General features: G+C 71.2%; 48 protein-coding genes, 1 tRNA gene and 1 pseudogene (1 of these 50 only partly in view). 18 read left to right on the top strand and 32 right to left on the bottom strand.

Translation table 11 applies throughout. The features are described 5' to 3' along the window. Positions 1-247, top strand: a 247-nt coding sequence (locus tag LO762_RS25005; protein ID WP_230618444.1) for a heterodisulfide reductase-related iron-sulfur binding cluster, incomplete at its 5' end; no start/stop codon positions are given. Between the two features lie 92 nt (positions 248-339). Here LO762_RS25005 and dcd read toward each other — a convergent pair. Continuing rightward, the gene (gene dcd, locus LO762_RS25000) at positions 340-921 is read right to left on the bottom strand and encodes a dCTP deaminase (protein ID WP_230618465.1); all 582 of its coding nucleotides are present in this window, start codon (positions 919-921) and stop codon (positions 340-342) included. A gap of 90 nt (positions 922-1011) precedes the next feature. Between dcd and LO762_RS24995 the strand changes: the two genes are divergently transcribed. Next, positions 1012-1082 (top strand) — tRNA-Gly (locus LO762_RS24995). 112 nt (positions 1083-1194) lie between these two features. On the opposite strand, the gene LO762_RS24990 is transcribed toward LO762_RS24995, so the two are convergent. From LO762_RS24990 to LO762_RS24970, 5 genes are all read right to left on the bottom strand, one after another. After that, positions 1195-1467, bottom strand: coding sequence for a hypothetical protein (locus tag LO762_RS24990; protein WP_230618443.1), 273 nt, complete (start codon positions 1465-1467; stop codon positions 1195-1197). 848 nt (positions 1468-2315) lie between these two features. Beyond that, positions 2316-3143, bottom strand: coding sequence for a protein phosphatase 2C domain-containing protein (locus LO762_RS24985; RefSeq protein ID WP_230618442.1), 828 nt, complete (start codon positions 3141-3143; stop codon positions 2316-2318). Between the two features lie 13 nt (positions 3144-3156). After that, positions 3157-3990: a sigma-70 family RNA polymerase sigma factor gene (locus tag LO762_RS24980; protein ID WP_230618441.1), complete on the bottom strand. Its 834-nt coding sequence runs from the start codon at positions 3988-3990 to the stop codon at positions 3157-3159. Between the two features lie 132 nt (positions 3991-4122). Further along, positions 4123-4512: an ATP-binding protein gene (locus LO762_RS24975; RefSeq protein ID WP_230618440.1), complete on the bottom strand. Its 390-nt coding sequence runs from the start codon at positions 4510-4512 to the stop codon at positions 4123-4125. A 93-nt stretch (positions 4513-4605) separates the two neighbouring features. Then, positions 4606-5385, bottom strand: coding sequence for a Scr1 family TA system antitoxin-like transcriptional regulator (locus LO762_RS24970; RefSeq protein ID WP_230618439.1), 780 nt, complete (start codon positions 5383-5385; stop codon positions 4606-4608). 341 nt (positions 5386-5726) lie between these two features. Here LO762_RS24970 and LO762_RS24965 point away from each other — a divergent pair, with 341 nt between their 5' ends. Beyond that, complete coding sequence (locus LO762_RS24965; RefSeq protein ID WP_230618438.1) at positions 5727-5987, top strand: hypothetical protein; 261 nt, start codon at positions 5727-5729, stop codon at positions 5985-5987. A gap of 1066 nt (positions 5988-7053) precedes the next feature. Here the strand turns inward: LO762_RS24965 and LO762_RS24960 are convergent. Further along, positions 7054-7389, bottom strand: a complete 336-nt coding sequence (locus LO762_RS24960; RefSeq protein ID WP_230618437.1) for a hypothetical protein — start codon at positions 7387-7389, stop codon at positions 7054-7056. Between the two features lie 371 nt (positions 7390-7760). On the opposite strand from LO762_RS24960, the gene LO762_RS24955 reads away from it, so the two are divergent. The 7 genes from LO762_RS24955 (at position 7761) to LO762_RS24925 (ending at position 15813) form a co-directional block, all read left to right on the top strand. Beyond that, positions 7761-8096 (top strand): PadR family transcriptional regulator, encoded by a 336-nt coding sequence (locus tag LO762_RS24955; protein ID WP_230618436.1) that lies wholly within the window; start codon positions 7761-7763, stop codon positions 8094-8096. A 23-nt stretch (positions 8097-8119) separates the two neighbouring features. Then, positions 8120-9085 carry a hypothetical protein gene (locus LO762_RS24950; RefSeq protein WP_230618435.1) on the top strand — a complete coding sequence of 322 codons (966 nt, stop codon included), beginning with the start codon at positions 8120-8122 and terminating at the stop codon, positions 9083-9085. A gap of 94 nt (positions 9086-9179) precedes the next feature. Further along, a complete protein-coding gene (locus tag LO762_RS24945; protein WP_230618434.1) occupies positions 9180-10913 on the top strand; it encodes an ABC transporter ATP-binding protein in 1734 nt (577 codons plus the stop codon). Continuing rightward, entirely contained in the window at positions 10910-12757 is a 1848-nt protein-coding gene (locus LO762_RS24940) for an ABC transporter ATP-binding protein (RefSeq protein ID WP_230618433.1), read from the top strand. Before LO762_RS24945 ends, LO762_RS24940 begins: the two co-directional genes overlap by 4 nt. Then, the gene (locus tag LO762_RS24935) at positions 12754-13707 is read left to right on the top strand and encodes an acyltransferase domain-containing protein (RefSeq protein ID WP_230618432.1); all 954 of its coding nucleotides are present in this window, start codon (positions 12754-12756) and stop codon (positions 13705-13707) included. The genes LO762_RS24940 and LO762_RS24935 overlap by 4 nt, the downstream gene beginning before the upstream one ends. Then, positions 13698-14306, top strand: coding sequence for a DsbA family protein (locus LO762_RS24930; protein WP_230618431.1), 609 nt, complete (start codon positions 13698-13700; stop codon positions 14304-14306). Before LO762_RS24935 ends, LO762_RS24930 begins: the two co-directional genes overlap by 10 nt. An 85-nt stretch (positions 14307-14391) precedes the next feature. Continuing rightward, complete coding sequence (locus LO762_RS24925) at positions 14392-15813, top strand: carotenoid oxygenase family protein (RefSeq protein WP_230618430.1); 1422 nt, start codon at positions 14392-14394, stop codon at positions 15811-15813. Positions 15814-15846: 33 nt separating this feature from the next. On the opposite strand, the gene chrA is transcribed toward LO762_RS24925, so the two are convergent. Then, on the bottom strand, positions 15847-16953 hold the full coding sequence (gene chrA / locus LO762_RS24920; protein WP_230618429.1) for a chromate efflux transporter: 1107 nt from the start codon (positions 16951-16953) through the stop codon (positions 15847-15849). 492 nt (positions 16954-17445) lie between these two features. Between chrA and nhaA the strand changes: the two are divergent. Next, positions 17446-18682, top strand: a pseudogene (gene nhaA, locus LO762_RS24915) (Na+/H+ antiporter NhaA). Positions 18683-19007: 325 nt separating this feature from the next. On the opposite strand, the gene LO762_RS32855 reads toward nhaA, so the two are convergent. Then, a complete protein-coding gene (locus tag LO762_RS32855; protein ID WP_255687775.1) occupies positions 19008-19745 on the bottom strand; it encodes a hypothetical protein in 738 nt (245 codons plus the stop codon). Positions 19746-19838: 93 nt separating this feature from the next. On the opposite strand from LO762_RS32855, the gene LO762_RS24905 reads away from it, so the two are divergent. Further along, entirely contained in the window at positions 19839-20462 is a 624-nt protein-coding gene (locus LO762_RS24905; RefSeq protein ID WP_230618428.1) for a TMEM175 family protein, read from the top strand. On the opposite strand, the gene LO762_RS24900 is transcribed toward LO762_RS24905, so the two are convergent. The 5 genes from LO762_RS24900 to LO762_RS24880 all read right to left on the bottom strand — a co-directional run bounded on the left by LO762_RS24900 (position 20378) and on the right by LO762_RS24880 (position 25105). Beyond that, positions 20378-21907 carry an SDR family oxidoreductase gene (locus tag LO762_RS24900; RefSeq protein WP_230618427.1) on the bottom strand — a complete coding sequence of 510 codons (1530 nt, stop codon included), beginning with the start codon at positions 21905-21907 and terminating at the stop codon, positions 20378-20380. The genes LO762_RS24905 and LO762_RS24900 overlap by 85 nt on opposite strands. 79 nt (positions 21908-21986) lie before the next feature. Then, entirely contained in the window at positions 21987-22844 is an 858-nt protein-coding gene (locus LO762_RS24895) for an EamA family transporter (RefSeq protein WP_230618426.1), read from the bottom strand. Between the two features lie 355 nt (positions 22845-23199). After that, on the bottom strand, positions 23200-24156 hold the full coding sequence (locus LO762_RS24890) for a cation diffusion facilitator family transporter (protein WP_230618425.1): 957 nt from the start codon (positions 24154-24156) through the stop codon (positions 23200-23202). Next, positions 24153-24599 carry a helix-turn-helix transcriptional regulator gene (locus tag LO762_RS24885; RefSeq protein ID WP_230618424.1) on the bottom strand — a complete coding sequence of 149 codons (447 nt, stop codon included), beginning with the start codon at positions 24597-24599 and terminating at the stop codon, positions 24153-24155. Before LO762_RS24885 ends, LO762_RS24890 begins: the two co-directional genes overlap by 4 nt. An 83-nt stretch (positions 24600-24682) precedes the next feature. Continuing rightward, positions 24683-25105, bottom strand: coding sequence for a protein phosphatase (locus LO762_RS24880; RefSeq protein ID WP_230618423.1), 423 nt, complete (start codon positions 25103-25105; stop codon positions 24683-24685). Positions 25106-25173: 68 nt separating this feature from the next. On the opposite strand from LO762_RS24880, the gene LO762_RS24875 reads away from it, so the two are divergent. Then, entirely contained in the window at positions 25174-25758 is a 585-nt protein-coding gene (locus LO762_RS24875) for an NADPH-dependent FMN reductase (RefSeq protein WP_230618422.1), read from the top strand. Between the two features lie 43 nt (positions 25759-25801). On the opposite strand, the gene LO762_RS24870 is transcribed toward LO762_RS24875, so the two are convergent. From LO762_RS24870 to LO762_RS24860, 3 genes are all read right to left on the bottom strand, one after another. Further along, the gene (locus LO762_RS24870) at positions 25802-27514 is read right to left on the bottom strand and encodes a cation acetate symporter (protein ID WP_230618421.1); all 1713 of its coding nucleotides are present in this window, start codon (positions 27512-27514) and stop codon (positions 25802-25804) included. After that, a complete protein-coding gene (locus tag LO762_RS24865; RefSeq protein WP_230618420.1) occupies positions 27511-27954 on the bottom strand; it encodes a DUF485 domain-containing protein in 444 nt (147 codons plus the stop codon). Before LO762_RS24865 ends, LO762_RS24870 begins: the two co-directional genes overlap by 4 nt. A gap of 76 nt (positions 27955-28030) precedes the next feature. Further along, the gene (locus tag LO762_RS24860) at positions 28031-29011 is read right to left on the bottom strand and encodes a hypothetical protein (protein ID WP_230618419.1); all 981 of its coding nucleotides are present in this window, start codon (positions 29009-29011) and stop codon (positions 28031-28033) included. Positions 29012-29330: 319 nt separating this feature from the next. Between LO762_RS24860 and LO762_RS24855 the strand changes: the two genes are divergently transcribed. After that, entirely contained in the window at positions 29331-30656 is a 1326-nt protein-coding gene (locus LO762_RS24855) for an FxsB family cyclophane-forming radical SAM/SPASM peptide maturase (RefSeq protein WP_308104503.1), read from the top strand. On the opposite strand, the gene fxsT (LO762_RS24850) is transcribed toward LO762_RS24855, so the two are convergent. From fxsT (LO762_RS24850) to LO762_RS24825, 6 genes are all read right to left on the bottom strand, one after another. After that, positions 30579-34643 (bottom strand): FxSxx-COOH system tetratricopeptide repeat protein, encoded by a 4065-nt coding sequence (gene fxsT, locus LO762_RS24850; RefSeq protein ID WP_230618417.1) that lies wholly within the window; start codon positions 34641-34643, stop codon positions 30579-30581. The two genes, LO762_RS24855 and fxsT (LO762_RS24850), sit on opposite strands and share 78 nt — an antisense overlap. Further along, positions 34640-35584 (bottom strand): MoxR family ATPase, encoded by a 945-nt coding sequence (locus LO762_RS24845; protein ID WP_230618416.1) that lies wholly within the window; start codon positions 35582-35584, stop codon positions 34640-34642. Before LO762_RS24845 ends, fxsT (LO762_RS24850) begins: the two co-directional genes overlap by 4 nt. Before the next feature lie 15 nt (positions 35585-35599). Further along, positions 35600-37057 carry a hypothetical protein gene (locus LO762_RS24840; RefSeq protein ID WP_230618415.1) on the bottom strand — a complete coding sequence of 486 codons (1458 nt, stop codon included), beginning with the start codon at positions 37055-37057 and terminating at the stop codon, positions 35600-35602. Between the two features lie 85 nt (positions 37058-37142). Then, positions 37143-38558, bottom strand: a complete 1416-nt coding sequence (locus tag LO762_RS24835; protein ID WP_230618414.1) for an MFS transporter — start codon at positions 38556-38558, stop codon at positions 37143-37145. 271 nt (positions 38559-38829) lie between these two features. Further along, positions 38830-40470: a hypothetical protein gene (locus tag LO762_RS24830; RefSeq protein WP_374201593.1), complete on the bottom strand. Its 1641-nt coding sequence runs from the start codon at positions 40468-40470 to the stop codon at positions 38830-38832. A gap of 155 nt (positions 40471-40625) precedes the next feature. After that, positions 40626-40766, bottom strand: a complete 141-nt coding sequence (locus LO762_RS24825) for a hypothetical protein (protein WP_230618412.1) — start codon at positions 40764-40766, stop codon at positions 40626-40628. Between the two features lie 285 nt (positions 40767-41051). Here LO762_RS24825 and fxsT (LO762_RS24820) point away from each other — a divergent pair, with 285 nt between their 5' ends. Continuing rightward, on the top strand, positions 41052-43559 hold the full coding sequence (gene fxsT, locus LO762_RS24820) for an FxSxx-COOH system tetratricopeptide repeat protein (RefSeq protein ID WP_230618411.1): 2508 nt from the start codon (positions 41052-41054) through the stop codon (positions 43557-43559). A gap of 15 nt (positions 43560-43574) precedes the next feature. Here fxsT (LO762_RS24820) and LO762_RS24815 read toward each other — a convergent pair whose 3' ends face one another. From LO762_RS24815 to LO762_RS24795, 4 genes are all read right to left on the bottom strand, one after another. Beyond that, the gene (locus LO762_RS24815) at positions 43575-44807 is read right to left on the bottom strand and encodes an FxsB family cyclophane-forming radical SAM/SPASM peptide maturase (RefSeq protein ID WP_230618410.1); all 1233 of its coding nucleotides are present in this window, start codon (positions 44805-44807) and stop codon (positions 43575-43577) included. Positions 44808-44890: 83 nt separating this feature from the next. Continuing rightward, positions 44891-45406 carry a GNAT family N-acetyltransferase gene (locus LO762_RS24810; RefSeq protein WP_255687773.1) on the bottom strand — a complete coding sequence of 172 codons (516 nt, stop codon included), beginning with the start codon at positions 45404-45406 and terminating at the stop codon, positions 44891-44893. A gap of 4 nt (positions 45407-45410) precedes the next feature. Next, complete coding sequence (locus LO762_RS24800; RefSeq protein ID WP_255687772.1) at positions 45411-46184, bottom strand: HAD-IIA family hydrolase; 774 nt, start codon at positions 46182-46184, stop codon at positions 45411-45413. Between the two features lie 57 nt (positions 46185-46241). Then, positions 46242-46817 (bottom strand): N-acetyltransferase, encoded by a 576-nt coding sequence (locus LO762_RS24795; RefSeq protein WP_230618409.1) that lies wholly within the window; start codon positions 46815-46817, stop codon positions 46242-46244. Positions 46818-46850: 33 nt separating this feature from the next. Here LO762_RS24795 and LO762_RS24790 point away from each other — a divergent pair, with 33 nt between their 5' ends. Further along, on the top strand, positions 46851-47234 hold the full coding sequence (locus LO762_RS24790; RefSeq protein WP_230618408.1) for a gamma-glutamylcyclotransferase family protein: 384 nt from the start codon (positions 46851-46853) through the stop codon (positions 47232-47234). On the opposite strand, the gene LO762_RS24785 is transcribed toward LO762_RS24790, so the two are convergent. Continuing rightward, positions 47231-48193, bottom strand: a complete 963-nt coding sequence (locus LO762_RS24785; RefSeq protein WP_230618407.1) for an NADPH:quinone oxidoreductase family protein — start codon at positions 48191-48193, stop codon at positions 47231-47233. The two genes, LO762_RS24790 and LO762_RS24785, sit on opposite strands and share 4 nt — an antisense overlap. Positions 48194-48232: 39 nt before the next feature. Further along, the gene (locus LO762_RS24780) at positions 48233-48709 is read right to left on the bottom strand and encodes a GNAT family N-acetyltransferase (RefSeq protein ID WP_230618406.1); all 477 of its coding nucleotides are present in this window, start codon (positions 48707-48709) and stop codon (positions 48233-48235) included. A gap of 167 nt (positions 48710-48876) precedes the next feature. Between LO762_RS24780 and LO762_RS24775 the strand changes: the two genes are divergently transcribed. Both LO762_RS24775 and LO762_RS24770 read left to right on the top strand, forming a co-directional pair. Further along, the gene (locus tag LO762_RS24775; RefSeq protein ID WP_230618463.1) at positions 48877-49122 is read left to right on the top strand and encodes a WhiB family transcriptional regulator; all 246 of its coding nucleotides are present in this window, start codon (positions 48877-48879) and stop codon (positions 49120-49122) included. A 65-nt stretch (positions 49123-49187) separates the two neighbouring features. Next, the gene (locus LO762_RS24770) at positions 49188-49805 is read left to right on the top strand and encodes a rhomboid family intramembrane serine protease (RefSeq protein ID WP_230618405.1); all 618 of its coding nucleotides are present in this window, start codon (positions 49188-49190) and stop codon (positions 49803-49805) included. Here LO762_RS24770 and LO762_RS24765 read toward each other — a convergent pair. The 3 genes from LO762_RS24765 to LO762_RS24755 form a co-directional block, all read right to left on the bottom strand. After that, a complete protein-coding gene (locus tag LO762_RS24765) occupies positions 49802-50551 on the bottom strand; it encodes an SDR family oxidoreductase (RefSeq protein ID WP_230618404.1) in 750 nt (249 codons plus the stop codon). The two genes, LO762_RS24770 and LO762_RS24765, sit on opposite strands and share 4 nt — an antisense overlap. Positions 50552-50563: 12 nt before the next feature. Continuing rightward, positions 50564-51682, bottom strand: coding sequence for a hypothetical protein (locus tag LO762_RS24760; RefSeq protein ID WP_230618403.1), 1119 nt, complete (start codon positions 51680-51682; stop codon positions 50564-50566). 322 nt (positions 51683-52004) lie between these two features. Next, positions 52005-52056: the 3' end of a sporulation protein gene (locus LO762_RS24755; protein ID WP_230618402.1), read on the bottom strand. It continues 731 nt past the right edge of the window; 52 of the gene's 783 nt are visible here — the last part of the coding sequence; its start codon lies beyond the right edge, outside the window — the gene reads right to left on this strand; the stop codon is at positions 52005-52007.

Genomic DNA, 52056 nt, shown 5'->3' with positions numbered 1-52056 from the left:
TGCCCGGATGTGGATGGAAGAGCGGATCGGCAAGCGCATCAACACCGAACGCGTCGATGAGGCCCTGGAGACCAACCCCGACACCGTGTCGACAGCCTGCCCGTTCTGCCTGGTGATGCTCGGCGACGCCATCAACGAAAAGAAGTCCGCGGGAGAAGCGAAAGAGACCTTGGAAGTCGTCGACGTCGCCCAACTCCTCATCAAGTCCATCAAGGGCGAAGTCCCGGCCACCGCCGCCGCGGAATAACTCCCTGACACAGAACGCCCGCCACCGGAAAGATCCGGCGGCGGGCGTTCCGCGTTCTCTCGGGGGCGCCTCTGTTGCCCCGTCTGTGGGGTTCAGTCCTTGATGACGGTCTTGTGGAAGTTCAGGAAGGACCGGGAGGGCGTCGGACCGCGCTGGCCCTGGTAGCGCGAGCCGTACTCCTTGGACCCGTACGGGTGCTCCACCGGCGAGGACGTCCGGAACAGACACATCTGCCCGATCTTCATCCCCGGCCACAGCTTGATCGGCAACGTCGCCACGTTCGACAGCTCAAGCGTCACATGCCCGGAGAAACCCGGATCGATCCACCCGGCTGTCGCGTGCGTCAGCAGCCCGAGCCGCCCCAGCGAACTCTTCCCCTCAAGCCGCGCCGCCACGTCGTCCGCCAACGAGAACACCTCATACGTGGACGCAAGCACGAACTCCCCAGGATGCAGGATGAACGCCTCATCCCCCTCCACCTCGACCAGCCGCGTCAGATCACTCTGCTCCTCGGCCGGATCAATATGCGGGTATCGATGGTTCTCGAACACCCTGAAGTACCGATCAAGCCGCACATCCACCGAACACGGCTGAACCATGCCCGGATCAAACGGCTCGATCCCCACCCGCCCGGCCTCGACCAGACCCCTGATATCCCGATCTGACAGCAACACCCGCCCCACGCTACCGCCCTCCCCACCCTCCTCCCCCCACCCCCCACAGATCCGCTACACTGTCCACGCGGCGGACCCCAACTCCGCCCCGCGGATGTAGTTCAATGGCAGAACTTCAGCTTCCCAAGCTGACCACGCGGGTTCGATTCCCGTCATCCGCTCTCACAACAAAGGCCCAGCTCAGGACGCGAGTCCGAGGTTGGGCCTTGATCGTTTTCTGGACTGTTTAGCGGCGTCGTGCCATTAACGTGCCATTAGGCCCGCGCCGCCCCCTCAGCTGACCGGGGCGAGGACGTCGGCCGCGCCGTCGTCACCGTCCTCTTCGGTATCGCCCTTGATCGCTTTGAGGCGCTGGTCGAGGCCATCGGCGATGGCCTGATCGGCGCGGCGGGTGGCGTGCTGGTAGCGGAGGGCGGCCCGCTCGTAGTCGTGGCCCATGCGGTGCATCAGGTCCTTGGTGGTCGCCTGCCCGGTCGCGGCGGCGAGCATGTTGCCGGTGTGCCGGAGGTCGTGGAAGTGCGCGCCGGGCAGGCCCAGGACGCTCACGACGTGGGTCCACCGGGTGGCCTTGTTGAAGCCGCTTCGCCGCAGGGGACCGCCCTTTGATGCCGGTGAAGACAAGGGCGTTCGGGCCGGGGCGGGTGTACTTGGTCAGGTGGGCTTCGAGCTCCGGGACCAGGGCGGCGGGGATCGCGACGGTCCGAACCCCGGCCCGTGACTTGGTGCATCTTCCCGTTGGCCTGTTCGGTGTAGGCGACGCGGACTCGGACGAGTCGGTTCTTGAGGTCGAGGTCTTGGCGGTGCAGCGCCGTGACCTCACCCCAGCGGAGCGAGGCGAACGCGGCGAGCAGGACCAGGGCGCGAAGACGGTCATCGGTCGTGTAGTCGGCCCGCCCCTGGTTCATCAGAGCGAACAGGAAGGCTGCAGCCGCCTTACGGGTGGCAAAGGGCTCGGGGTGGGTCCGTATTCCCTTGCCGGTGACGCGGTATCGGAGCCGGTAGCCGTCCGGGGTCTTGCGGATGTTGCCGACTGGACGGCGGCCGATGAGACCGGCGATGGCGAAGACCTGTTCGACGGTGAGGATCGGCCGACACCGCGACGTTCACCAGCTCCACCCGGCCCGTGCCGACGTCCGCCGCCGACAGGCCGACCGTGAACACCGTGTTCCCGTCCTTGTCCTGCTTCACCTCCCCCGTCTCCATGCTGACGAGCTTCGGACGCGGCGGAGCCACGCACACGAACACGAACCGCGCGACGTCGATCGGGATGCTGCGCACTTGCTGTACCTCCGATTGGGCGATGTCCACCCCCCTAGACACCAGGCTTCGGGCGTTCGGAGGCTCCGATTGTCTAGGGGGGTATGCAGGAGGTCGCGGGAACGTCGGGCAGGCCGTCAGTCGGACAGGTTCCAGCGGATCACGGTGGCGTCGTCGTGGGCTTTGCCGCGCGGACAGCGCGCCCCGTCCGGGTCGGCTGCTTCCACATCCCGTGTCCAGTCGATCAGCGTGTCCGGCCCGTCGCAGGCCACGGCGTGCAGCAGTTCGGCCCAGGAGGCGACGCCGAACAGGTCAACGAGCCGGGTAGCGCCGTCCGTCAGCAGGGTCACCGTCTTGACGTCGACCAGAGGCACCGCGCCCACGACGGCCTCTCTTGCCGCGTCGGGGTGGGTGCTGGCGACCCAGAACCCTCCCGTGACGTTCCGGTGCGCGGCCATGCGTTCCATGCGTGCCAGGAGCCCGTCAGCGAACCCGTCCGCTCCGATCCGCGCGCTGTCAGCCGCAGTACCGAGGACACGGCCGCGCACGTCCTCAAGCCTGTCATCGGTGACGATCAGTGGTTCGCCCCGGTGGAACTCGATGATGACTGTCGAGTCCGCGAGCGCCAGGTACTCAAGCGCGTCCCCGCGTGCCCGGACGGCCAGGACGGTAGCGGACGGCGAATGCGGGTTCGTCAGGTCGCACGTCTCCCCGTGCGCCTCCACCACGCGCTTGATGGCCCCTTCCAGTGCTTCGGCGAGCCCTACGCCGGGGTCGGCGAGTTCGGCCAGGAGCAGCCCGCCGAGGGTGCGCGCGTACCAGGCGACGGAGTGGACGCATCCGCTGTCGAGTCCGCTCGGTGCCCCGGCCCCGTCGATCAGAACGGCCGTACCGGGGCCGATCGCGGCGAAGTCCTCATTAGGACGGTCGGGACGGCCGGGCAGCGAGGAGACGGAGACGCGCACCCGCCTACGCTACCTACGTGTGCCGGTACAACGGCGTCAGCAGTTCCGTCCGGACGGGCTCATGGGTGCTCGGGTCATACTCGGTGCCGACAACGACCGAGAACGCCTCGTCGCCCACCTGCCCCCAGAGTGTCCCGATATCGGTCGTCAGTAGATGCACCACGCCCAGCGACCCTTCGGGGTGGACCCCGGCGACGAGCAGGACGTTCCCGTTTCCGTCCGGCCGAGGCAGCCGCCCCAGATATCCAACGTCGTACGGCCGTGGAGGCTTCTCTTCCTGCCCCGACCTGTACTCGTCGCCTGTCCTGGTGTCGCGCAGTAGCCAGCCGACGTCATCCCGGTCCCACTCGATCACCGGGTCCTTCGCGTACGTCTCACGGACGATCGGCGACATGCGCGGCCCGCAGACGACCAGCAGACCGGCCCGGTTCAAATCCACGTCCCCCTCAACCGAGACGTGGTCGTAGTCCACCTTGAGATCAAACGTCCGCGCCAGCTCCTCAAGCCGCTTCCCGGTGTTGACGTCGTCCAGCGCCACATACGTCCGATCCGACACCGGATCGGGCCGCAGCGGCGTCACCACCGTCACGCCGCCGACGCCCAGGAACGCCCCCTCCGGCGCGGGCCCGGTGTGCCGGATCTGGTGAATCCGCCCCCGGCTCAACCCGGCCTCTTTGGCGATGTCCGCGTACGACAGCCCTTGCGCGTGGAGATCCTGGATCAGCCGCCGCCGAAGACGGCTCAGCTCTGTCACTTCCTGCTGCGCCTCAGCCAACCGCGCGGTGGTGGCGCGCAGCAGCTCAAACGGGTCCTCGATCCGCGAGATCCGCTCCAACTCGCCCGGCATACCACCGCCTCCTTGACTCACCACCGAGTCTAGGACCCTAGACATAGCCTGGAGTAGCGGATCCCCCGTCACAGCGTCCACCGCCTGAATCTTCCGCCGCCGACGCGGCATCGCGGGCCCACCCACCGCAAATCAGACCTTCCCCGCCCACTCCCTCACGTCCTCAGCAGGCACCACCGCCCACACCCGACGCCCCACCCGAACCTCCTCAAACCCCCACTTCTCCGCGATCCGCCCCACCAGCTCCAGCCCCCGCCCGTCCAGCGCCTCCACTCCCCGATCCACCACCACAGGCTCCTGATCCGCCCCCATGTCCACCACTCCCACCTTCATCCCGTCCGCCCCCACCTCAACCTCCACCACGAACAACCCGCCCTCATCCCCACTGCGCGTATGCAAGATTGCGTTCGTCGCGAGTTCGTTCATCACCAGCACGGCCCGGTACAGCGCTCCATGCCCCGCCCCGACGGACCGGACGAACCGCCGAGCCTCCACCAGCTCGCGCATCTCCCCGTCGAACATCCGAGACCACCGGACCACGGCCCCTCACCACCCATCCGTCTAGGGGTCTAAACACCTATCGAATGCGCAGCGTAAGCCAGACCTAGGGATTATTCAACGTTTTCTCTGTATAGAGTCCAGGGCGCGCCGCAGATCCGCAGCGGCCCGCATCACACGCGCCACGGCCTCATCCCCGAACACCGCCCGCTCCCGCACCTCGTCGAACACCCGCAGATACACCGACACGTCACCCGCCGCCGTCAACGTCAACTCCCGCGTCACCGTCTCCACCACCACGGCCTCCTCCCCGAACACCGTGAACCCATGCGGCGGCAGCCCTCCACCCGCCACCCCCAACGGCACCACCCCGAACTCCACAAGCTCACCCCCCGCGACCTCCACAAGCCGCTCCAACTGCCCCGCCATGCACGCACCCGACCCCGGCCACGTCCGCAACACCCCCTCACCCACCACAACCTCCACCCGCTTCCCCAACAAATCCACCCCACCACCCTTAAGCCCAGCCTCCCGCGCATACTCAGCCGTCCGCACCACCAACGGCACCACCGCCACCCCCAACGCCCGCACCACCCCGACCCTCCCCACAACCCCGGCCGCAGCACCCCCACGCAACGACGTCCCCGCATCCACCCGCCGCCGAACCGCTTCGGCATACACCTCCCGCGCCATAGCCACCAACTCCACACCCCCACCCACCGCCTCAATCACCCGAACCACCACCCCAACATCAGCCACCCGCCGCCCCGTCTCCACCCGAGACACCGTCGCCTGCGTAACCCCAGCCCGCCGCCCCACCTCAACCCCCGACAACCCAGCAGCCACCCGCAACCGCCGAACCTCCACCCCAAGCTCCCGAAACCTCTCCCCACCCATCCCAGCGTTCTACCACCCCAACCAGACACCAGCACCCCAACCCACACCACCCACCACCCCCGATGAGAACTTTCTCTACGTCTTCAAGCCCGCCCGCTCCGCGGCCGGGGCCGGTCCGCCCGGGCCGGGCATGCGGCCTCTCCGGGCCGGTCCCGCCCCGGACAAACCGGCCCGTCGCAGGGATTCTAGATCCAGCCACTTAGCAACATCAGTCGCACCACACCTCAGCCAAGGCGACATCTATGTAACAAGTCGGACTGCCTCCTAGCCGAATACAAGAAATTAGGATAGTAGTTGGTCTTGTCTAGAGCTGGCGCCCATGGCCTAGGGGAGGCGGGGTTGTGCTTGATGCAATTATCTCGATTGAGAGAAAGAGCTATCGCCTCATAGGCCGACTGTCCACATTTGCCATCGAGATCAACGGGCGCCAAGTAGCCCGAATGGCGATTGGCGACAAGGTCGAAATTCCGGTCAAGTCGGGATCTAATTACGTCAAGGTGAAAGGAACCAAGGCGGACATCGAAGTGAACCTTCAGTCCGGGGAGCGAGTTCGCCTGTTGGTTGATCTTGGCACTAGGGATTCAATTACCATCATTGACTAGTAGATCACCCGTAAACTGATGGGGCTCGAATGATCGAGATCGGGAGATCTGTTGAACGGAAGGTCGACGCAAGGCTTTCGTGACTTCGTCACGAAGGCCTTGCTCAGGAGGTTAATCCTGGACGCCTCCCCCTGACTTACGGATTGAACATCGGTAGCGGAGCCTTACATTGCTTGGTCCGAGGTAAAGAGGCTGGAGCAAGGTCGGCTGATCGAGTCCGAAGCGGGGGTCTCGCGACCCCCAGCCCCCCACGGGCCGGAGCACTCGCCCGCGCGAATCCCTCTGTCACACCGTCTCGTCGTTCGCGCGGTCGAGCGCTCCGGAGCGAGCACGCGCCATCTGATCTTGCTAACTCGGGCGCTAACAACAGGGCTGAGCAGCCGTGGATTCCCGTGGACGGTCGATGGGCTCCGGCGCTAGTCAGAGGATGTTTCTGGACGTCGGTGGACGGGGTTCGGTTGGCTCGTAATGGGTCGCTCTATCGATGAGAGAAGGTCAATCGAGCTCGAAGCGGGGGCCGCGGCCCCCAGCCAGCCGGAGGACTCGACCGCGCGAATCTCTCTGTCACGACTTCTCGACGTTCGTGCGGTCGAGCCCTCCGGAACGGAACGAGCTCACCCCGGCTCGGCTCTGTGCTGGGACAGCCGTCATGGACGAGAAGCAGAGAAGCACGCAGAAGGTACTGCGGAATCTCTGCTTGAAGCCCTGATTGCGTGCCATTAGCGTGCCATTAGGCAGGGCGATCAAGGGTCAACAGGGGAGACTCGTGGCCAGGCCCGCCCGCAGTTCAGAGGCCCTGCGGCGTGAGATCCAGGCGATTCCCAAGCTGACCACGCGGGTTCGATTCCCGTCATCCGCTCTCACAACAAAGGCCCAGCTCAGGACGCAAGTCCGAGGCTGGGCCTTGATCGTTTTTGGGTTGCCGGGCGGCGTTGGGTTCTCGCTCGCGGATCGTATCCGGGGGGGATCAGGGCGGATGGGCGCTTCTCTGGGCTGCAAGCGTGCTTGTTTCTGCTGCCGTGGAAAGCGGGCGTGGCCAGGGAGGGCTGGATTGTGGTGAGTTCGGTTAGAGGGGCTTGGGGTGGTAGGTCAGTAGGGCCCAGATGATGATGACGTCCAGGGCGATGATGAGGATGGACCACCATGGGTAGTAGGGGAGGAAGAAGAACTGGCTGGTGGCCTGGAGTATGACTAGGACCAGGACGGGCCAGCGGGCCCAGCTTTGGCCGAAGATCAGGGCGAAGGCCACAGCTGTGAGGAGTGCGCCGAGGATGAGGTGGATCCAGCCCCATCCGGTGGTGCTGAACTCGTAGACGTAGTTCGGGGCCACGACGAAGAAATCTCTTCGGATGATGGCTGCGAGTCCGACGACGATTCCCCAGATCCCGTTGACGATCATCAAGATCGCAGCGAAGAGAACAAATCCGGTCGCAGTGGCCTGACGTCCGCTCACCTGACGCACCTTTCGCGTGGGCCGCGGACCTCGGACTCCTGGCGTTCAGACCGTGATCAAAACGGTGGCCGCGCGGTGCTGGTGAGATTCCCCGTCAGGGCTGGCCGGAATTCAGATGGGTTCAATCGTAGTGCGTTGTTTGGGGAGAATTTGCGGAAGGGGAGTCGCCATCAGGGTCATCACCGGCCCGGTGGGAGACGGATCGCTTGCGCGGAGAAGGCTGGTGGGTTCGGGTCTCCTGCGTTCCGTGTTGGCTGGGTGGGGCGGCCGGATGTGGTCTGGGGTGGGGGATGGATCGATGATCTGTATATGTTGGTGGGGTGAGTGAGGGGATGCGGGAACCGACGTTCTTGATACTGACGGCGCTGGTTGGGGGGGCTTTGCACGGGTACGGGATCATTCTTGACGCGGAGCGGGTGTCTGAGGGGCGGGTGCGGTTGCGGCCGGGGACGCTGTACGCGGCGTTGGACAGGTTGCGCGCGGAAGGGCTCGTCGAGGCGGAGCGGGACGAGGTGGTGGACGGGCGGTTGCGCCGGTACTACCGGCTCACCGAGGAGGGCGCGGCGGCGCTTTCCGTGGAGGCGGAACGGCAGTTGCGGCGGGCCAGGACGGCGGTGCGCCGTCTCGCCGCGTCCCCTTACGGCAGTCCGGCTTGAGCGGCGAAGGAAAGAGAAATCCGATGCTCGAACGACGTTACCGCGCCCTGCTGCGCTGCTACCCGGCCGGATACCGGCGTGAATACGGGGACGAGATCCTCGGGATTCTGCTCGCGCAGGCGCGTCCGGGGCAGCGTCGGCCCGGCTTCCGTGAGGCCGCTGACATCGCGCACGGGGCCGTCACCGTCAGGCTGGCCGCGACGGGACGCGCGCTGGACGCGCCGCGGTGGCGGGACGCGTTCGCGGTCGTGAGCCTCCTCGGCCCGGTGCTGATGCTGGCCCTGGCCGTCCGGTACGCGGTGGACGCGGCCGCGACGCTGCCGTTCGCGGTCGAGCACGCCGGGCGGCCGGGCGACGTGGTGACCTGGTTCAGCCTCTACCGCAGCGCTCCGATCTGGGGGGCGTGGGCTGTGCTGTCGGTGCTCGCCCTGTGCGGGTTGAGGCGGACGGCCGGCTTCGGCACGCTGGCTGTGAGCGGCGCCCTTGCGGTGGGACTCCTGTGGGCGCTCAGCGTCGGGCCGGACAACGTCTTTGTGTACTCGGTGAACGCGGCCGTCGAGGGTGTGCTCCCGCTCGTCCTGGCCGGGCTGGTGGTGGGTGGCGCTCTGCTCGGGTCGTCGGGAGCGCGTAGGGGCGGGGAGTTGCTCCGTGGGGTTCCTCTCTGGGCGGTCATCATCGGGGCTGTCCTTCTGGCTGTCGTCACGCCGCGGGTTTGGGCGGTCTACTCCTTCGCCGGGTGGAACCACCTCGTCTCCGGGCTCTTCCTTTACGGGGTGCTGCTTGTGGGGCTGCTTGCGCGACGGCCCTACGGACGTCGTGCCTGCGCGCTTCTCCTCATCCCTTTTGGCCCGCTTGTCATGATGTTCAGTCCGGCCTCGTCCGTCGCCCCCTTGCTCCGGGCGATCGCGGCCGTCGTCGCGGCGCTCGTCCTCTTTGGCGCGGTGGCCGCCGTCAACCGGGTCGCGGAGCGCGGGTTCCGGCGGACCTGAGGGGTATTGACTTAAACCGAACTTCAGCTTGCACGGTGGGGCCTGAGTCGCCGGACGGTCCCGCCCGGAGGGCCGCGGCTCTCTGGGAGGTTCTGTGCTGTTCCGTTTGCTCAGGGAGAGTCTTCGGCCCTATCCGCGAGATCTTGTGGTCATTCTTGTGCTCCAGTTTGTTTCGGTGCTGGGCATGCTTTTTATGCCCGCGTTGAATGCCGATATCGTGGATGAAGGGGTGGTGACGGGCGATACCGGGCGGATTCTTGAACTCGGCTGGGTGATGCTTGTTGTCACGTTGGTCGGGGCTGTGGGATCGGTCGGGGTTGTCTACTGCTCGGCGCGGGTGTCGATGGCCGTCGGGCGCGACCTGCGCGCTGCCCTGTTCGACAGGGTGCAGGGGTTCTCCGGGCGCGAGGTGGGGCGTTTTGGGACGCCGTCGCTCATCACCCGCGTCACCAACGACGTCCAGCAGGTGCAGATGGTGGTGCTGCTCGCCGCCACCATGATGGTGACCGCGCCGATCATGTGCGTGGGCGGCACCGTCATGGCGGTGCGCGAGGACGTGCGGCTGTCGTCGGTCCTGCTGTTCGCGCTGCCCGTGATGGCGCTCGTCTTTGCGGTGATCCTCTGGAGGATGGGCCCGCTCTACCGTCGTATGCAGGACCACATAGACACGATCAACCGGGTGCTGCGTGAGCAGATCACCGGGGTACGGGTCGTCCGCGCGTTCGTGAAGGACGACGCCGAGCGGGCCAGGTTCAGCGGCACCAACCGGGAGCTCAAGGACGTCTCCACGCGCGTCGGCTTCCTCATCGCGATGATGTTCCCGCTGATCCTGCTGCTGGCGAACGTGTCGAGCGTCGGGGTGCTCTGGTACGGGGCGCACCGCGTGGACGCCGGGGCGATCGGCGTCGGCTCGCTGCTGGCGTTCCTCAGCTACCTCATGATGATCCTGATGACGGTGATGCTCGCCACCTTCACCGTCCTGCTGATGCCGAGGGCCGAGGTGTCGGCGCGGCGCATCAGGGAGGTCCTCGACACCGAGTCGAGCGTGGTGGCGCCGCTCAGGCCCGTCACCGCGCTGACCGCGCCGGGACGGGTCGAGTTGCGCGGCGTCAGGTTCGGCTATCCGGGCGCGGAACAGCCCGTCCTGCGCGGGGTGGACCTCGTCGCGGCGCCCGGCGAGGTCGTCGCGATCGTCGGCAGCACGGGCAGCGGCAAGACGACGCTGCTCAACCTGGTCCCCCGGCTGTTCGACGCGACCGAGGGCACGGTGCTCGTCGGCGGCGTCGACGTGCGGGACCTCGCGCCCGCGCTGCTGTCCGCGACGGTCGGGTATGTGCCGCAGAAGGCGTTCCTGTTCTCCGGGACGGTCGCCTCCAACCTGCGCTACGGCAAGCCCGGCGCTACCGACGAGGAACTCTGGCAGGCACTCGACGTCGCGCAGGCACGGGACTTCGTAGCGGCGCTCCCGGAAGGGCTGGAGGCGCCCGTAAGCCAGGGCGGATCCAACTTCTCCGGAGGGCAGCGTCAGCGGCTTGCGATCGCCCGTGCGCTCGTCGTCAGGCCCCGCGTCTACCTCTTCGACGACTCCTTCTCCGCGCTCGACCACACCACGGACGCGGCGCTGCGCGCGGCGCTGCCCGCCTACACCGCCGACGCGACGGTCCTCGTCGTCGCGCAGCGGGTCGGCACGATCAGGCACGCCGACCGGATCGTCGTGCTGGACCGGGGCGCCGTCGTCGGCGTCGGCACCCACGCCGAGCTGCTCGCGGGCACCCCGACCTACCGGGAGATCGTCCTGTCGCAGCTGACCGAGAGCGAGGCGGCATGAGCGAGACCCCCACAAAACCGCCCGTCTTCCGGGGTCCGGCGGCGTTCCTGAACGGGCCCGTCGAGCGGTCCCGCGACTCGGCGCGCACCGGGCGCAGGCTGGCCGGGCTGCTGCGCCCCGAACGCGGGCTGATCGCCGTCGCGCTGGCGTGCACGCTCGTCAGCGTCGCCTGCCTCGTCACCGCCCCGAAGGTGCTGGGCGGGGCGACCGACCTCGTCTTCGCCGGGGTGACGGGTGACGCGCCCACGGACTTCGGTGCGATAGGCGAGGTGCTGCTTAGAGTGCTCGCCTTGTACCTCGTCTCCGCGCTGTTCCTCCTGATCCAGGGCCGGGTGCTGAGCACGCTCGTCCAGAGGTCGATGTACCGGCTGCGCGACCGGGCGCAGGCCAAGCTGGCCAGGCTGCCGCTGCGGTACTTCGACGACAAGCCGCGCGGCGACCTGCTCAGCCGGGTCACCAACGACGTCGACAACCTGTCGCAGACCCTCGCCCAGACGCTCGGCCAGGTGCTCAACGCGGTGCTCACGCTCGTCGGTGTGCTCGCGATGATGTGCTGGATCTCGCCGCTGCTCACCGTCACCGCGCTCGTCACGATCCCGCTCGCGCTGTACGCCACCCGGCGGATCGCGCTCGTCGCCAGGCCCCAGTTCCTCGCCCAGTGGGGCACCACCGGCAAGCTGAACGGGCACGTCGAGGAGGTGTTCACCGGGCACGCGCTCGTCCGGCTGTTCGGCCGCAACGAGGAGGCGGCACGGCGGTTCACCGAGTACAACGACGGCCTGTACCGGGCCGGGTTCCGCGCCCAGTTCGTCTCCGGGCTGGCCCGGCCCGCCACCATCGCGCTCGGCAACGTCGGCTACCTCCTCATCGCCGTCATCGGCGCGTACCGGGTCGCGTCGGGCGCGCTGTCGCTCGGCGACGTCCAGGCGTTCATCCAGTACTCGCAGCAGGCGACGCAGAGCGTGAACCAGGCGGCGGGGCTGCTCAACCTGTTCCAGTCCGGGCTCGCGTCGGCCGAGCGGGTCTTCGCGCTGCTCGACGCGCCCGAGCAGGAGCCCGACCCGGAGACGCCGGAGCGGCCCGCCGAGCTGCGCGGGCGCGTCACCTTCGAGCACGTCACCTTCGGGTACGCGCCGGGACGGCCGCTTATCGAGGACTTGTCTCTTGACGTCGCTCCCGGCCGCACCGTGGCGATCGTAGGGCCGACCGGTGCTGGCAAGACGACCCTCGTCAACCTGATCATGCGGTTCTACGAGCTGGACGGCGGCCGGATCACCCTCGACGGCGTCGACATCGCCCGGATGTCCCGCGCCGAGCTGCGCGCCGCCACCGGCATGGTGCTCCAGGACCCCTGGCTCTTCCAGGGGACGATCGCCGAGAACATCGCCTACGGGGCACGCGACGCCACCCGCGAGCGGGTCGAGCGGGCGGCGCGGGCCGCGCACGTCGACAGGCTCGCCGCCACCCTCGCCGACGGGTACGACACGGTGCTGGACGAGGAGTCCGCCGGGATCAGCGCCGGGGAGAAGCAGCTCATCACGATCGCCCGCGCGTTCCTCGCCGACCCCCAGATCCTCATCCTCGACGAGGCGACCAGCTCCGTCGACACCCGCACCGAACTGCTCGTCCAGCGGGCCATGAACGACCTGCGCCGGGGCCGCACCAGCTTTGTCATCGCGCACCGGCTCTCGACCATCCGCGACGCCGACCTCATCCTCGTCATGGCGGAAGGCAGGATCGTGGAGCAGGGCGGACACGACGAACTGCTCGCCCTCGACGGCGCGTACGCGGCGCTGTACTCGGCCCAGTTCGCGCACGCCGCCGTCACGGACGAGCCGTCATGAGCCCCGGTCCGGTCCTGGTCTTCTCCGGGCAGGGCTCCCAATGGCCCGGCATGGCCCGCGAGCTGCTCGACGACCCTCCTTTCGCCGAGGCGGTGGCCGTCGTGGAGCCCGTGTTCAGGGCCGAGCTCGGCCTATCCCCGGCAGCCGCGCTGGCCGAAGGCGACCTGGGCGGAGCCGACCGTATCCAGGCGCTCCTGTACGCCGTCCACCTCGGGCTCGCCGGGATGCTCCGGGCGCGCGGGGTGCGGCCCGGCGCCGTCATCGGGCACTCGGTCGGCGAGATCGCGGCGGCCGTCGTCGCCGGGGCGCTGTCCGCGCGGGACGGGGCGCGGCTGAGCTGCCGCCGCTCGCTGCTGCTGCGGCGCGCCGTCGGCGGCGGGGCGATGGCCCTGGTGACGCTGCCGTTCGCCGAGGCCGCGGCACGGCTGCGCGGCCGGCCGGACCTCGTCGCCGCGATCGACTCCGCGCCCGCGTCCTGCGTGGTGTCCGGGACACCCGCCGCCGTCGCCGCGCTGGCCGGGCAGTGGCCTGACGCGGGCGTCTACCCCGTCGCTTCGGACGTCGCCTTCCACAGCCCCCAGATGGATGCGCTACTGCCCGACCTCGTCGCGGCCGTGGCGGACCTCGTGCCTTCGCCGTGTCGGACACCCGTCTACTCCACGACCCTCCCCGACCCGCGCGCCGCGCTCGTCGCCGACGGCACGTACTGGGCGGCCAACCTGCGGCGTCCCGTCCGGCTGACGCGGGCGGTGACGGCGGCCGTCGAGGACGGCCACCGGGACTTCGTGGAGGTCGCGCCGCACCCGGTGGTGGCCGAGTCGATCCGGCGGACCCTCGCGGCGCTCGGCGTCGCGCCCGGCGTCGTCGCGGCGGTCCAGCGGCGGCACCGGCCCCAACTCCCGACCTTCCTTTCCGCCATCACCCCCTGGAGGACAGAACAGTGCGCGTAGAGATCGTCGTCGACCTGGTGTGCTCGTGGTCCTACATGGGCTTCACCCGCCTCACCCGGGTGGCCGAAGGGCTGCGCGCCGAGGGGAAGCCCGTGGAGGTGACCGTGCTGCCCTACCAGCTCGCGCCTGACGCGCCCGTCGAGGCGGACGGGATGCCGCTGCTTGAGGTCCTGGAGATGTTGTTCGGCGCGCAGGGCGTCAAGGACGCCCGCCGGATGGCGGAGATGGCGCGCGGTGAAGGGCTGACGCTCGACTACGACAGCGCGTTGTCGGCCAACACCTTTCAGGCGCATCGGTTCATCCACCTTGCGGACGTGCAGGGCAGGGGAGAGCAGATGGCCGAGCGCCTGTTCCGCGCGCACTTCACCGACGGCCTGAACCTGGGCGACCTCGCCACCCTCGCCGACCTCGCGGCGGAGACCGGCGTGACGCCTCCGGCCGACCCCGAGGAGGGCGCCGCCGAAACCCGTGCGCTGCTGGCCAAGGTCCGCTCCCACGGCATCAGGTCCGTCCCCCTGACCATGGTCAAGGACGGCCCGACCCTCCCCGGCTTCCAGTCCGAGGCCGCACTGCACGCGGCCCTCACCGCCTCCCCCTGACCGCCCCGCCCCGAGGGGCCCTTGTGGGTGAAGCGTTGGCAACCTAGCGTTTGCTCCAACAGAGAGCACACGTGAGGGACTCCGTATGGCAGCCACCGCACCCGTCCTCGGGCGTATCTTCGAGCCGCTCAACGACGAGCACGACTACCCGATTTCTCGGGTTGGCGGGGTGCTCCCGGCCGACCTCACCGGGACGCTCTACCGCATCGGGCCCGGACGGTGGGACATCGGGCGAACGCGGCTCAACCACCTTTTTGACGGCGATGGGATGGTCTCCCAGTTCGTCTTCGACGGGCGGTCCGCGCGGTTCCGGAACCGCTACGTCAGGACGCGCCAGTTCCGCCAGACACGGCGTTCCGACCGGCTGCGCAGGCCCGGGGTCGGCACCCCGCGCCCCGGCGGCCTCCTGGCGAATCTGGGGCGCGCGCCGGCCAACGTCGCCAACACGAACGTGGCGCTGCACGCCGAGCGCCTCCTCGCGTTCTGGGAGGGCGGCCCGCCGCACCTCCTCGACCCCGACACGCTGGAGACGCACGGCCCGTACCGCTTCGACGGGCGGCTCAGGGGTCTGCTGCGCGCCTTCTCCGCGCACCCCAAGTGGGACCCGGCGACGGGCGAGATGTTCAACTTCGGGGAGGACTTCTCGCCCCTGCCCGGTCTGCACTGCTGGAAGGTGGACCGGAGCGGTCGGCTGCACCGCCTGGCCAGCGTCAAGATGCTCGACCTGCCGTGGAACCACGACATGGGGCTGACAGCCGACCACCTGGTTTTCGTCCTCGACCCCTACATGTTCGACCTGCGCGCGCTGGCCACCGGACGCGGAGTGATGGGATCCCTCGACCACCGGCCCGAGAAGGGGACAAGGTTCGTCCTCGTGCCCCGGCGCGGAGGGCCCGCCCGGATCATCGAGCACGAGGCGCTGGTGCACGTGCACGTCGCCAACGCCTTCGAGGACGGCCCCGACACCGTCGTGGACCTCGTCCAGTTCGCCGACTTCGCGACCCTCAAACAGGACCTGACGGACTTCCGCTCGTCCTTCACCGACCTCCCGCCGAGCCGGCTCATGCGCTACCGGATCACCCGCAACGGACGGGTGATAGCCGAGGAGTTGTCTTCCGCGCCCGGCGAGTTCCCGCAGCACGACTGGCGGCTCTCCACCCGGAAACACCGCTTCACCTACATGTCCGGCCGGACGACACCTACCGGCACCTACGACAGTGTCCTCAAGGTGGACGGCGAGACCGGTTCCGTCCAGGCCCACCCGATGGGCGACGACGCTTACGTGGGCGAGCCTCTCTTCGTCCCCCGGTCGCCCGACTCCGCCGAGGACGACGGATGGATCCTCGTTGTCGTCTACTCGGCCCGCGAGCACGCGTCCCGCCTGGAGATCCTCGACGCCCGCGACCTGGAAGCAGCCTCCGTCGCCACCCTCCACCTCGACCACCACCTCCCGCTGGGCTTCCACGGCACCTTCACCCGCCGCGTGGCCACCCCCGACATTTCGTGACGCGCCGCAACGGTTCTCGGCGGCCCGTGGCGGTCAGGTGAGGACGGTGTGGGCCAAGCCGACGGCGGCTCCGGCGGCCAGGTACCAGGCGCTGTTCAGGGAGGTGCGCCAGAGCAGGAGCAGGGTGACGGCGGCGATCGCGGCGGTGAGGGGGTCGACGATCGCGCTTCCGGCGAGCTGCCACGTGACGCCCGCCATCAGGGCGAAGGCCGTCGCGTTGACGCCGTCGAGGAGGGCGGACGTCCAGGGACGGGAGCGCAGGAAGTCCGTCAGACGGGTCAGCAGGCCGACGAACAGGAACGACGGCAGGAAGATCGCGACGGTGGCCAGGAACGCGCCGGGCAGCCCGGCGACGAGGTAGCCCACGAAGGTAGCCGTCGTGAAGACGGGGCCCGGCGTGACCTGGCCGATGGAGATCGCGTCGATGAGCTGCTGCTCGGTGATCCAGCCGAGCCGCTCCACGAAGTCGCCGCGCAGGAACGCGAGCAGCACGTACCCGCTGCCGTAGAGCACCGCCCCGATCTTCAGCATCGTGGCGAACAGCTCGGCGAGCTGCGAGCCCGGGGCGTCGATGAGGACGGGCAGGCCGAGCGCGCTCCCGGAAGGCCGGACGCGCAGGGCGACGGCGCACAGCGCTCCGGCGGCCAGGAGGAGCAGCTCGTTGACGCCCGCCAGGTAGAGCCCGAGCACGACGGCCGCCAGGACCGCGAGCCCCGCCGTCTTCAGCGCCGTCCGCACCAGCGCGAGCAGCGCGTGCACGATGATCGCGATGACCGCCGGGACGAGCCCGTACAGGATGCCGCCGACCGCGGGGGTCTGCCCGTAGGTGACGTACGCCCAGGCCAGCGCGGTGACCATGAGCGCGGCGGGCACGATGAAGCAGAGGCCCGCCACGACGAGGCCGCGCCACCGCGCCCGCTCGTGGCCGAGGTGGATCGCCAGCTCCGTCGAGTTCGGCCCGGGGATGAGCTGGGTCGCGCCGACGAGGTCGAGGAACCGGGCGTCGTCGAGCCAGCCGCGCCGCCGGACGAGCTCGTCCCGCATCATCGCGGTGTGCGCGACCGGGCCGCCGAACGCGATCGTCCCCAGCCTGAGGAAGACCCACGCGACCTCACGCACCCCGCCCTCGCCCCTGCCCACCCGTCTCCTCACCGCTCCGGACACCGACCGTCCCTTCTATCCCACCTTTGACGGGTTGGGCTACATCGCGCATGAACTCTTCGTGCGGAATTCACGCTGTGTCATGGACCGCCGGAATGTTTTGATCTTGATGATTGATGTCGGGATATGCGAAGAACGCCGCGCTGACCGCGCGAAATTCAGCCTGTGGATAACTCAGAATCGAGAATTTTCCGTGGCAGCGTGGGGGGCACGGAACGGTCGCGAGAACACGGGAGGTCGCGATGATCGGCTGGCTGGCGAGGCCCGGGTGCGTCCGCGCGGCGCGCGGGCTACTGGGTCGGATGCGCGCGTTTTGGCTTCTTATCGGTACTTTTAGTGACCGGTGTGCCGGTAAGTCTGGTCGGCGAGTGTCGAGCGGTCTCTCAGCCGGGGGTACACGCGGGGTTCGAGGCGGGCGGCGGACGGCGCGGGGCCATCTTCGGGCGGGGGTCCTGGCCGGAGGCGCGACGGATCGCGGAGATCCTCCGTACCGAGACGGTCGGCGGCGGGCTGCTGCTGGCGGGCGCGGTCATCGCCCTGGTCTGGGCGAACTCGCCGTGGGGGCGCTCCTACGCGACCGTCCAGGAGTTCACGGTCGGGCCGCACGCGCTGCACCTCGACCTCTCCCTGGCGACGTGGGCGGCGGACGGACTCCTGGCGGTCTTCTTCTTTGTGGCGGGCCTGGAGCTGAAACGCGAGTTCGTCGCGGGCGACCTGCGCGATCCGCGCCGGGCGGCGGTGCCGGTGGCCGCCGCGTGCGGCGGGGTGGCCGTGCCGGCCCTGGTCTACCTGGCGGTGACGCGCGGCACCGAGGGCGCGGCGGTCGGTTGGGCCATCCCGACGGCCACCGACCTCGCGTTCGCGCTGGCGGTGCTCGCGGTGCTGGGCAGGTTCCTGCCCGCGGCGCTGCGCACCTTCCTGCTGACCCTCGCCGTCGTGGACGACCTCATCGCGCTCGCGATCATCGCGCTTTTTTTACACGGCGGATCTCGCGCCGCTCCCGCTGGTGGGGGTGCTGGTCCCGCTCGCGCTGTTCACGCTGCTCGTCCAGCGGGGCGTCCGCTCCTGGTGGGTGCTGCTGCCGCTGGCCGCCGCGACCTGGACGCTGGTGCACGCCTCGGGCGTCCACGCGACGGTGGCCGGGATCCTGCTCGGGTTCGCGGTGCCCGTCGTGCGCGGGCGGAAGGACGGCGGGCCGGAGGCGGGGCCGGGCCTCGCCGAGCACTTCGAGCACCGGTTCCGGCCGATCTCGGCGGGCGTCGCGGTGCCGCTGTTCGCGCTGATGTCGGCGGGCGTCGCGCTCGGCGGGCTCAGCGGCCTGACGAACTCGCTCGGCGACCCGGTCGCGCTGGGCATCGTCGCCGGACTCGTCGTCGGCAAGCCGATCGGCATCATGCTCACCACCTGGCTGGTGTCCCGCTTCACCCGGGCCGATCTGGACGAGGGCCTGTCCTGGCTGGACGTCCTCGGCCTGTCCCTGCTCGCCGGGATCGGCTTCACCGTCTCCCTCCTCATCGGCGAACTCGCCTTCGACCACGGTGAAGTCGCCGGCCACGTCAAGGTCGCCGTCCTCACCGCCTCCCTGATCGCCACCCTCCTGGCCGACGTCGTCCTCCGCCTCCGCAACCACACCTACCGCCGCATCCACAAAGCCGAAACCCGCGACTCCGACAACGACGGCATCCCCGACATCTACCAACCTGCCTAACCCCACCCCGGCACCCACCAGCAGAAACCCCCGACCTCAGCCCACCCCACCCGCCCGCACAGGTGACCATCGGGCCGAGGCGGGCACAGCGGGTCTGCCCGTCCCCGCCGCTCGGCGCACAGGCGTCTGCGCCCGGCCGAAGTCGGGCGGAGCAGCCTGGACGGCGTTGGGCGCGCCCGCCACGACCCCTTGACGGTCGGATCGAGCCGAGCTTGTGGATCCGCCCGTCAGGCGGCGCTCGGCGCGCGGGCGTCCGCGCCGGAGTGGAGCCGAGCGGGGCGTGGGCAGGGAATGGTGGGGGTGTGTGGGGGTGTGCTTGGGGTGGTCAGCGGAAGAGGTGGAGGCAGGAGGCTAGGAGTTTGGGGTGTTTGTAGGTGCGGGCGCATTCTTCTTCGGCGGTGATGTAGCGGGGCTTTTTGGGCTTGGGGCTGGGCTTTTTGGGTGCGGTTGGGGGGTCGGGGTGGGGAGTGGTTCGGGTGGAGGGCTTGGGCCGGGTGGTGGGGGGCTTGGGTGGGGTGGTCGGAGGGCGGGGGGAGAAGAGAGGGGCGCGGGGGGTGGAGGGGAGTGGGGGTGGAAGGAGGAGGGGTGGAGGCGCGGTCGGGTCCACGGAGTCGTTGGGGAAGACGTCGATGATGATGGGGGTGGGGGAGAGCGGGTTCGGTGCGGGGGCGGGGAGGGCGGGGAGGACGGGGTTGGGGGTGCTGGCGGCGGTGGGGGTGTAGTCGACGATGACGGGCGGTGGGGGGAGGGGAGAGGCGGGGGTGATGGAAGCCGGGTGGGCGGAACGGGCGGGTGGGGCGGGGTGGAGGACCCTGGTCCAGAGGAGGGCGGTGCCGGAGGTGAGGAGGAGCGTGGAGAGGGCGGCGCGGAGGAGGAGGCGGAGGCGGTGACGGGTTCGGGCGCGGGCGGCGAGTTCGGCGGCGCACCAGGCCGGGAGGGGAGGGAGGGCGTCGGCGGGGGCGGCGACCAGCGCGGCGGGGTGGGCGGGGACGTCCGTGGAGGCGTTGGCGTTCGCGGAGGAGGGGGTGGCCGGGGGTGGGGCCATGGCGGTGTGGACGTCCATGGGGGTGAGCCAATCAAAGGGGTGGGGCGACCCGTGGGGGACTTGGGGGGACGATTACCGGGGGTGCGGGGTGGGGCGCACTAGCGTGACGGGATGGCGACGTTCAGGGAGTCCGACAGGCTCGTCAACTTCACCGACGCGGTGGTGGCGATCGCCCTCACCCTGCTGGTGCTGCCGCTCGTCGACGCCGTCGGCGAGCACGCCGAGGAGGCTGGGTCGGCGCGGGAGTTCCTCGCCAGGAACGGCAGGCAGATCTCCGGGTTCCTGCTGAGCTTTGTGGTGATCGCCCGGCTCTGGGTGGTGCACCACCACCTGTTCCAGCACGTCAGGGCCTACGACAGGCGGCTGATGTGGTGGAACCTCGTGTGGGTGCTGACGATCGTCTGGCTGCCGTTCCCCACCGAGATGACCGCGGCCTACCCGACGGACGACAGGTTCACCGCCGGCGTCTACATCGGCACGATCCTCGCCGCGAGCGCCTGCCAGACCCTCATGGCGTCCATCATCCGCGCGACGCCCGGCATCGCCCGTCCCGACCACCCGCTGAGCAGGTACGACGTGCTCTCGTCGGCGACCGCGACGGGTCTGCTGGCGCTCGCCCTCCTGCTGTCCTCGACCGTCCCCGGCGTCACCTACCTGGCGCTGCTGCTGCTCTTCCTCTCGCCGCTGGTGATGCGTTCTGTGTTCCGCGAGAGCGAGCCGGCCGAGGACGCCTGACGCTCGGCCGCCCGGAGGATGTTGTGCGGCATCCGCCCGAAGATGACGCCGTGGAACGGCGTCAGCGCCTTCCAGTACAGGTGCCCGAGCAGCCCGTGCGGGTGGAACACGGCGCGCTGCCGCAGCACGGTGCGGCCGCGCGCCTCGTGGACGCCGAGTTCCAGCCAGGCGAGGCCGGGCAGCATCATCTCGGCGCGCAGTCGCAGCAGCGCGCCGGGCACGACCTCCTCGACCCGCCAGAAGTCCAGCGCGTCGCCGACGCGGAGCCGTGCGGGGTCGCGCCGCCCACGGCGCAGGCCGACGCCGCCGACGAGCCGGTCGAGGGCGCCGCGCAGCCGCCAGGCGACGGGCAGCGAGTACCAGCCGTTGTCGCCGCCGATGCCTTCGACGACCCGCCAGACGGCGGAGGCGGGCGCCCGGGTGACGGCGGTGCGTTCGTCGATGTAGAGGCTGCCGCCCGCCCAGTCGGGGTCGTTGGGGAGCGGGTCGCTGGGCCTGCCGGGTGTCGCGGCCGACGACCAGCGGGTGGCCACCGCCGCCTCCTGGATCCGCCGGAGCGCGAGTTCGACGGCCTCGTCGAAGCCGAGCTGCCCCTCGGGCGGGTCGGGCACCAGCGCCCGGATCGTGTGGTCGCGGCAGACGACCTCGGTCCTGAGGCCCTCCACGAGGGGACGGGCGAGGGCGCGCGGCACCGGGGTGACCAGCCCGACCCAGTGGCTCGACAGCGCGGGCGTGAGGACCGGGACGGGCACGATCAGCCGTCGCGGCAGCCCGGCGATCGCCGCGTACCGCTGGATCATCTCCGCATATGTCAGGACATCGGGGCCGCCGATGTCGAACGAGCCACGGACGATGCCGGGGATCGCCGCGCACGCCGTCAGGTACCGCAGCACGTCGCGCACCGCGATCGGCTGGATCCGCGTCTCCACCCAGCGCGGCGTGATCATGACGGGGAGCCGCTCGGTGAGGTGCCGGAGCATCTCGAACGAGGCGGAGCCGGAGCCGATGATCATCGCGGCGCGCAGCACGATCGCGGGCGCCTCCCCGGCCAGCAGGATCTCGCCGACCTCGTTGCGCGACCGCAGATGCGGGGAGATCGTGCCGCCGGAGGCGAGGCCGCCCAGGTAGATGATCCTGGTGACGCCCGCCCTGGCGGCCGCCCCCGCGAACGTGGAGGCGGCCTCCCTGTCACGGCCCTCGAAGTCACCCCCCGCGCCCATCGCGTGTACGAGGTAGTAGGCGACATCCATACCGTGCAAAGCCGCCTCGATGGCTTTCGCGTCGCGCACGTCGGCCGTCGCCGTCTCCACGTCGCCCGCCCAGGGCTGGCCGCGCAGGCCCTCCGGACGGCGGGAGACGCACCGCACCCGGTGTCCGGCGGCGAGCAGCTCGGGCACGAGCCTGCCGCCGATGTACCCGGACGCCCCCGTGACCAGCACCCGCATCGCCCACCCCCGGACTCGGCGTATCAGCACATCAACTCTAAGTCACGCCGCCCCCGGCCCTCCGGACACCCCGCCGAGGTCACCCGCCCGACGTCGTCAGGACGGCCAGCGCGAGGGCGAGCACCCCGAGCCCCGCCCAGGAGACGGCGGGCAGCCGCTCGCCCAGCACGACCACACCGAGGAGCGCGGCGACGGCGGGCTCCAGAAGAGTCAGCACGGTGGCCGTCTGCGCCGAAGTCCGGCGTAGGCCGAGCCCGAAGAGCCGGTAGGCGAGAAAGCTGGTGAAGAACGCGAGGTACAGCACCACCGAAAGACCCGCCCCGGTGACGATCCAGGCGAGATCCCCGACCAGGACCACCGGAAGGACAAGCACCGAAGCACCCCCGAACATCACCCCCAGCACGGCCCCGGACTCCAGGTTGTGTTCGATGAGTCGTCCCGCGACGAGGGAGTAGGCGGCGTAGGAGGCTCCGGCGAGTAGGGCGAGGGCGACGCCGAGCGGGTCCACGCCGACGTTGTTGGAGGTGAGGGCGGGTCCGAGGACGAGGGCGGCGCATCCGGTGACGGCGCCCGCCGTCGCGGTGAGGCGGCGGCGGGACGGCCTGCCCTGGCCGAGGAGCCAGCCGAGCAGGACGGTGATCACGGGGGCGCTGCCGAGTGCGACGACCGTGGCGACCGCGACGCCCGTTCTGGCCACCGCCGGGTAGAAGGTGACGGGATAGCCCGCGACCGTCACCGCGCCGAGCGCGAGCAGCGCCCTGCGCGCGGCGGTGCCGCCGAGCACCAGCCGCACCGCGCCGCGCGTGGTGAGCAGGAGCAGCAGCCCGCCCAGCAGCAGCCCCGCCGATCCGACGGCCGCCGCGGACGCCCCCGAGGGCGCGAAGGAGGCCGCGGTACCCGTCGTGCCCCACAGCACGCTCGCGGCCAGGATCGGCACCGGCCCCGCCACAAGCCGGGCGCCAAATCCGGGCAGCCCGCACGAAAGAGGAAAAGAAGTTTGGTTCTGCACGGGTGTGAACTTTCCGTCTCAAAGGAGGAGGACTTCGGAAGAGACGGACGGCACGCCGAGTTCCGGCCCTGGTGCGGGCGCTCCCGACAGAGTCGGACTTGCGGTGCGCCCGGCCCCGGGCTCAACTGACACGGCCCGTCATGGGGCCGGTGTCAGCGCGCGCTGGGGTGTGCTTCGCCCGTCAGTCGGCGAGGGGCGGAAGCACGACGTGCCAGTACCTGTTCACATCGCTCACCCTAGCGGCCGCCCCTGACGGCAAGGGGCGGCCGGTAGGCGGAGCGGCTCAGGAGGGGCGGCCGTGGACGTCGCCTCGGGCGGCTTCGGAGGCGGGGCGGCCGATGACGAGGTAGGGGTCGGGGGTGTGGTCGACCTGGAGGGTGGTGTGCATGATGCCGAGTCCGTGCAGGAGTTCTTCGAGTTCCGCGCGCACGGTGTGGCAGTCGTGCCCGGGGACGACCAGGACGTGCGCGGAGGCCGCGGGCATCCCTGACGTGATCTCCCAGATGTGCAGGTCGTGGACTTCGCTTACGTGGGGGCTCTTGGCCAGCACGGGCCCGACCCGCTCGGGCTCCAGGCCCGCCGGGGCCGCCTCCAGCAGCACCCGCCCGGACGCCCGGACGAGCCCGACCCCGGCCTTGACCATCAGCGCGACGACGACGAGCGTGGCGATCGCGTCGGCCTGGACGAACCCGGTCGTCACCATGACGAGTCCGGCGACGGCGGTGGCGATGAACGCGAACAGGTCGTTCAGGATGTGCTGGAAGGCTCCCTCGACGTTCAGGCTGGACCGGTTGGCGCGGGAGAGCATCCAGGTGGCGACGAGGTTGACCGCGACGCCCACGAGCGCCGTCACGAGGACGAGGGCGCCGCCCACCTCCGGCGGATCGAGGAACCGGTGGATCGCCTCGTAGGTGAGCCACGCGGCCAGCAGCAGCAGAGTGAGCCCGTTGGCCTGGGCGGAGAGGATCTCGGCGCGTTTCAGCCCGTAGCTGTAGCCGCCCTTGGGGGGCCGCGCCGCCAGCCGCATCGCGATGAGCGCGAGCACGATCGACATGGCGTCGGTGAGCATGTGCGCGGCGTCGGAGATCAGCGCGAGCGACTGCGCGACGATCCCGACGACGACCTCGCCCGCCATGAACGTCACGAGCAGGACGAGGGCCCCGGTGAGCCACTTCCGGTCGGCCTCGGCGCTGAGCGCGTGCCCGTGGCCATGCCCATGGCCGTGTTCGTGCCCGCTCACGCCAGGCCCGTGGGGGTCTCGTCGCCGCCGACGGGCGCGGCGGGGTGCTCGGGGTGGAAGGCGGCGGGCGCGTGCCCGACGTGGGTGAGCGCGACGTCCAGGAGCATCCGGACGTGCGCGTCAGCGAGCCGGTAGTAGGCCATCCGCCCTGCGCGCCGCGCGGTGACGACCCGGTGGGCGCGGAGCAGCCGCAGGTGGTGGGAGGTGGCGGACTCGCTGGTCTGCGCCACGACGGCGAGGTCGCAGACGCACATCTCGCCCTCCAGGAGGGCGACGAGGACGCGGAGCCGCCCGGGGTCCGACAGCAGCCCGAAGATGTCGGCGAGTTCCGCGACGTCGCCGTCCGACGGCATCGCCTCGGTGACGATCGTCACCCGCTCGGGATCGACGACCCGGACGGTACAGCCGTCCACGATCATCTGTTCATCTGAACTTCTGCTCATACGTTGAGGGTAACGAACACCCCTCCCCCCTGTCACCACCTACCCGGCGAACCGCCCGATCCCACCGGCCCTTGATCGCCGGATCAGGAGAACCGGCGGATGAACCGCTTCTGCCAGGGCGTCTCGACCGCGCGCGGGTGGTAGTGCGCCCGCACGTAGGAGACGGCCTCGTCGGCGGCCACGCCGTCCAGGACGGCCAGGCAGGCGAGGGCGAGCCCGGTGCGTCCCACGCCGCCCCCGCAGGCGACCTCGACCCGCTCGGACGCGGCCCGCTCCCACGCCTCGGTGAAGGCCGCCCGCGCGTCGGCGGGTGCGGACGGCGTCCGGAAGTCGGGGCAGCGGACCCACCGGCTCGGCCAGGCGAAGGCGGGCGGCGCGGCCCCCAGCAGGTAGACGCCGAACTCCGGGGCCGTGTCGGGCTCGCCCCGGCGCAGCCCACGGCCGCGTACCTTCCGTCCCGAGGGCAGCCGCAGCACCCCGGGTCCCTCCGTCCAGGTGGTGGTCATGCGCCCGATCCTAGATCGCGTCATCGGCCCTTGACTTAAAGTGAACTTCAGGTTCTACCGTCATCGGCATGAGCATCAACACGAACGAGCAGAAGCTGAGCCTGACCGTCATCGTGGGCAGCGTCCGGGAGAACCGCCTGGGGGAGGCCGTCACCCGATGGGCGGCGGAACGCGCGGAAGAACACGGCGACTTCGAGGTGGTCGTCCTGGACCCCGCAGAGCACGACCTGCCGCTCTCGCTGACCGGAGCCGACGACGTCAAGGAGCACGTCGCAGGCGTCCTGGACGCCTCCGCCGCCTTCCTCTTCGTCACGCCCGAGTACAACCACAGCTTCCCCGCCGCCCTGAAGAACCTCATCGACTGGTACGGGCCCGAGTGGTACGGCAAGCCCGCCGGGATCGTCTCCTACGGCGGGATCTCCGGCGGCCTGCGCGCGACGGAGCACCTGCGCGCCGTCCTGGCCGAGCTGCACGTCGTCACGGTCCGGGACACCGTGAGCTTCCACAACGCGTGGGGCCACTGGGGCCAGGACGGGGTGTGGCCGAAGGACTCCGAGCAGCCCGACACGGCACTCAAGAAGCTCCTGGGCCAGCTCTCGTGGTGGTCGCGGGCGCTGGTCGCGGCCAAGGCCGTCGAACCCTATCCGGGCTGAACCGGCCGCGCCCCGTCCGGCGGAAGGGCGGGGCGCGGCACGGTCACGGTGTCCGCTGGTGCTTCGGCGCCCTGCCGGGGGGCCGGTGGGAGCCGACGCCCGTAAGAGAACGCACCGACAGCTCGTCGAAGGCGGCCCGCTCGGGACGCTCGGAGGACAGCAGCGTGCCCAGGACGGCGCACAGGAACCCGAAGGGGATCGACACGAGGCCGGGGTTCTCCAGGGGGAAGACGCTGAAGTCGACGCCCGTGGGCAGCAGGGACAGGCTCTCGCCCGTCACCGGATCCACCTTCCCCGAGACGACCGGGGAGAGCGCCACCAGGAGGATCGACCCGCCGAGTCCCCCGTAGATGCCCGCGACGGCGCCCGTCGAGGTGAACCGCCTCCAGAACAGCGAGAGCACGATCGCCGGGAGGTTGGCCGAGGCGGCGATGGCGAAGGCGAGCGCCACAAGGAACGCCACGTTGATGTCCCGCGCGACGATCGCCAGCCCGATCGCAAGGGTGCCTATACAGAAGGCCGAGATCCTCGCGACCGCCACCTCCTGCGACTCACGCGGACGGCCGAACATCAGGACATGTCCGAAGAAGTCATGCGCGAGCGAGGTGGACGAAGCCAGCACAAGACCGGACACCACAGCGAGGATCGTGGCGAACGCGACGGCCCCGATGAACGCCAGCAGCACGTCGCCCCCGATGTCGCCGCCGAAGTGCGTGCCGAGCGCGTGCGCCAGTTGCAGCGCGGCGGTGTTGCCCGCCGGGTCCTGCTCGGTGATCGCCCGGTGCCCGACGAGGGCGGCCGCGCCGAACCCCAGCGCCAGCGTCATCAGGTAGAAGCCGCCGACCAGGCCGATCGCCCAGTTCACCGAGCGGCGCGCCGCCCGCGCGTCCGGCACCGTGAAGAACCGCCCGACGATGTGCGGCAGGCCCGCCGTGCCGAGCACGAGCGCGACACCGAGGCTGATGAAGTCGAGCTTGTTCAGCACCGACTGGAGCGGGTCGCCCGCGACGTCCTGCCCGTACCGTCCGCCGGGCCGCAGGAAGCCCTCGGGACGGGCGCTGGACTCCGCCGCCGCGCCCAGCATCGCGCTCGGGTTGAAGCCGAACCGGCTGAGCACCAGCACCGTCAGCACGGCGGTGCTCGCGATCAGCAGCACCGCCTTGATGATCTGCACCCAGGTGGTCGCCTTCATGCCGCCGAACATGACGTAGAAGATCATGACCGCGCCGACGACGATGATCGTGAGCACCCGTGCCGCGTCCGCCGAGACCCCGGCGAACTCCTCGCCCGGGTGGATGCCGAGCAGCAGCGCGACGAGAGCGCCCGCGCCGACCATCTGCGCCAGCAGGTAGAACACCGAGACGGTGACCGTCGAGATCGCCGACGCGGTGCGCACCCCCGGCTGCCGCTTGGCACGGAACGACAGCACGTCCGCCATGGTGAACCGGCCCGCGTTGCGCATCAGCTCCACCAGAAGCAGGCTCAGCAGCCACGCGACGAGAAAGCCGATCGAGTACAGGAAGCCGTCGTAGCCCGACAGGGCGATGAGCCCGGCGATGCCCAGGAACGACGCCGCCGACATGTAGTCGCCCGCCAGCGCCACCCCGTTCTGCATCCCGGAGAACGCGCGGCCGCCCGCGTAGAAGTCGTCGGCCCCGCGCGTCGTGGCACGCGCCCAGAAGGTGATGCCGAGAGTGATCAGGATGAACGCGACGAAGAGCCCCAGGGTGAGCGCCCTGCCCTCGGCGGCGATCACGAGAGCCCTCCGGCGGGCGCGGCCCGGCCCGCGACGGCGCGGTCGCCCGCCGGCCCGACGGGACGTCCCGCGCCCAGCCTGCTCGCCGACTCGGCCCTGATCTGCGCGGCCAGCGGGTCGAGCATCCGCCGCGCGTACCGCGAGTAGTACCAGGCGAGCCCGAACGTCGAGGCGAACTGGAGCACACCGAGCAGCAGCGCGACGTTCACGTGCCCGATGACGCTGTGCGCCATGAACCCGCGCGCGAACGCCGACAGCCCGAGGTACAGCAGATACCACCCGAGGAAGACGCCGACGAACCGGACGACGAGCCGCTGGAAGCGCGCCCGGAGCAGCCGGAACTTCCGGTCGCTCGCGATGACAGCGCACTCACCGCCCATCCGTCCCGCGCCCGGCCGTACCGTCGCCGCCGCCATGCCTCCCCCTTCGGGATCGCTCACCGTAGCTGGACAACTCCGTAGCGATACCGAACGATAACCGGGAGTGCACGGCTTTGCAGCGGATTACCGGAACGGGTTACAACTCGTCCCAGTACTCGGCAATCGTCTCCCCCAACCGCTGCACGGAAGCCGTCTCGCCCGCCACGAACCGCACCGCGTCGAAGAACCGCACCATCCCGTCACCGTGGTCAAGGCAGGTCCGCACGATCGCGATGACGTCGGTCCGCGCGTCGTTCGAGCGGGGGATCACCGAGGCGATCTGCGGGCCGAGCGCCTGCACGACCGCCTCGCGGGTGCGTTCGACGAGCATCGCGGGCACCTCCATGGCCCGCTGCACGACGACGGTCCAGGCCATCGAGGGCGCGACCCGGGGTTCGTGGTCCCGCCACGGCGGCCCCGACGCGGGCGCCCGCTCGTCGCGCCGCGCCACCTCCTCGCCCCCGGCGTCCAGCGGGACGACCGGCGCGGGCGGCGGGGGCAGCCGCACCCAGCCCACACAGTCGGTCTCCTTGACGGCGACGCGCAGCGGCCGGTACTCGTCGGGGTCGATCACCCCGCTGTCCCGGCGCACGACGTCGGTGTGGAACCGCTCGCTGACGATGAGGCCGAGCGTGGCGCCGGTGTCGGCCATCGCGGTCTTGAAGGAGAGGGCGTCGAGCAGCCGGCACAGGTGGTTCGCGTCGGTGCCGACCAGGCCCCTCCCGTCGAACTTGGCGACGCCCGGATGCACCGACATCCGCAGCCGGATCTGGGCGACCTCGCTCGCGAGCCGGTTGTAGCGCTTCAGTTCGGCCCTGAGCCTGTCGAAGAACGCCGTCACGAGCAGCGCGGGATCGTACTCGGGCGGGACCGCGGCGATCGTCCCGTCGCCCCTGTCCTCCATGTAGACGCCCTGGTAGGGGATGCCCGCGTGGCCGAAGGACGCCTCCAGCGCGCGGTACAGGCCGGCGCGCACGTACTCCTGGACGTCGTCGGTGCGCCGCGCGTCGCCGTAGGACACCACGTCGCACGCGAACAGCAGGCACGCGCCCGAAGGGGCCCACCGGTTCTCCGCCATCCCCACCCGCCTTCCACCCGACGCACTGCGGTAACTGTGCGCTGTATGACAGGCGTTCACAAGCGTTGATGACACACTTCACCGATTATGCGAGGCGCAGGCCCGCGGAGGCGGGTGTGGCCTATGATGCGGAAAGATCGCCACGGGCCGACGCGGGTTTCCGGGCCCGGGTGCCGCGCGCGATCTTTTCTTTCCCCGTCCGAGAAGGGACCGTCTGTGCACGACCAGCGCAACGGGATGACGCCGACCGAACCAGAGACTTCCGTGCTCCCCCGTCCCGCGCTGAGAGTTGCCCTGGTGCGCCGGCTGCGCGAGTGCCGTGACCCGCAGACCCCGGTCGCCTACTTCGATAACCGGATGCGAAGGCGTGAACCGCGCGACTGAATGGCCTGACTCCGGCCTTGACATATCCGCGCTGCACGCGCGCGGATGGCGGCCGGAGCCCTTTCGCGAATTCATCCTGAAAGTGCACGGGCGCTGCAATCTCGCCTGCGATTACTGCTATGTCTACGAATCCGCGGACCAGTCGTGGCGGAGCCGTCCCCGAGCCGTCGGGGACGCGGTGGTGCGCCGCGCCGCGGACCGGATCGCCGAGCACGCCGCGCGGCACGGGCTCGGCGCGGTCGAGGTCGTCCTGCACGGCGGCGAACCGCTGCTGGCCGGGGCGGCGACCATCGAGCTCGTCGCGACGGCCGTCAGGGCGGCGGTCCCGGCGGGCTGCCGCGTGGATCTGAGCCTCCAGACGAACGGCGTGCTCCTGGACGAGCCGACGCTCGACCTGCTCGACGCGCACGGCGTCGGCGTCGCGGTCAGTCTCGACGGGGACGCGACGGCGCACGACAGGCACCGCCGCTTCCCCAACGGCAAGGGCAGCCACCCGGCCGTCACGAAGGGCCTGGAGCTGCTCGCCGGGCGCTACCGGCACCTCTACCGGGGCCTGCTGTGCGCGGTGGACACCGCCAACGACCCCGTCGCGACCTACGAGGCGCTGCTGGCGACGTCGCCGCCGCAGATCGACTTCCTGCTGCCGCACGGCACCTGGGACGCGCCCCCGCCCGGCCTGCGCCCCGACGGCGGGCCGACGCGCTACGCCGAGTGGATGATCGCCGCGTTCGACCGCTGGTACGGCGCCGACCCGCAGGAGACCGGGGTGCGGCTCTTCGAGGAGATCCTCAACCTGACGCTGGGCGGCGCGAGCGCCACCGAGAACATCGGCCTGTCGCCCGTCGTCATGCTGGTGGTCGAGACGGACGGGACGCTCCAGCAGGTGGACACGCTGAAGACGTCCTATCCGGGCGCCCCGGAGACGGGCCTGACCGTCTTCGCGAACTCCTTCGACGAGGCGCTCGCGCACCCCGGCGTCGTCGCCCGGCAGATCGGGCTGGCCGCGCTGTGCGGGGAGTGCCGGGACTGCCCGGTGCGCGACGTGTGCGGCGGCGGCGCCTACGCGCACCGGTACCGGGCGGGCAGCGGCTACCTCAACCGGTCGGTCTACTGCGCCGACCTGCGGGCGCTCATCGGGCACATCGGCGGCCGGGTCCGCGCCGACCTCGCGGGCCTCACCGGCTCACAGGGCGACGGGCTCGACCAGGCACTCAAGGAACCTGTCGTGCTCGGGCGGATCCTTGGCGACGTGGACGGCTGACTCGATCAGCCGGAGGTTGCGCGCGCACGCGACGGTGTGCGGGTGGGCGTCGCCCAGCAGCTTCACCATGCCCCGGTGCGCCTCCCCGCCGAACCGGAGCGCCGGCTCGGGCTCGCCCAGCAGATACAGGTCGTGCGCCATGCCGACGAGCACGCACAGCCGGTAGTACAGGCGGCCGCCTCCCGCGTCGGCAAGCCCCTCCACAGCGGCCCGGTCGAAGCCGTACGCCGCCGCCGGGTCGCCCATCGCGCGCAGCGCCGCCGCGACCCCGCCCGCGCGCGCGTGCACGAAGGGGTGCCGCTCGCCCATGATCCGCCGCAGGTCGTGCCACACCTCGCGCTGTGTCCGGTGCGCCTCCTCGACCTGGCCGAGCGCCATCCGGGCCAGCGCGAGCGAACTCTTGGCGGCGAGCGTGTTGGGGTGGCCGTCGCCGAACCGCCGCACGTGCGCCTGGAACGCCTCGGCGGCCATCCGCTCGGCCTCGGTGTGCCTGCCCAGCTCGCGCAGCGTGCCCGCGTGGCTCATCCGCGCCTGGAGCACGAGCGCGTGGTCGGGGCTGAGCACCGGGTCCCGGGACTCCAGGCTCTGCCGCTGCATCGCCAGCGCCTCCTCGTACCTGCCGAGCCCGTGCAGGTCGCGCGCCACGTGGTGGGTGAAGTTGAAGATGTCGCGGTAGCGGGGCGCCCGGTTGTCGCGCAGCGAGCCGAGCGCGGAGCGGTCGATCTCGTACGCCTTGTGGAACTCGCCGAGCAGCCGGTAGCCGAGCGCGAGGTTGCCCGCGGCGACGTGCGTGTACTGGGCGCTGTCGCGGCCGTAGCGGCGCTCCATCTTCCGCCAGGTGTCCAGGTCGTGCGCGACGGCCTCGGCGAACGCCCCCATGTTCTTCAGGTCGGCGCCGTAGCCGAGCGCGGTGAACAGCGTCGTCGGGTGGTCCTGGCCGAGCGCGCGGCGGGCCCGCTCCAGCGTGGTGGCGCTGAGCCGGGCGGCGGTGCGGATGTCGCCGAGCCCGCGCAGCGCGTTGGCGAGGGCGCGGGACGTGCCGAGCGCGACCTCGTCGTCGGGCGTGCCGCCCCACCGGGCGAGGGCGCGTTCGGCGAGGGTGCGGGCGCCCGCGAAGTCGCCGGACAGGTTGAGGTACTGGGCCTGGTCGAGCGCGACGGCCCGGTGGTCGCGGACGGGGCTGTCGATGATGTGCGACGGCAGCACGTGCGGGGTGACCAGGGCGCGCCTGGCCCAGGTCGTCTCGTCGTCGGGCTGGTGCGGGGGGACGGCGGCGGCGAGGATCGTGTGGACCCGTCCCCTGACGTCGGCACGCTCCGCCTCGCTCAGCCGCCGCCGCAGCATGGCCCGGACGAGCCTGTGGATCTGGAGGGCGCCGTGCCCGGGGTCGTAGTGGGCGAGCCGGAACCTGTCGATGAGCCGGAGCGCCGCGCGTAGTTCGGCGTCGTCGCCGAGGACGTCGCCGAGCGGCGGCGGCAGGTCGCGCCCGTAGGACAGCAGGACGGCGGAGACGGGCTCCGGGCCGAAGTAGGCCCACAGGTCGAACAGCCCCTTGACCCTCGGGTGTTTGTCGCTGAGCCGGTCGAGGTTCAGGCCGAACGCGGCGGCGAGGTAGGACGGGATGTGTTCGGGCGGCTCGGCCAGCTCCAGCGCGGCCAGCCGGGGATCGAACAGCCGCAGGTACGCGGCGGCGCCCTCGCCCGTCGTGCTGAGCCAGCCCGCGGCCTGCTCGACGGCGAGCGGCAGGTCGCCGAGCCGCCGGGCCACCTGGTCGGCCTCCTCCGCCGTAAGGTCGGGCACCCGGCTGCACAGGTAGGAGACGCTCTCCTGCCGCTCGAAGACGTCGACCGAGAGGGGGTCGGCGAGCCGCGCCCACTCGCGGTTCTGCGAGGTGACGAGCACGTGCCCGGTCGGCTGTGACGTGCGCAGCGGCCCGTCGCCCGTCCGGGACGCCAGCGGCAGCACGGGGAGCAGTTCCTCGGGGTCGCGCGCGTTGTCGAAGACGAGCAGCCAGCGCCGTCCGGTGTCCGCGCGGAGCGTGTCGAGCAGGGATTCCACGATGCCTTCGAAGCTGTCGCTTTCGGGCACGCCGAGTTCGCGGGCGAGGTCGGCGAGCGCGGAGCGGGCGAGCGGCATCTGGTCGGCCGGGATGAACCAGACGATGTCGTATTCGTCGCCGAACTTGTGCGCGTACTCCACGGCGAGCTGCGACTTGCCCTCCCCGCCGGGGCTCCCGCCCGGCGGCGGCAGCAGGACGGCGACCTCGCCCGTCTCCAGCCGCTGCCGGAGCGTGCCGAGCAGCGCCTCGCGCCCGGTGAAGTGCGGGTTGCGGCGCGGCAGCGGCCCCCGGACGGGCGCGGCGGGCGCCCCCAACGCGGCCGGCGCCGGGCCGTCCGGGCCGCTCGGGCCGAACATCTCCTCGGCCCGCGCGGTGATGAGCTTGGCGATGTCGCCGTACCTGCCGCCGAGCCTGCCCAGCACCTCCGCCGTCACCTCGGCGAACGCCTGGTCGGGCGGCAGGTGCGCGCCGTCCTGCTGGATCGCGGTGAGCAGCGCCGGGAAGTCGAGGGACGAGCCGTGGTGGGTGCGGATCACCCGCCACACCTCGCGCAGCACCCGCAGCGCCTCGCCCCGCCGCAGCGCGCCGATCAGCACCGACCTGACGCCCTCGCGGAACCCGTAGGTCAGCTCGTCGGGGTCGGCCGCGCCGCCGACGACCCGCAGCAGGTCGCTGAGGTAGATCTCGGCCAGGTCGGCGGGTGTCGAGTCGGGCAGCATGGCCCGCTGGACCAGGCGCATCACCGGCAGCCGCAGCGGCGCGGCGGCGAGGTAGCAGGCGAGGTGGAACGCGCGCGGCGACGCCGTCGCGCGGAAGCGCAGCACCCGTTCGACCGCGCCGGGCTCGGGTGTGGCCTTGGCCGGGTCCGCCGCGCCGCGCGGCTCCCCGCGCGGGTCACGGGTGAACAGGGCGGCGCCCGGCGCGTCCCGGCAGCCGCGGGTGACGAGGGTCGCCCAGCCCGCGAGCCAGTGCGGTTCGAGTTCCAGCACCGGGATCGGCAGGCCGGGCGGGACGGGCCCGCCGTCCCGCGTCCGGACGCCGAGCCGCGCGTTCGGCACCGCGGGGGCGGGGGCGGTGAGCGTGACGTGTTCGATCCGGGCCGCGCACCGGGGCCACAGCCGCTCCGGCAGCGGCTGGACGACGGCGACGGGCCCGGCGGCGGCCCAGCGCTCCAGCAGCAGCCCGGCCCTGCCGTCCGCCCAGGCCGCGCCGATGCCGTCGCTGAAGACGAGGATGAGGCGGCGACGGGTCGGGTCGACGAGCTCGTCGGGGCTGCGGCCGGAACCGGTGCCCGGCACCGGGCGCGGCGGCCCCGGACGGTCGGTGTCCAGCCGCCACAGCCGCACGTCGCGGAACGCGCCGACCCGCTCCAGCACCGCCGCGAACTCCTCGGCGGTGCGCCGCCACACGGCCATCGACCGGCCCGTGTCCACCACGAGGGCGAGGTCGAACCAGCGCTCCCGCTCGGGCACGAGCCGGGGCCGCCACACGCCCGTCTCGGCGAACTGGCGGGCCGTGCCCTCCTCGTCCAGCTCGTGCCGGGTCCGGGACGGGACGCGGGCCCGCAGCGGGCGCAGCGCCCTGGCGAGCCGGAGCGCGCGCGGGATCGCGGGCGGCGCGGGGGCGCGCACCAGCAGCGGCGACGCGGAGTCCGGTGTCTCCCCCGCGAGGAACACCGACATTCCGGGCGACGGGCCCGGTGCCGTCCCGCCCGCCGGTTCCGCCGCGCCGTCCGGCCAACCGGCCACGGCGGGCGTCGGCGGCCCGGTCTCCGGGACGGGCTCGGGCGGCGCCGCCGGGGGCGGCGGCGACGGCTCCGGTGCGTCGCCGCCGCGCATCCGCTCGGCGAGCCAGAGCGCGTCGGCGACCTCCTCCGGCGACGGCCGGGGGTGCAGCGCGCGCAGCGCGGCGAGGAGGTCGTCGGTCATTCCGAGCCCGCGATGTCCAGGGGCCGCAGCAGCGCCTCGATGAGGCCGTCCAGGCTCTCCTCCTCGGGCCGGGCGCCGGACAGCGCCAGGTGCAGCGCGTTGAGGAGCTGGTCGGTGGCCAGCTCGCCCTTGTTGCGGGCGGCGAGGAACCGTTCGATCACGGCGTGCCCGGCCGTCACGCCCGCCGCGCCCAGGTGCGCCTCGACGATCCGGCTGAGCTGGGCCCGGCTCGGCGGCTCGATCGACAGCCGGACGCACCGGCGCAGGAACGCGGGCGGGAACTCCCGCTCCCCGTTGCTGGTGATGACGACGACCGGGAACGCCGCGCACCGCACCCGGCCCCTGGTGATCGGGAACCGCTCGCCGCTGCCGTCCACCATGACCTCGACGACCTCCTGTTCGGCGGGCAGGCGTTCGAGCTCGGGGATCCGGTAGGAGCCCTCCTCGAAGACGTTGAGGAGGTCGTTCGGAAGGTCGATGTCGCTCTTGTCGAGTTCGTCGATGAGCAGGACGCGCGGACGCTCGCCCGGCAGGAGCGCGGTGCCGAGCGGGCCGAGCCTGAGGTAGCGGCCGATGTCGGTCGTGGGCAGGCGCATGCTGCTCTCGTGGACGCGGCCGATCGCGTCGTAGTCGTAGAGCGCCTTGTCCAGCGTGCTCTTGCTGGTGATCGACCAGGTGAGGACGGGGCCGAGCCGCAGCTCGTGCGCGACGCTGTGCGCGAGCGTGGACTTGCCGGTGCCCGCCTTGCCCGTCACCAGGAGCGGCCTGCGCAGGAGGATCGCGGCGTTCACCCGGTCCACGACGCGGGGCTCGGCCTGGTAGGTCTCGGCCCGTTCCGAGCCGCCGAAGCGCCGCCACGGGGGTGGTGGCGGGAGCGCGGCGATCCCGTCGTGCGGGGTGTTGTCGCCCCGGTAGATGCGCCAGTCCTCGTGCGTCGTCATGTCTCCTCCTGCCGCCTAGCCCTCGGGTGGGCGGAGCGGTGCTGGGGGTTCGGGAAGTCGGTCGGCGTCCTCGAAGAGCAGGGTCAGGTGACGGCCGAGGTGGGCGTCCTCCGCTGTCTGCGCGGCCCGGATCCGCAGATCCTTGATCTTCTGGGGGAGGGACATGAGATCGGAGTTCAGCATGTCCCGGATGTCGGGAATGAAACGTGCGGAGTCGCCACCTTCACGGCACCACAGCACGATGGGCGTGCCCGCGGCGAGGCCCACCGCGAGCTCGTCCGACGGGTGCCCGTCCAGGGGCGGGAAGGCGAGCGCGAGACAGACCTTGGAGTTCTCCGCGAGCAGCGCGTAGAGCTGCTCGACCCGGTGCTCACCCGGACTGCGCACGAGCGTCGCCTCGCCCGCCGCCGGATGTGCGGTGAACCAGCCCCACTTGCGGCGCAGGCTGTGCCGCAGCGACGCGTCCGCCGCGCGCTCCAGGCTGCGCACCACAACGGGGTAGTCGAGGCCGAGCGGCCTGCGCACGCCGCCCGCCGAGTACGGGTACTGGTCGACGCCGAGGCCGAGCAGGCTCCGCGGCAGCACGAACTCCACAACGAGGTCCGGCACATGCCTGCCGACGACCCGGGGATCGCCGGTGAGCAGGCCGTCCACCAGGCCCGGCAGCGCGTGCAGCGGGCGCGGCTCGTCCTCCAGCACCAGCGGCGTGCGCGGCTCGGTGTTGATCTGCAACCACGCCGACGCGACGAACCGGCGCGGATCGGCGCCCGACGGCCGGTACTCGACCATCAGGTACGCGACGTCCGACCGGGCGGGGTCGCCGCCCGCCAGCGCGCGCGGGTCCACCTCGGGCGGCGGCACCCCGAGCCGGGCGGCCGCCCGCCCGGTCCAGGCGTGCAGCGCGGACGCGCCCCTGCCCTTGGCGAGCGCCGCGAGCGACGCGGTGAACGCCAGCAGCGGGACGCCGCCGTCCGGCCGCAGCGGCGCGTCCTCAAGCTCCGCGAGCAGGTCGCCGATCCCCGCGACCGGCCCGCTCGGCGGCGGCGCGACCGGGCCGACGGCCGCGCGGTACAGGGCGGGCAGCATGGTCTGCGCGTCCGGGTGCAGGCCCGTCCGCTCCACCGCCTCCACCAGCCCGTACAGCTCCCTGCGCTGCGCCGTGTCGATGAGCGGCTCCGGCACCAGCGCGTCCACCAGCGAGCGCAGCCTACGGACGGACTCGCTGCCCGCGTAGAACGACTCGATCGTCTCCACGAGGGTGTGCAGCACGCCCGGATGGTCGAGGCAGGCCGTGACGATGGCCAGCATGTCGAGGGCGTCCTCGGGGTGGCGCGGCGGGCTGACCGGCCGGGACAGGCTCTTGTTCAGGGCGGACAGGAACAGGTCGCGGGTGCCGCGCCGACGCATCGCCCCGGTCTCCAGGAACGCCGTGACCAGCAGTCGCAGGTCCCCGAACTCGCCCGACCACGGCACCCGTCCGCGCCTCCGCTCCCGTCCGCGGCAGAGCCGACCGACAGATCACCCGAACTCCGGTGAAGACTGTACGGTCAAGCGCCGGTCACCGCCGGGAAACCGCATTGGCCGCATCCGGCCGCCGTCCCGCCTCTTCCGGCTCGCCCGGGTCCGGCCCGGGACGTCCCTGGTCGACCATCGGAGGCGCTTCCGCCACGGGCGCGGCGAGCAGGATCACGGGTTCGGCCTTGGCCACGGGACGGCGGAGCGCGGTGAGGGCGTGGCGGAGCTCGGCGCGGGAGTTCCAGGCGCTGACGGCGACGACGGCGGTGATGCAGACGGCGACGGCGAAGGCCGTCGTGTCGGGACCGAACGCCTCGACCGCGTAGCCCGAGGACAGCGCGCCCAGGGAGACCGCGCCGGTGGTGATGAACTTGCTCGTGCTGGTGACCTTGCCGAGGATCTCCGCGGGCACCTGCGCCTGGTAGGCGGCGAGCACGATGTTGACGAGAGAGCCGAAGAAACTGCACAGGCCCCAGGCGGCGAGGCCGAGCACGGCCGGGCCCGCCGCCCACACCCCCCACAGCAGCACCACCCACAGGGCGAAGCAGCACGCGACGAACGCGGTGGGCGTCCCGCGCCGGGTCGCGCGGCGCACCAGGCGCGGCCCGGCGAGCGAGCCGAGCAGGCCGCTGACGCCGGTCGTCATCATGTACAGGCCGATCTGGGTCGAGGAGTAGCCCTGGGAGTGCGCCTTGATGACCAGCATCAGAATGGTGATCTGGAACAGGAAGTTCGCGAGCGCGCAGACCAGCACGACGTTCCGCAGGAACGCGTCACGCCAGATCCGGTCGAGGCCCGCCCAGATGCCCGCGCCCGGCTCGTCGCGTCCGTGCCGTCCGGGCCGTGACGGCTCCGGGGAGGCGGCCGACGGCGCGGCCTCGTCCTTCGGGCGGGCGGGCACCCGCGAGAGCGTGAACAACGAGATCAGCGACGTGAGGGTGTTCAGCGCGTAGGGCAGTGTGTAGTGCAGGCCGAAAGTCCAGCCGCCGACGGGCCTGCCGAAGACCAGCGCGACGTTGTTGCGCGCCTCGTTGAGCGCGAGCGCGCCCTCCAGTTCCTCGTCGGGCACGAGGTCACGGACCGCCTTGACCTCGGCGACGTGGTAGAACGCGGCGCAGATCCCTTCGATCGCGGCGCCGACGAGCAGGAAGCGCAGCGGATGGTCGGAAAAGAACAGGCCGAGTAGGACGACGGCCGTCGACAGGCACCGCACCGTCTGGCTGACGAGCATGAGGCGGCGCCGGTCGAGCAGGTCGGCGAAATGGCCGGCGGGAATGTGCACGAGAAGTCCCGGCAGGGTGCCGGCCGCCGCGATCCAGCCCGCGTAGACGGCCGAACTGCCGAGGGAGAGCGCGAGCAGGGGACTCGCGGTCGAGGCGCTGATGACGCCCACCCGGGAGGCGGCCGATCCGGCGAGGAGATAGCGGAAGGGCGTGCGCCACGCAGGGCTGGGGCTCACCGTGCTGAGCTCCTTTGAATTCCAGGCGCAATTCCCCTCCGCACGCAAACAAAAAAGGGCCGGGCGCGGCCCGGTCTTTTGTCATATGACAGGACCCCTGGTTGGATGCCCTGACCCTGGTGGGAGACCAAAGGGTTTGCGGAGCGTGCGGATTCAAGGCTGTCTGAACGCGGGGTCACTGCGGAGACGGCTCGATCACGCCCGATCGTAGCGGAACCTCGGTTTCGTGTTCCCGTTTCCTGCTTTCTCGGTGGCGTGTCAGCGGACACGCCTAGCCTTTTGGACTATTTGTCCTGGTGAGCGCGCGGGTGAGTGTGCTCTGGATAAATGTGTCACCCGGCACGCGGGCGGCTGCCGAATGGAGTTTGTGCAGGGCCGAAACCGGGTCCTCCGGAAGGGTGAGCAGCCCGATGGCGGCGAGCAGATAGGCGACGAGCGGCGCGTTGCCCGCCGCGGTGAGAATGAGCGCCGCCCGTTCGTAGCACGCCACCGCCTCGTGCGCGCCCCGGGCCAGGGAGTCGGCGGAGCCGTCCGCCGTGCCGCGCGCGTGGGTGATGTCGCCGAGCAGGCACAGCGCGTGCGCGCCGACCACCGGGTCGGGCTCCTCGCCGCCCGTCCGCCGCGCGCCCGGCTCGGCCGGGTCGTGCGTCTCGGCGTGCGCCCGTGCGACGCTCTCGGCGTGCGCGCGGGCCAGCGCGTGGTCGCCGTGCCAGAGCGCCGCCGCCGACTCGCGGAGCCGGGCCTCGCCGGTCGGCCGGATCAGGGGGACGAGGCCGCCGGAGGGGGCGCGGGCCGCGTCCACGAGCTTGCGGTGCCGCAGCGTGTACCCGGTGCCCCCGGCGTCCCTGACGCTCGTGAGGAGGCCCCTGTCCTCAAGGGCGCGCAGCACGGACGTCCAGCGGTCGTCGAGCGGCCCGGGGGCCGTCTGGTCGACGAACACGGCACGGAAGCCGCGCTCCAGCTCGATGCGGGAGATCCAGGCGTGGTCGTCGGCGACGAGGTTGAGGGTCTGGGTCAGGTGCAGGGCGAGCGCCGCGTCCACCTCGGCCGCCGGGTCGAACCGCGGATCGTGGGCCGCGGCGCGCTCGGCGACCGCGCGGTACGCCGCCTGGAACAGGCCGGGGTCGAACGAGGACGTCCGGACGCGGTGTCCGTCGCCGCGCCGGACGGTGCACAGCTCCTCGACGACCGCGCCGACGACGGGGGCCGCCGCGTCGTCCCCGGCAGTCGCCGCTGCCGCGTCCGCCGGGGTGAGGCGCCGCACGGTGAGCGCCCCGGTGGACACGCCCGGCGCCGCCGTCTCGGCGAACGCCTTCGCCTCGTCCAGGTGGGTGTCGCGCACGACGAGCAGAAGCCGCAGGTGCGGCAGGTCCGTGAGGGTCCGGCCGAGGAGGGCGCGGAACGCGGCGCGCTCGGCCTCCCGGTTCGCCGGCTCGTGCGGCGAGGGCTGGAAGAGCGGTTCGGCCTGGTCCACGCACAGGAGGACCGGCGCGGACTCCCGGTAGGGCCCGGCTCCGGTCGCCGCGCGCAGGAATCCGGTCAGGTCGGCGTCCGCGAGGCGGGTCGGCGGGACGTCCGGGAACCAGCAGCTCAGCAGTGGGAAGACGAACGGGTTCTGCGGGGGCAGGACCGTCATCGGGAAGGCGGGGCGGTGCGTCACCCGGCCGACGGGAAGCGCGTCTTTCAGAGACCGGGCCGCCCGCTCCACGAGATGGGACTTGCCCACCCCCGACTCGCCGCTCAGGAGGGTGAGGCGGGTGTGCCGCCACATTTCCGTGAGACCGGCGAGTTCCCGGGGGCGGGGAAATGCGCCGGAGAAACCTGAGGTGTCTGTGGTTTCACCGGGGTCGGACCGTGCGGAAAGGCTGCGCTGTGCGGGTGAGGGATTTGGCACTCGGACCACCCGGTTCATGGACGCGATGTCGCGGTGCCCCGACTGGATCGGCAATCGGGGAGACTCGCTGAATCCAATCGGGGCGTCAGTCCTCGCAGCGTAATCCACGCTCCGTGGCTATCAGTCCTCGTCCGGTGAATCGGTGCCGCACGGCATAATCGCGCGGGTTGGCCTCACTGGGCCATCTTGTTGTCGAACCCGCCTATGCCGATCGTGGCCTTGCGGCCCAGTACCAGGTCTAGGGCCGTGTCGCTGGCGGCGAGCCCCTCGATGTCGATCAGCAGGGAGTCCTGTTGAGGCGTCAAGCGCTGCATGTTTCCTCCGTACCGGGGAGATGGCATCCTGATTGTGCCAGGAATTCTTTGCAGTGACTAGTCGGTCATATGTAGGAATTACACAGCCCGATTGAGTCTCCGTGAAGCCTGATCATCAAACCGGTCGGGCATGGCCGGAAGCGGACGCCGACGGAACTCTGTGTCACTTGACTCAGCTCGTGGAAATATTCCGCATTGACGCTGTCCTTGGTAGTCGAATGAGCGGCGGCGAAGGTACGGTTAAGGGCGAATCGCCGTGATCGGGAATGGCTCGGAGGCGTACAGATGAGTGTGGTGTCGAGGCAGGCCCCGGCGGTGTGGGGCAAGGTGCCGCCTCGCCTCAAGAACTTCACCGGACGCGAGGAGTCCCTGGGCAAGCTGCGCGCCAGCATCGCGAGCCAGCCCACGGCCGTCGTCCCGCACGCGCTGCACGGGCTCGGCGGCGTCGGCAAGACCCAGCTCGCCGCGGAGTACGCCCACCGCCATCGCGACGAGTACGACCTGGTCTGGTGGATCCCCGCCGACCAGCCCGTCCTCGTCAGGTCGTCACTCGCGGGTCTCGCGCCCTACCTGGACGTGCCGCCCGCGAGTTCGAGCGGCATCGAGGACGCGGCGAACGCGGTACTCGACGCGTTGCGGCGCGGCGAGCCCTACGCGCGCTGGCTGCTCGTCTTCGACAACGCCGACCAGCCGGAGGATCTGCTCGAACTGCTCCCGCAGGGCACCGGGCACGTTCTCATCACCTCCCGGAACCACCGCTGGGAGGGCGTGGTGGACACGCTCGCCATCAACGTCTTCGACCGCGCCGAGAGCGTCGAGTTCCTCACCAAGCGGGTGCCGCAGGCGATCAGCCGCGAGGAGGCCGAGCGACTCGCGCACGAGCTGGGCGACCTGCCGCTCGCGCTGGAGCAGGCGGGCGCGCTCCAGGCCGAGACGGGCATGAGCGTCGAGGAGTACCTCGGGCTGCTCACCGAACGCACCTCGCAGCTGCTGTCCGAGGGCAAGCCCTCCGAGTACCCGGTGTCGATGACGGCGGCCTGGGCCATCTCCGTGGAGAGCCTCAAGGGCAAGATGCCCGACGCGCTCTACCTGCTGCGCTGCTGCGCCTTCTTCGGACCCGAGCCGATCCCGCGCGACGCTTTCACCCAGGTCCGTCCCGAGGTGCGGGCCCAGCTCGGCCCCGAGCTCCAGACGCTCATCGCCGACCCGATCGCGACGAGCAAGGCCGTCGGCGAGCTCGGCCGCTTCGCGCTCGCGCGGCTGGACATCCCCGGCCGCACCCTTCAGATCCACCGGCTGATCCAGGCGCTGCTCCGGGAGGGGCTGAGCCAGGACGAGCAGCAGGTGCTCCAGCACGAGGTGCACGTGCTGCTCGCCGCCTACGCGCCCGACGACCCGGACGACCAGAAGAACTGGGAGCGCTTCCAGAACCTGCTCGGCCACGTCGAGCCCGCGGGCGTCAGGTTCTGCGATGCTCCGGCGGTCCGGCAGATGGCGCTGAACGTCGTCAGGTACCTCTTCAGCTCCGGCAACCTCGTCTCGCAGCGCACGTTCGCCGAGGAGTTCCTCCAGACCTGGTCCACCCGCTCGGGTGAGGACCACGAGGATGTCCTCAGCATGGCCCTGGAGTACGGCAACCTGCTGCGCGAACTGGGCAGGTACGGCGAAGCGGCCCAGTACAACGAGCAGTGGTTGATCAAGGCCGAGAAGTCGGTCGGTCCTGACCACGAGCTCACGCTGCGCTTCCTGCGCGGCCGCCCCGCCGACCTGCGCGCCTCCGGGAACTTCCGCAGGGCCCTGGAGGTGGGCGAACAGGCGCTCGAAAGGTGCCAGCAGCGCTTCGGCGACGAGGACCGCGCCACCATCCGCGCGTTGAACAACCTCGCGCTCGACTACGGGCTGAGCAGCAGGTACCAGAAGGCGAAGGAACTGCACAAGCGGGCGTACATGGGGTCCTCGGCGCTCGACCAGAGCAGCATGGCCAACGCCTGGACGGGCCTGGCCCGCGCGGTCCGGCTGTGCGGCGACTACGCCGAGGCCGCCGACATCGGCCAGGACGCGCACGCGTTCGCGCTGTCCACGATCGGCGCCGACCACCCGTGGACGCTGCGCGCGGCAAAGGACCTGTCGGTCGCCTGGCGGCGGCTCGGCGACCTGGAAGGCGCCCTCGAACTGGCCACCTCGACGCACGCGCGGCTCGTGAGCCTCTACGGGCTCGACCACCCCGACACGCTCTCGGCCGCGATGGGCCTGGCGAACGTGCTCCGCACGATGGGCGAGGCCCAGCAGGCGCTCGACCTCGCGGCCGACACGGTACGGCGGTACCCGCGCGTGTACGGGCCCCAGCACCCCTACAACCACGGCTGCATCGGCAACCTGGCGATCATGCGCCGGGTCATCGGCGACCCCGAGGACGCGCGCAGGCTCAACGAGGAGGCGCTTGAGGGCCTCGACCGGAGCCTGGGCCGGGACCACCACTACACGCTGACCGTCACCACCAACCTGGCCAGTGACCTCGCGCTGCTCGGTGAGTTGGAGTCCGCCGTCCGGCTGGGACGCGGCACGCTGCGGCGGCTGAGCGCCCTGCTGGGCGGGGAGCACCCGATGGCGCTGCTGTGCGCGGCCAACCTCTCTGCGGATCTGCTCGCCTTCGGCGAGCAGGAAGAGGCGGCGGAGTTGTACGAGGGGACGAAGTCCGCCTACGCGCGGACCCTCGGTCTCGACCACCCCGACGTCAGGGTGTTCCTCGACGGCAGGCACCTGGACGCGGACTTCGACCCGCCGCCGATCTGAGCCCTCGGGAAGCGGTCAGGGCGGCGGGGCGGCGTGGCCGACCCGCCGCCTCGCCACGTCGGCGCTGACGACGTCGTGCACGTGGGTGATGAGGCGCTTCAAATCGGCGCAGTAGACCGAAGGGTTGAGGAAGCCCGTCCCCGTCCGGTACCGGTGGGTGTAGTGGCCGCCCCCGCACACCCGGTGCAGAGGGCAGGACCGGCATGTCTCCGACAGCGCGCGGACGCCGATCTGGCGGGCGGCGATGGACGGGTGCATCAACGCCGTGGTGAACGGATCGCGGGAGACGTGCAGTGTGGTGCCGGCGGCGCCTTCGAACGCCGACTTGAGTGTGTCCACCTGCTCGATGCGCCCGTTCGTCTCGACGACGACCATGGAGATCGGGGAGAGACCGACCGCCTCGCTCGCCGAGTACTTGCCGGTGAGGAGACTGATGATCTCCAGGAAGAGGCGGACGCGGGTCCGGCCGGGGTCGTGGTACCAGCGGTCGAAGATGGTGATGAGCCAGTCCGCGTAGGGGGTGGAGGAGTCCGGGAGGCGGCCGGGCGGGGGCGTCGTCCAGTTGCCGTGCGGCAGCAGGAAGTCGACGCCGGGCGGGTCGTGCGCGAGCAGCGCCTCGTAGGTGGCGATGGGGTCGTTGCGCAGGTCGATGGTGGCCAGGAAGCCGGTGAACAGGTCGCGGTAGGCGGGTGACGTCAGGGCCCGCATGCCCGCCATGACGTCGCGGTGGCTGCCCCTGCCGTCGGCGCGTTTGCGGTGCAGGTCGTGGCCGGACTCGTCGCCGTCGAGGCTGACGCCGACCGAGACGCCGAACTTGGCGAACAGGTCGAGGAAGTCGGTGTCGATGAGCACGCCGTTGGTCTGCACGGTGAACTCGACCTCGACGTCGGGGTGCGCGGCGTCCCGGATCGCCTCGACCGCGTACCTGACGTGTTCGGGCCCGGCGAGCAGCGGTTCGCCGCCGTGCAGGGTGATGCCGACCTTGCGGAGCAGGTTCTCCCTGGCGTGCTCGGCGACGCGCCGCGCCACCTGGTCGATGATCGGCCGGGCCATCCGGCGGGGCTGGCTCTTCCACCCCTGGTCGGCCATCTCGTACATGTAGCAGTAGTCGCACGACAGGTTGCAGCGGCTGTGGATCTTGAGCACGAACTCCTGGAACGGCGTCGGCCGCCAGCCCGCCGCGAGCAGCCCGCGCATGTCGAGTGACCGCGGCCACTCGGGAGATTCGGCGCGCCCGACCACACCCATCCTGAACCCCCCTGAGTCCGGACGTTGGGGCGCGGCGCTGCGCACAATCCGTTCTGAAGAGGTATCGCGTTTTTCCAAGATCTTTAAACGTCGGCGGTGCGGGACCACCGTTCGTGGTCGTGCCAGGTGTTCCTGATGCGGATGAGGGAGCGGGCGAGGCCCTCGTAGGTGAAGCCGAGGGAGGCGGCCAGGCGGCGGGAGGCGGTGTTGGCGGGTTGGATCTCGGCCTCCAGGCGGTGGAGGGCGAGGGTGGTGAAGGCGTGGCGGATGGTGAGGGTGAGGCCCTCGGACATGTAGCCGCGGCGTTCGTGGCCGGTGAAGGCGGCGTAGCCGAGGGTGGCTTTCTGGTAGGAGCCCCGAACGATCTGGGTGAGGTTGACGTAGCCGACGAGGGCGCCGTCGGAGGCGCGGCGCAGGACGAAGCCGTGGGAGGTCTCGCCGTCGAGGCGGGCCAGATAGGCGGCGAACTCGCCGGGGGTCAGAGGCGGGTACACCCAGGGGGTGTGGAAGGGCTCGCTGGCGCGGGCGGCGGAGGTGAACTCGGCCATGTCCGCGGGGCCGACCGGGAGAAGACGGACTCGGGGGGTCTGCTCGTCCATCGCCTCACCGTACGCGGGCCAGGTCCGCGAGGAGGGCCGGGAGGTCGGCGACGGAGTCGATGACGTGGTCGGGGGCCTCGGGGGAGGCGGCGAGGTCGGCGGGGCGGAACTTGCCGGTGCGGACCTGGACGCCGGTGAGGCCCGCGTGCCGGGCGCCCAGGACGTCGGCGTGGAGGTCGTCGCCGACCATGACGCCGGTCGGGGCGCCGAGGCGGGTCAGGGCGGCGCGGAAGAAGTCGGCCGAGGGTTTCCCCACGACGTGGGCGCGGGCGCCCGTGGCGGCCTCCCAGCCGAGCAGGTAGGCGCCCGCGTCGAGGCTGAGGCCGTCCGCGGTGCGCCAGGAGAGGTTCCGTGCCATCGCGACGAGGAGGGCGCCGTCCAGGAGGAAGCGGAAGACGCGGTTCACCGTCGGGTAGTCGAAGACCGGGCCCGCGCCGCCGACCACAACGACGTCCGGGCGGTCCGTGACGAGGCGGACGCCGGGCAGGTCGGCCGTCACGTCGCCGGAGTTCAGCAGGAGGACCCGCGCGTCCGGGTGGTGCTCGGACAGATAGGACGCGGTCGCGGAGGTGGCCGTCATGACGTCGTCGGGGCCGACCGCGAAGCCCTCGGACGTCAGCGCCCCGGTGATCCGCGCCCTGGTCCGGGACGTCGTGTTGGTGAGGAGGAGCACGTCGTGGCCGTCGGCGCGGAGGCGGGCCAGCGCCTCGGGTGCGCCGGGCACGGCCCGCCAGCCGACCGTCAGGACGCCGTCGATGTCCAGGAGCACCGCTGCCATACCGGGGAATCTAGCCCGGAACGGACGCGGTCAAGCGTGCCGTGGATCACGAGGCCGTCACAGCCTCCTGCCCATCCACACGGTGTGCACGTTGGTGCGTAGGACGTCGAACCCGACGGCCGCGTAGAAGGCGAGCGCGTTGGTGTTGGCCGGATCGACGCCGAAGTGGACGCCAGGCGAGCCCGCCGCCACGAGTTCGCCAAGGAACTGGTCGATGAGCGCCCGGCCGTACCCCTTGCCGCGCGTCTCGGCCAGGAGGTTGATGTGCAGGTGCGACGGGTGCTCGCGCACGATCTCCTCGGGAGCGGGGAACGGGTGGTGGATGATGTGGATCATCCGCTCGTCCCGGGTGCTAGGCGAGGCGGGGTCCTCGGGGTAGCGCCTGCGCAGGTTGGGCCACCAGTCCTGGGCGCAGCGCTCCTCGAACGCGCGGGTGTCGGGCGTCCCGACGATGTAGCCGAGCACGGCGCCCTCGTCCACCACGGACGCGAACTGCGGCTCGAACCGCAGATACGGCCCGACATAGACATGCCCGACAAGACGGGGATCGTCATATCCATCCGGATCCGTCGCGGTGCGCAGGCAGATGTCATAGACGGCGTACTCGTCGTCCAGCCGGAACTTCCTGATCATCGTGTGTCCTCTCCACCGGTTATTTTGGGGTCCATGCCCGATCTTTTCGTCTATGGCACGCTGCGCTTCCCCGAGGTCCTGGACGCGCTGCTGGGCCGGGTCCCGCCGACGTCGCCCGCGAGCGCGTCCGGGTGGCGGGTGGCCGCGCTGCCGGGCGCCGCCTACCCGGGCCTGGTCGCCGCCCAGGGCACCGCGCGCGGACTCCTCCTGCACGGCCTCAGCGCCGCGGAGCTGGACGTCCTGCACGCCTACGAGGACGACGACTACACGGTCGAGACGATCGCGCTGGACGGCGGAGGGGAGGCCGTCGCCTACGTGTGGCGGCGCGAGGTGCTCGCGCACGACTGGGATCCGGGCGCCTTCGACGTCGCCGCGTGGGTGCCGGGCTGCGTCGCCTTCCGGGCGAGCCTCGGCTAGGGGACGAGGGCGACCTTGCCGACGACGCGGCGGGCCTGGAGGTCGGCGATCACCTCGGCGACGTCGGCGAGCGGCCTGACCTGCGGCGCGACCGGGTCGAGCCGTCCGTCGGCGACCATCGTGAGGGCGTCCTCCAGCAGGGCGCGCTGCCGGTCGGGGCCGGTGAGCGCCCACAGCCCCCAGTCGACGCCGACGACGGAGCGGTTGCGCAGCAGCACCTGGTTGAGTGGGACGGCGGGGATGCCCGCGGTGAACCCGATGACGGTGTAGCGGCCGAACTCGCGCAGCGCCCGCAGCACCACGGGGGCGAGCTCGCCGCCCACGGGGTCGAACACCACGTCCACGCCGCCGTCGCCGAACGCGCGGGCCGCCTTCTTGACGGCCTCGGGGTCGGCCGAGTCCACGACCTCGGAAGCACCGGCGGCGAGTGAGGCGGCCCGCTTCTCCGGGCTGGAGGCCGCGGCGAGAACGCGCGCGCCGAGCGCCTTCGCCACCTGCACCGCCGCGAGGCCGACGCCGCTACCGGCGCCCAGGGAGAGCACACTCTCCCCGGCGCGTAGGCCGACCCGCTCGCGCAGCGCGAAGAGCGCCGTGCAGTAGGACTGGGTGAACGTCGCGGCCCGGGGGAAGTCGAGCGCGTCCGGGACGCGCACGGCGCTGTCGGCGTTGATCACGGCATGCGCGGCGAATCCGCCGAACCCGCACATCGCGAGCACCCTGTCGCCGGGCGCGAAGCCCGTGACGCCGGGGCCGACCGCGCTGACGGTGCCCGCGATCTCGCTGCCCGGAGTGAACGGCAGCGGCGGTTTGATCTGGTACCGGCCCTCGACGAGGAGGCCGTCCACGTAGTTGACGCCCGCCGCCCCGACCGCCACGGCGAGCTGGCCGGGACCGGGCTCCAGCGCCTCGTCCTCGACCAGGGTGAGCTTTCCGAGTTCCGCGACCACGACCCGCACCATGGACCGAACCCTATTCGGTTTTGCTAGTGACGGGAAGGGTCACTCGTGCTCGGTGAGCAGGTAGCGCAGGCCCATGTGCGAGGGGCGGAAACCGACCTTCTGGTAGAACCGGATCGCGTCAGGCCGCTGCCGGTCTGTGGTGAGCTGAACCACACGGCAGCCCAGCGCGCGCGCTTCCTCGATCGCCCAGGAGAGCATCTCGTGGCCGACCCCGTGGCCGCGCAGGTCGCCCGCGACGCGCACGCCCTCGATCTGGGCGCGCGAACTGCCCATGTAGGTGAGGCCCGGAATGTAGGTGAGCTGCAGGGTCCCGACGACGTCGCCGTCCAGGTCGGCGACGATGAGCCGGTTGTTCGGGTCCGCGTCGATCTCGGCGAACGCGGCCTCGTAATGCTCGTTGACCTCGGGGGACTCCCGGGTGGCGCCCAGCACGTCGTCGGCGAGCAGTTTGACGATCTTCGCCAGGTCCGCGCGGGTTGCGTCGCGGAAAACCGGCGGCTTGCGGGTCCCTGTCATGGGACGCAGGGTATCCGGACACGCTTGTGTTGCTTTCACGTGCCCTTGCCGTAACGCTCGCTTGTAGTACTACAGCTCGTAGTACTACATTGGGTGGCACCCCCAAGTGAGCACGCGAGGAGGCGTGAGCCTTGAAAGCCACCATGTACCGTGACCCGGCCAACCCGATGGCGGTGCGCAAGGACGCCGACGACCACTGGACCGACCTTGCCGAGTGCAGGGGCGCCGACCCGGAGATCTTCTACCCGATCAGCGACCTCGGCCCGGCCCGTGACCAGGTCGGCGAGGCCAAGCGGGTCTGTTACCGCTGCGCCGTCGCTGCCGAGTGTCTCGACTGGGCGCTGCGCGCGGGCGAGCCCGCCGGGATCTGGGGCGGCACCACGCCCGAGGAACGGCGCTATCTTCGACGGTAATCTAGGGACAAATCGGGTACGCCGCACGTTGTCGAGAGAGACGACGGACGAGGATAGAACCCCCGATGAGTGAACGAAGCAGGGCGTTCGGCAGGCGGGCCGCCGGTGAGATCGGCACCCAGGCCACCCGGGCACTCGCCGCCGCCGCCCTGGTGCTCACCGTCCTCGTGGGCATGTGGATCCTCGAAGGTGTGGACTACGTGCTCGGCGGGCAGCTCGACACCTACGGCATCCGCGCGCGCGACGTCGGCGACCTCCCCCAGATCGCCACCGCGCCCTTCCTGCACGGCAACTTCGAACACCTCATGGCCAACACCGTGCCCTTCGCGGTGCTCGGCTTCCTCGCCGCCCTGCGCGGCCTCGGCAAGTTCCTGACGATGAACCTCATCGTCATCGTCGTCGGCGGGCTCGGCGTGTGGTTCACCGGCCCGCCGAACTCCGAGACGCTCGGCGCGAGCATCCTCGTCTTCGGCTACTTCGGCTATCTGCTGGGCCGCGGCGTCTTCGAACGGCACATCGGCGACGGGCTCATCGCCGTCGCGGTCGTGCTGCTGTACGGCGGCATCGTCTACGGGGTCATCCCGACCGACGCCCGCATCTCCTGGCAGGGACACCTGTTCGGCCTCATCGGCGGCCTCATCGCGGCGTTCCTCCTGCGCCGCAAACGGTCGGCCGCCTACTAGGCGCGCGGGCGGATCGAGAGGTCCGTCACGACGGCGTCCGCCGGGGTGCCCAGGGCGCCGACGATCGCACGGGCGACGGTAGCCGGCTGGATGTAATCCGCCGGGTCATAAGGCGCCGACTCCTGAGCCCGCACCCGACGCTGCATCTCACTGGCCGTCCGCCCCGGATACACCGTGGTGACGCGCAAGGCCGGTTCCTCCTGGCGGAGCGAATCAGCGAGGGCCTTCAAGCCGTGCTTGCTCGCCGCGTAGGCGGACCAGTTCGGGTGCGCGCGCAGGCCCGCGCCGGAGTTGACGAACACCACGTGCCCGCCCGCCGCGCGCAGCGACGGCAGCAGGAGGCGGGTCAGTTCGGCGGCCCCCACGAGGTTGACCATCAGCTGGTCGATCCAGGTGTCGGCGTCCAGTTCGGCGACCGTGCCGAGGTCGCAGACGCCCGCGCTGTGCACCACGCCGTCCAGGGCGGGCGGCAGGTCGGCGAGGGCGAGCGCCGCCTCGATCCGGCGCGGCTCGGCGAGGTCGAGCGGCACCGTGCGGACCGGCTGGCCGGAAGGGCGCCCCTCGCCCTGCGGCAGCGCCCACGCCTGCGTCTTCCCGTACGGGGCGGCCGCGAACCGGGCGGCGATCTTGGTGAGCCGTTCCGGTGAGCGCGCCGTCAGCACGAGGTCGTGCCCCTGTTCGCGCAGCAGCTCCGCGGTGGCCAGCCCGATCCCCCCGGTGGCCCCCGTGATCAGATAAGTCCCCAACGCACCTGCCCCCTAGCCGGGCCTCAGTACTCGCGTCACCCCGGCGACCAGCGCCGTGGCGAGAATCCACCCTGAGGCGATGATTGCGTAAGCCGGCCACTGGGTCCACCCCACCGGATCCCACGCCTGGCGCAGCCCGAACGCGCCGATCGGGATCACCAGGTCCACGACGTAGATCAGCGCCTGGAAGTCGGGAAGCTCCCCCGGCTCCTTGATCGGCCGTGGCGGCACGGCGCTGAACACCGCGGTCCCCGCCGCGATGATCACCGCGAGCCACGCGGCGGCCAGCCAGGGCCGGTACCCGTAGCCGACGGTCCAGTCCAGCAGCAGGCCCCAGAGCCGGCCGTGCCACGGCTGGGCCTGCCTGCGGCGGCGGAACTTCATCAGCTGGGCGCGCCGCGCGAGCTGCTCGTGGCCGTCGCGCAGCGCCCAGGCGGAGAGCTGTTCGTACGGCTGGGAGCGGAAGCCGTCGGGGTCGCGGTCGGCCCAGTCGAGCCGCCGCTCCGGATCGGCGCCGCGGAGCGTCTCGTAGACGGCGCCGTCGAGCCGCAGGTGCGCCGGCCAGGTGTCGGTCCGGTCGAGGAGGACGCCGATCCGGGCGTAGGCGAGCGACACGACGCCCTCAACGGGCTCGTCCGGGGTCAGGATCAGTTCCCGGATGTCGGTGTGCGAAAGCTGGACCGCGAGCCGTCCAGGGGCGCTGAGCGTCCCGGCGCGGTCGAAGGAGAGCGTGCCGTCCACCCGCGCCCCGCGCAGCTTGACGGTGCCCTCCGCGCGGAACCCGGCCGCGCACTCCATCGCGTCGGTGACGGCGATGTTCTGCCCGTCCAGCGCGAGCCTGCCGGGGTTGACCAGCTCCGTGCCCTCCAGGAAGAGCCCTCCGTTGATCCGGGAGCCGGTCAGGCGGACGCCGCCCTCGATGCGGCACCGCCGCGCGAACACCCCCGCTTCGACGGCCATGCCGCCCGCGAACATCGCGAAGTGCCCGTCCTTCGTGGTGATCCGCGCGTCGTTCAGGGTGAGGCCGCCCGCGAGCTGCGCCCTGCGCAGCCCGAGCTGGCCGTCGATGACGGACCGGTCGAGCACGAGCGCGGACTCGGCGGCGAGGCCGGTGGCCTGGAGGCCGGGCATGACGCACTCGACGAGCCGGAGCCGCCGGACGCGGGCGCCCTCCAGGAGCGGCGCGGCCTCGAAGACACAGGCTTCGAGGCTCAGTTCGCGGGTGATGTCGCCGCCGGACAGGTCCAGGACCCCGGTGATCAGTGCGCCGCGCAGCCGGACGGCGGGGATGCCGCCGTCCGCGGCGGGAAGGGGGCCGAGGAGGAGTCGGGCGAGTACCGCCGCCCCGACCTCGGGGTCGGGGCGGCCGGTGAGGTCGACGAGGAGGCCGTGCGGACAGGCGTCCGACAGCTCCTGCTCCGCGCTGTTCAGGGTGCCCTCCCGGGGGATGGGGCTAGAACCAGCCGCGCTTCTGGCCGGCCTGCTGGAGGAGGCCGTCGATGTTC

The sequence above is a fragment of the Actinocorallia sp. API 0066 genome, assembly GCF_020991275.1.
GTDB lineage: Bacteria > Actinomycetota > Actinomycetes > Streptosporangiales > Streptosporangiaceae > Actinocorallia.
Note: the sequence above shows the minus strand (reverse complement) of the source record. Positions and strands in the feature narration are given on the sequence as shown.

Bases quoted from the DNA above. Each gene is read 5' to 3' on its own strand.
- LO762_RS24830 (WP_374201593.1), bottom strand. From the start codon at position 40,470: ATGAACCGGGTGGTCCGAGTGCCAAATCCCTCACCCGCACAGCGCAGC.
- LO762_RS24940 (WP_230618433.1), top strand. From the start codon at position 10,910: ATGAGCGAGACCCCCACAAAACCGCCCGTCTTCCGGGGTCCGGCGGCG.
- LO762_RS24880 (WP_230618423.1), bottom strand. From the start codon at position 25,105: ATGACCACCACCTGGACGGAGGGACCCGGGGTGCTGCGGCTGCCCTCG.
- LO762_RS24860 (WP_230618419.1), bottom strand. From the start codon at position 29,011: ATGGCGGAGAACCGGTGGGCCCCTTCGGGCGCGTGCCTGCTGTTCGCG.
- LO762_RS24970 (WP_230618439.1), bottom strand. From the start codon at position 5,385: ATGGGTGGGGAGAGGTTTCGGGAGCTTGGGGTGGAGGTTCGGCGGTTG.
- LO762_RS24925 (WP_230618430.1), top strand. From the start codon at position 14,392: ATGGCAGCCACCGCACCCGTCCTCGGGCGTATCTTCGAGCCGCTCAAC.
- LO762_RS32855 (WP_255687775.1), bottom strand. From the start codon at position 19,745: ATGGACGTCCACACCGCCATGGCCCCACCCCCGGCCACCCCCTCCTCC.
- LO762_RS24760 (WP_230618403.1), bottom strand. From the start codon at position 51,682: ATGCCCGGCCTCCAGGCCACCGGCCTCGCCGCCGAGTCCGCGCTCGTG.
- LO762_RS24950 (WP_230618435.1), top strand. From the start codon at position 8,120: ATGCTCGAACGACGTTACCGCGCCCTGCTGCGCTGCTACCCGGCCGGA.
- LO762_RS24780 (WP_230618406.1), bottom strand. From the start codon at position 48,709: ATGACAGGGACCCGCAAGCCGCCGGTTTTCCGCGACGCAACCCGCGCG.
- LO762_RS24905 (WP_230618428.1), top strand. From the start codon at position 19,839: ATGGCGACGTTCAGGGAGTCCGACAGGCTCGTCAACTTCACCGACGCG.
- LO762_RS24980 (WP_230618441.1), bottom strand. From the start codon at position 3,990: ATGCCGGGCGAGTTGGAGCGGATCTCGCGGATCGAGGACCCGTTTGAG.
- LO762_RS24935 (WP_230618432.1), top strand. From the start codon at position 12,754: ATGAGCCCCGGTCCGGTCCTGGTCTTCTCCGGGCAGGGCTCCCAATGG.
- LO762_RS24790 (WP_230618408.1), top strand. From the start codon at position 46,851: ATGCCCGATCTTTTCGTCTATGGCACGCTGCGCTTCCCCGAGGTCCTG.
- LO762_RS24810 (WP_255687773.1), bottom strand. From the start codon at position 45,406: ATGGACGAGCAGACCCCCCGAGTCCGTCTTCTCCCGGTCGGCCCCGCG.
- LO762_RS24800 (WP_255687772.1), bottom strand. From the start codon at position 46,184: ATGGCAGCGGTGCTCCTGGACATCGACGGCGTCCTGACGGTCGGCTGG.
- LO762_RS24825 (WP_230618412.1), bottom strand. From the start codon at position 40,766: ATGCAGCGCTTGACGCCTCAACAGGACTCCCTGCTGATCGACATCGAG.
- LO762_RS24875 (WP_230618422.1), top strand. From the start codon at position 25,174: ATGAGCATCAACACGAACGAGCAGAAGCTGAGCCTGACCGTCATCGTG.
- fxsT (WP_230618411.1), top strand. From the start codon at position 41,052: ATGAGTGTGGTGTCGAGGCAGGCCCCGGCGGTGTGGGGCAAGGTGCCG.
- LO762_RS24975 (WP_230618440.1), bottom strand. From the start codon at position 4,512: ATGTTCGACGGGGAGATGCGCGAGCTGGTGGAGGCTCGGCGGTTCGTC.
- LO762_RS24795 (WP_230618409.1), bottom strand. From the start codon at position 46,817: ATGATCAGGAAGTTCCGGCTGGACGACGAGTACGCCGTCTATGACATC.
- LO762_RS24845 (WP_230618416.1), bottom strand. From the start codon at position 35,584: ATGACGACGCACGAGGACTGGCGCATCTACCGGGGCGACAACACCCCG.
- LO762_RS24770 (WP_230618405.1), top strand. From the start codon at position 49,188: ATGAGTGAACGAAGCAGGGCGTTCGGCAGGCGGGCCGCCGGTGAGATC.
- fxsT (WP_230618417.1), bottom strand. From the start codon at position 34,643: ATGACCGACGACCTCCTCGCCGCGCTGCGCGCGCTGCACCCCCGGCCG.
- LO762_RS24785 (WP_230618407.1), bottom strand. From the start codon at position 48,193: ATGGTGCGGGTCGTGGTCGCGGAACTCGGAAAGCTCACCCTGGTCGAG.
- LO762_RS24900 (WP_230618427.1), bottom strand. From the start codon at position 21,907: ATGCGGGTGCTGGTCACGGGGGCGTCCGGGTACATCGGCGGCAGGCTC.
- LO762_RS24775 (WP_230618463.1), top strand. From the start codon at position 48,877: ATGGCGGTGCGCAAGGACGCCGACGACCACTGGACCGACCTTGCCGAG.
- LO762_RS24815 (WP_230618410.1), bottom strand. From the start codon at position 44,807: ATGGGTGTGGTCGGGCGCGCCGAATCTCCCGAGTGGCCGCGGTCACTC.
- LO762_RS24885 (WP_230618424.1), bottom strand. From the start codon at position 24,599: ATGAGCAGAAGTTCAGATGAACAGATGATCGTGGACGGCTGTACCGTC.